Origin of the sequence: Thiohalocapsa marina, from assembly GCF_008632335.1 — a bacterium.
GTDB lineage: Bacteria > Pseudomonadota > Gammaproteobacteria > Chromatiales > Chromatiaceae > Thiohalocapsa > Thiohalocapsa marina.
On record NZ_VWXX01000018.1, the window covers coordinates 1 to 56799 of the forward strand.

General features: G+C 65.6%; 51 protein-coding genes, 1 other RNA gene and 2 pseudogenes (1 of these 54 only partly in view). 36 read left to right on the plus strand and 18 right to left on the minus strand.

The features are described from left to right. Window positions 1–191: redoxin domain-containing protein (locus tag F2Q65_RS11800; RefSeq protein WP_150093676.1), on the minus strand; the 191-nt coding region annotated here is incomplete at its 3' end. Between the two features lie 365 nt (window positions 192–556). Between F2Q65_RS11800 and F2Q65_RS11805 the strand changes: the two genes are divergently transcribed. The 3 genes from F2Q65_RS11805 to F2Q65_RS11815 all read left to right on the plus strand — a co-directional run bounded on the left by F2Q65_RS11805 (window position 557) and on the right by F2Q65_RS11815 (window position 4228). Continuing rightward, on the plus strand, window positions 557–1258 hold the full coding sequence (locus F2Q65_RS11805) for a phosphatase PAP2 family protein (protein WP_170265666.1): 702 nt from the start codon (window positions 557–559) through the stop codon (window positions 1256–1258). A gap of 91 nt (window positions 1259–1349) precedes the next feature. Then, entirely contained in the window at window positions 1350–3206 is a 1857-nt protein-coding gene (locus tag F2Q65_RS11810; RefSeq protein WP_150093624.1) for an SLC13 family permease, read from the plus strand. After that, window positions 3203–4228, plus strand: coding sequence for an ABC transporter substrate-binding protein (locus tag F2Q65_RS11815; protein ID WP_150093625.1), 1026 nt, complete (start codon window positions 3203–3205; stop codon window positions 4226–4228). The genes F2Q65_RS11810 and F2Q65_RS11815 overlap by 4 nt, the downstream gene beginning before the upstream one ends. Before the next feature lie 693 nt (window positions 4229–4921). Here the strand turns inward: F2Q65_RS11815 and F2Q65_RS11820 are convergent. Continuing rightward, on the minus strand, window positions 4922–5572 hold the full coding sequence (locus tag F2Q65_RS11820) for a peroxiredoxin (protein ID WP_150093626.1): 651 nt from the start codon (window positions 5570–5572) through the stop codon (window positions 4922–4924). Window positions 5573–5828: 256 nt separating this feature from the next. Between F2Q65_RS11820 and F2Q65_RS11825 the strand changes: the two genes are divergently transcribed. Next, window positions 5829–6431: a TMEM165/GDT1 family protein gene (locus tag F2Q65_RS11825; RefSeq protein ID WP_150093627.1), complete on the plus strand. Its 603-nt coding sequence runs from the start codon at window positions 5829–5831 to the stop codon at window positions 6429–6431. 163 nt (window positions 6432–6594) lie between these two features. On the opposite strand, the gene F2Q65_RS11830 is transcribed toward F2Q65_RS11825, so the two are convergent. Further along, window positions 6595–7512 carry a LysR substrate-binding domain-containing protein gene (locus F2Q65_RS11830; protein WP_150093628.1) on the minus strand — a complete coding sequence of 306 codons (918 nt, stop codon included), beginning with the start codon at window positions 7510–7512 and terminating at the stop codon, window positions 6595–6597. A gap of 119 nt (window positions 7513–7631) precedes the next feature. On the opposite strand from F2Q65_RS11830, the gene F2Q65_RS11835 reads away from it, so the two are divergent. From F2Q65_RS11835 to F2Q65_RS11850, 4 genes are all read left to right on the plus strand, one after another. Continuing rightward, window positions 7632–8231: an FMN-dependent NADH-azoreductase gene (locus tag F2Q65_RS11835; RefSeq protein ID WP_150093629.1), complete on the plus strand. Its 600-nt coding sequence runs from the start codon at window positions 7632–7634 to the stop codon at window positions 8229–8231. 101 nt (window positions 8232–8332) lie between these two features. Beyond that, window positions 8333–9256, plus strand: coding sequence for a pirin family protein (locus tag F2Q65_RS11840; protein ID WP_150093630.1), 924 nt, complete (start codon window positions 8333–8335; stop codon window positions 9254–9256). Beyond that, window positions 9253–10470, plus strand: coding sequence for an efflux RND transporter periplasmic adaptor subunit (locus F2Q65_RS11845; RefSeq protein ID WP_246156175.1), 1218 nt, complete (start codon window positions 9253–9255; stop codon window positions 10468–10470). Before F2Q65_RS11840 ends, F2Q65_RS11845 begins: the two co-directional genes overlap by 4 nt. Before the next feature lie 65 nt (window positions 10471–10535). After that, window positions 10536–13694, plus strand: a complete 3159-nt coding sequence (locus F2Q65_RS11850) for an efflux RND transporter permease subunit (RefSeq protein ID WP_150093631.1) — start codon at window positions 10536–10538, stop codon at window positions 13692–13694. Between the two features lie 378 nt (window positions 13695–14072). Here the strand turns inward: F2Q65_RS11850 and F2Q65_RS11855 are convergent, their stop codons facing one another. Beyond that, window positions 14073–15263: an iron-containing alcohol dehydrogenase gene (locus tag F2Q65_RS11855; protein WP_150093632.1), complete on the minus strand. Its 1191-nt coding sequence runs from the start codon at window positions 15261–15263 to the stop codon at window positions 14073–14075. Window positions 15264–15583: 320 nt separating this feature from the next. Between F2Q65_RS11855 and F2Q65_RS11860 the strand changes: the two genes are divergently transcribed. After that, window positions 15584–16195, plus strand: coding sequence for an NAD(P)-dependent oxidoreductase (locus F2Q65_RS11860; protein WP_150093633.1), 612 nt, complete (start codon window positions 15584–15586; stop codon window positions 16193–16195). Between the two features lie 199 nt (window positions 16196–16394). On the opposite strand, the gene F2Q65_RS11865 is transcribed toward F2Q65_RS11860, so the two are convergent. Next, complete coding sequence (locus F2Q65_RS11865) at window positions 16395–16820, minus strand: rhodanese-like domain-containing protein (RefSeq protein ID WP_150093634.1); 426 nt, start codon at window positions 16818–16820, stop codon at window positions 16395–16397. A 230-nt stretch (window positions 16821–17050) separates the two neighbouring features. Here F2Q65_RS11865 and F2Q65_RS11870 point away from each other — a divergent pair, with 230 nt between their 5' ends. The 10 genes and pseudogenes from F2Q65_RS11870 to F2Q65_RS11915 all read left to right on the plus strand — a co-directional run. Continuing rightward, window positions 17051–17404: a metalloregulator ArsR/SmtB family transcription factor gene (locus F2Q65_RS11870; protein ID WP_211354024.1), complete on the plus strand. Its 354-nt coding sequence runs from the start codon at window positions 17051–17053 to the stop codon at window positions 17402–17404. Window positions 17405–17725: 321 nt separating this feature from the next. Further along, window positions 17726–18808, plus strand: a complete 1083-nt coding sequence (gene arsB, locus F2Q65_RS11875) for an ACR3 family arsenite efflux transporter (protein WP_150093635.1) — start codon at window positions 17726–17728, stop codon at window positions 18806–18808. Window positions 18809–18828: 20 nt separating this feature from the next. Further along, on the plus strand, window positions 18829–19761 hold the full coding sequence (locus F2Q65_RS11880) for a sulfurtransferase (protein ID WP_150093636.1): 933 nt from the start codon (window positions 18829–18831) through the stop codon (window positions 19759–19761). Window positions 19762–19794: 33 nt separating this feature from the next. Continuing rightward, window positions 19795–20316, plus strand: a complete 522-nt coding sequence (locus tag F2Q65_RS11885; protein ID WP_150093637.1) for a phosphatase domain-containing putative toxin — start codon at window positions 19795–19797, stop codon at window positions 20314–20316. After that, a complete protein-coding gene (locus tag F2Q65_RS11890) occupies window positions 20313–21353 on the plus strand; it encodes an ArsJ-associated glyceraldehyde-3-phosphate dehydrogenase (protein WP_150093638.1) in 1041 nt (346 codons plus the stop codon). Before F2Q65_RS11885 ends, F2Q65_RS11890 begins: the two co-directional genes overlap by 4 nt. A gap of 17 nt (window positions 21354–21370) precedes the next feature. Further along, the gene (locus F2Q65_RS11895) at window positions 21371–21727 is read left to right on the plus strand and encodes a four helix bundle protein (protein ID WP_150093639.1); all 357 of its coding nucleotides are present in this window, start codon (window positions 21371–21373) and stop codon (window positions 21725–21727) included. Beyond that, window positions 21724–23061 carry an organoarsenical effux MFS transporter ArsJ gene (gene arsJ, locus F2Q65_RS11900; RefSeq protein ID WP_150093640.1) on the plus strand — a complete coding sequence of 446 codons (1338 nt, stop codon included), beginning with the start codon at window positions 21724–21726 and terminating at the stop codon, window positions 23059–23061. The genes F2Q65_RS11895 and arsJ overlap by 4 nt, the downstream gene beginning before the upstream one ends. A gap of 84 nt (window positions 23062–23145) precedes the next feature. Continuing rightward, window positions 23146–24303 carry an MFS transporter gene (locus F2Q65_RS11905; RefSeq protein ID WP_150093641.1) on the plus strand — a complete coding sequence of 386 codons (1158 nt, stop codon included), beginning with the start codon at window positions 23146–23148 and terminating at the stop codon, window positions 24301–24303. 138 nt (window positions 24304–24441) lie between these two features. Continuing rightward, a complete protein-coding gene (locus F2Q65_RS11910; protein WP_150093642.1) occupies window positions 24442–26394 on the plus strand; it encodes an amidohydrolase family protein in 1953 nt (650 codons plus the stop codon). A 490-nt stretch (window positions 26395–26884) separates the two neighbouring features. Further along, a pseudogene (locus tag F2Q65_RS11915) lies at window positions 26885–27373 on the plus strand (REP-associated tyrosine transposase); the annotation flags it as partial. 399 nt (window positions 27374–27772) lie between these two features. On the opposite strand, the gene F2Q65_RS11920 reads toward F2Q65_RS11915, so the two are convergent. From F2Q65_RS11920 to F2Q65_RS11940, 5 genes are all read right to left on the minus strand, one after another. Continuing rightward, entirely contained in the window at window positions 27773–28456 is a 684-nt protein-coding gene (locus tag F2Q65_RS11920; protein ID WP_170265668.1) for a S1 family peptidase, read from the minus strand. A 64-nt stretch (window positions 28457–28520) separates the two neighbouring features. Continuing rightward, window positions 28521–30158, minus strand: a complete 1638-nt coding sequence (locus F2Q65_RS11925) for a BCCT family transporter (protein ID WP_150093644.1) — start codon at window positions 30156–30158, stop codon at window positions 28521–28523. A gap of 100 nt (window positions 30159–30258) precedes the next feature. Continuing rightward, the gene (locus F2Q65_RS11930; RefSeq protein WP_342782239.1) at window positions 30259–30993 is read right to left on the minus strand and encodes an SOUL family heme-binding protein; all 735 of its coding nucleotides are present in this window, start codon (window positions 30991–30993) and stop codon (window positions 30259–30261) included. 4 nt (window positions 30994–30997) lie between these two features. Further along, window positions 30998–31072 (minus strand): hypothetical protein, encoded by a 75-nt coding sequence (locus tag F2Q65_RS19975; protein ID WP_246156181.1) that lies wholly within the window; start codon window positions 31070–31072, stop codon window positions 30998–31000. 108 nt (window positions 31073–31180) lie between these two features. Continuing rightward, window positions 31181–32593 carry a DUF1015 domain-containing protein gene (locus tag F2Q65_RS11940; RefSeq protein ID WP_150093645.1) on the minus strand — a complete coding sequence of 471 codons (1413 nt, stop codon included), beginning with the start codon at window positions 32591–32593 and terminating at the stop codon, window positions 31181–31183. 189 nt (window positions 32594–32782) lie between these two features. Between F2Q65_RS11940 and ffs the strand changes: the two genes are divergently transcribed. The 8 genes from ffs (at window position 32783) to minE (ending at window position 38539) form a co-directional block, all read left to right on the plus strand. Continuing rightward, window positions 32783–32879: signal recognition particle sRNA small type (ffs, locus tag F2Q65_RS11945), an RNA gene on the plus strand. A 113-nt stretch (window positions 32880–32992) separates the two neighbouring features. Beyond that, a complete protein-coding gene (dnaX, locus tag F2Q65_RS11950; protein ID WP_150093646.1) occupies window positions 32993–34942 on the plus strand; it encodes a DNA polymerase III subunit gamma/tau in 1950 nt (649 codons plus the stop codon). 78 nt (window positions 34943–35020) lie between these two features. Further along, window positions 35021–35344: a YbaB/EbfC family nucleoid-associated protein gene (locus F2Q65_RS11955; protein ID WP_150093647.1), complete on the plus strand. Its 324-nt coding sequence runs from the start codon at window positions 35021–35023 to the stop codon at window positions 35342–35344. Window positions 35345–35361: 17 nt separating this feature from the next. Beyond that, complete coding sequence (recR, locus tag F2Q65_RS11960) at window positions 35362–35958, plus strand: recombination mediator RecR (protein ID WP_150093648.1); 597 nt, start codon at window positions 35362–35364, stop codon at window positions 35956–35958. A gap of 61 nt (window positions 35959–36019) precedes the next feature. After that, entirely contained in the window at window positions 36020–36364 is a 345-nt protein-coding gene (locus F2Q65_RS11965; RefSeq protein WP_150093649.1) for a histidine triad nucleotide-binding protein, read from the plus strand. 137 nt (window positions 36365–36501) lie between these two features. Continuing rightward, a complete protein-coding gene (gene minC / locus F2Q65_RS11970; RefSeq protein ID WP_150093650.1) occupies window positions 36502–37341 on the plus strand; it encodes a septum site-determining protein MinC in 840 nt (279 codons plus the stop codon). Between the two features lie 114 nt (window positions 37342–37455). After that, a complete protein-coding gene (gene minD, locus F2Q65_RS11975; RefSeq protein ID WP_150093651.1) occupies window positions 37456–38265 on the plus strand; it encodes a septum site-determining protein MinD in 810 nt (269 codons plus the stop codon). A 4-nt stretch (window positions 38266–38269) separates the two neighbouring features. Further along, a complete protein-coding gene (gene minE / locus F2Q65_RS11980; protein WP_150093652.1) occupies window positions 38270–38539 on the plus strand; it encodes a cell division topological specificity factor MinE in 270 nt (89 codons plus the stop codon). A 19-nt stretch (window positions 38540–38558) separates the two neighbouring features. Here the strand turns inward: minE and dapE are convergent, their stop codons facing one another. The 4 genes and pseudogenes from dapE to dapC all read right to left on the minus strand — a co-directional run bounded on the left by dapE (window position 38559) and on the right by dapC (window position 42183). Next, window positions 38559–39686, minus strand: a complete 1128-nt coding sequence (gene dapE / locus F2Q65_RS11985) for a succinyl-diaminopimelate desuccinylase (RefSeq protein WP_170265672.1) — start codon at window positions 39684–39686, stop codon at window positions 38559–38561. A 69-nt stretch (window positions 39687–39755) separates the two neighbouring features. Further along, window positions 39756–40136: pseudogene (locus F2Q65_RS19480) on the minus strand (ArsC family reductase); the annotation flags it as partial. Then, window positions 40084–40905, minus strand: coding sequence for a 2,3,4,5-tetrahydropyridine-2,6-dicarboxylate N-succinyltransferase (dapD, locus tag F2Q65_RS11990; RefSeq protein ID WP_150093654.1), 822 nt, complete (start codon window positions 40903–40905; stop codon window positions 40084–40086). The pseudogene F2Q65_RS19480 and the gene dapD, both read right to left, overlap by 53 nt. Before the next feature lie 63 nt (window positions 40906–40968). After that, entirely contained in the window at window positions 40969–42183 is a 1215-nt protein-coding gene (dapC, locus tag F2Q65_RS11995; protein WP_150093655.1) for a succinyldiaminopimelate transaminase, read from the minus strand. Between the two features lie 525 nt (window positions 42184–42708). Between dapC and F2Q65_RS12000 the strand changes: the two genes are divergently transcribed. The 7 genes from F2Q65_RS12000 (at window position 42709) to F2Q65_RS12030 (ending at window position 51226) form a co-directional block, all read left to right on the plus strand. Next, on the plus strand, window positions 42709–43035 hold the full coding sequence (locus F2Q65_RS12000; RefSeq protein WP_150093656.1) for a hypothetical protein: 327 nt from the start codon (window positions 42709–42711) through the stop codon (window positions 43033–43035). Between the two features lie 120 nt (window positions 43036–43155). After that, window positions 43156–45750 (plus strand): DNA gyrase subunit A, encoded by a 2595-nt coding sequence (gyrA, locus tag F2Q65_RS12005; protein ID WP_150093657.1) that lies wholly within the window; start codon window positions 43156–43158, stop codon window positions 45748–45750. A gap of 5 nt (window positions 45751–45755) precedes the next feature. Further along, window positions 45756–46835, plus strand: a complete 1080-nt coding sequence (gene serC / locus F2Q65_RS12010) for a 3-phosphoserine/phosphohydroxythreonine transaminase (RefSeq protein WP_150093658.1) — start codon at window positions 45756–45758, stop codon at window positions 46833–46835. 30 nt (window positions 46836–46865) lie between these two features. Further along, complete coding sequence (locus tag F2Q65_RS12015; RefSeq protein WP_150093659.1) at window positions 46866–48047, plus strand: 3-phosphoglycerate dehydrogenase family protein; 1182 nt, start codon at window positions 46866–46868, stop codon at window positions 48045–48047. Between the two features lie 21 nt (window positions 48048–48068). Further along, window positions 48069–49169, plus strand: coding sequence for a prephenate dehydratase (pheA, locus tag F2Q65_RS12020; protein WP_150093660.1), 1101 nt, complete (start codon window positions 48069–48071; stop codon window positions 49167–49169). Between the two features lie 60 nt (window positions 49170–49229). Next, a complete protein-coding gene (gene hisC / locus F2Q65_RS12025; protein ID WP_150093661.1) occupies window positions 49230–50348 on the plus strand; it encodes a histidinol-phosphate transaminase in 1119 nt (372 codons plus the stop codon). Then, window positions 50345–51226 (plus strand): prephenate dehydrogenase, encoded by an 882-nt coding sequence (locus tag F2Q65_RS12030; protein ID WP_150093662.1) that lies wholly within the window; start codon window positions 50345–50347, stop codon window positions 51224–51226. Before hisC ends, F2Q65_RS12030 begins: the two co-directional genes overlap by 4 nt. 138 nt (window positions 51227–51364) lie before the next feature. Here the strand turns inward: F2Q65_RS12030 and F2Q65_RS12035 are convergent, their stop codons facing one another. The 4 genes from F2Q65_RS12035 to F2Q65_RS12050 form a co-directional block, all read right to left on the minus strand. Next, window positions 51365–51589 carry a hypothetical protein gene (locus tag F2Q65_RS12035; protein WP_150093663.1) on the minus strand — a complete coding sequence of 75 codons (225 nt, stop codon included), beginning with the start codon at window positions 51587–51589 and terminating at the stop codon, window positions 51365–51367. Window positions 51590–51937: 348 nt separating this feature from the next. Further along, window positions 51938–53020 (minus strand): quinolinate synthase NadA, encoded by a 1083-nt coding sequence (nadA, locus tag F2Q65_RS12040; RefSeq protein WP_150093664.1) that lies wholly within the window; start codon window positions 53018–53020, stop codon window positions 51938–51940. Between the two features lie 46 nt (window positions 53021–53066). Continuing rightward, window positions 53067–53747, minus strand: coding sequence for an NUDIX hydrolase (locus tag F2Q65_RS12045; RefSeq protein WP_150093665.1), 681 nt, complete (start codon window positions 53745–53747; stop codon window positions 53067–53069). Window positions 53748–53906: 159 nt separating this feature from the next. Beyond that, window positions 53907–54833: an ROK family protein gene (locus F2Q65_RS12050; RefSeq protein ID WP_150093666.1), complete on the minus strand. Its 927-nt coding sequence runs from the start codon at window positions 54831–54833 to the stop codon at window positions 53907–53909. 482 nt (window positions 54834–55315) lie between these two features. Here F2Q65_RS12050 and F2Q65_RS12055 point away from each other — a divergent pair, with 482 nt between their 5' ends. Both F2Q65_RS12055 and F2Q65_RS12060 read left to right on the plus strand, forming a co-directional pair. Continuing rightward, complete coding sequence (locus F2Q65_RS12055; protein ID WP_150093667.1) at window positions 55316–56473, plus strand: efflux RND transporter periplasmic adaptor subunit; 1158 nt, start codon at window positions 55316–55318, stop codon at window positions 56471–56473. A gap of 61 nt (window positions 56474–56534) precedes the next feature. Continuing rightward, window positions 56535–56799 carry the 5' end (the start) of an efflux RND transporter permease subunit gene (locus F2Q65_RS12060; RefSeq protein ID WP_150093668.1) on the plus strand. The gene runs 3767 nt beyond the window's last position, so the window shows 265 of its 4032 coding nt (coding positions 1–265); the start codon lies at window positions 56535–56537; its stop codon lies beyond the right edge, outside the window.

Here is a 56799-nt window from a genome sequence, read left to right on the forward strand (position 1 = left end):
AAGTCCGCGTGGCGCTTGGCGAAGGCGATGAACTCGGTGGTGCACACCGGGGTGAAGTCCGCCGGGTGCGAGAACAGCACCAGCCATTTGCCGCGGTAGTCTTCCAGCGTCTTGCGGCCATGGGTGGTCGGGGCATCGAAGGCCGGGGCGGGCTCGTCCACGTCCTTGTACTTGCCCGCGCCGACGAGCAGGCGCGATTGATCGTCGCGGCCGCCAATGAAAAAGGTATCTGCAGGAGCACGCCGTTGCGATCGTGCTTCAGCGCGCCGATGACCACGAGCAAGTCCTGCCAGTCCACGCTGTCAGTGCCGACCTTGGCGCGAGAGCGGCCAATTGGCGCTTACGACACTTCTGAACTACATTCATTAGAGGTATGACCTTCCACGGCTGGTCGATCCCTAGTTGGAGTGCAGTCGCAATGACTCGAATCATCGAGGATTCTGCCAAGACGCCAGGTAACCAACCCCGGGATAAGCTGAAGCGATTCAGGTTTCCCTCAGGTACGAGACTCTGGCTTCACCGTAGTTACCCCCAAGGCCCAGCGAGCCATTGCCCAATGCTTATCCGAATCCTCCTCCTGTGCCTGCTGCTCGTTCCCGCGCAGTCTTTCGCAGACAACCTCCAGCCGCAAACCTGGACCCTCCCCGATAACGCGACCTTTTTGCAGGAGTACCCATTACCCCCAAGTGCCGGTGATCCCTGGGACCGGGCGGATGTGGCCTATAGCATCGCAATACAGGCGGTTGCGACACCTGAGGAGATTGCGAGGGCCAATTTTCGAGCGTTATTTAACGTATTCACTTTCTCAGAGGTCCTTGGCCCTGATTTTAACCAGCAGCGATTTCCGCTGACCGCAGCCTTTTTCCAGCGGCTCAAGGAGACCATCAATCCGCCTAAGAATAGGCTTAAAGACACCTTCCAACGTCCGCGGCCGTATATTATTCACCCGCAGCGGATCAAGCCTTTGGTGCTAGCCGAAGCCGGCTATTCCTATCCAAGTGGCCATGCCACTTGGTCCTGGACCTTCGCGTTGGTCTTGGCAGAGCTCGATCCTGGTCATCGGACTGCCTTCCTGCGGGAGGCCGCCGCTATCGGTATGTCGCGCGTCCTGGGCGGTATGCACTATGTCTCGGATGTGACGATGTCCCGAGGCCTGGCGGAGTGGATCTTCTCCGAGCTAATGCAGACGCCTAGGTTCCAAAAGGACTTGGAGGCGTTACGCGCAGCGGAATGGACACCACCACCATCTCGTCCCTGATTCAGACTTTTGTAGCCTGATTCGCGCTGGCATTGATGAGCAGCCTTATCGGCTTTGCCCAGGCCCATATTCGACAAGAACAACCCCTGACATGGCCAAGGACACTCACGTCGATATCCTCACCGTCTTATCAGAAGCACCTGTCCTATCGAGGTGCCAACGTCAGGATATTGCCCGTCTCTTGCCACATGTAGAAGAACGACGCATTGCGTCCAATGGCACGCTCTTCAAGTCGACTCAACCGGCCAATACAACCTACCTGATCTGCTCGGGTACCTTGGCTCTGGTGTTCCAGGGTAATGAAGTTGACCACCTTGCATCAGGCTGGGTGGGAGAAGAAGCGTCGCTTGACATGCGAACCTACCTTGCTGATGCCATCGCAGTGACACCTCTGACCGTTATTGCAATTCCATCAGAGGTGCTTCTTTCCACGATTCCCGATACCCCGGTGATCATCTCCGAGCTTTCATCCTCGCTCATCAAACACTATGCGAAGTCGCCACAGAAAATCGCCGTAGACTCGCCCGAAAAGCAGAAAAAAAAGCCCGTTCCGCTGATGAGGCCGGTCGGCTGGCTGGCCGCCCTGCTTGTCGCTCCTATCGTGTACTACTACGGCTCCACTACGGGCTACGACTCGCGAGCAGTTGATTTTCTGGCCGTTTTCTCAATTACAACTATCATGTGGATATTCAGGCTCTTGCCTGAATTCATCCCAGCCATCTTTCTGGTCTTGGCTTCCGTCATTCTTGGGGTTGTACCTACAAAGACGGCACTATCCGGCTTTGTTTCGGGCAGCTTTTTCATGGCAATGAGCGTATTTGCCATCGGCGCGGTCCTCGTGCGGTCGGGACTGACCTACCGCATTGCCCTGTGGCTGCTCAAGCGCTCACCGGAATCCCAGATTGGTTACCAGACCTCGATGCTGTTGCTCGGCATCTCTCTCACCCCCCTGCTTCCTTCCGCGAATGCCCGTGTGACCCTGACGCTGCCTCTGCTCAGGGATATCATTCAGTCGGTCCGCTATAAGCCGGGTGAGAGGCCCGCGACAGGGCTGGCCGCGGCGAGCTTCGCCGGCGCGGCCATCTTCTCTCCGCTCTTCATGACCAGCAAGTCCATCAATTTTGCGGTCTATGGCCTCTTCCCGGCCCAGGTCCAATATCAATTCAGCTGGGGCTATTGGACCATGGCGGCCGCTGTTGCCGGCTTGGTGCTGCTGCTTTTCCATTTCAGCCTGTCTTGGCTATTGTTCCACAACCACGACCGGCCCAGCCTCGACAGCGAACGTCTGCAGTCGCAGCTCAGCATCATGGGGCCGATCAGCCGCGACGAGTGGATCGCTCTGGGCGCCCTGGGACTCTTCCTCCTGGGCGTGTTGACCACATCGCTGCATCAGATCCCTCCTCCCTGGATCGGCATGTCGGTATTCTTTATCTTGCTTGCACTCGGACTCTTGACCAATACAAATGTCCGCAGGGATATCAACTGGCCCTTTCTGCTGCTGCTGGCAGGTATGATCAGCATCGTGCAAACGATGAATTATCTTGGATTAGATAACGTCGTTGCACACAAGCTGGAATGGCTCGGCGTCTATATGCGCGAGAGCATCTACCAGTTCCTGCTCTTGGCGTCGCTGACCATCTTTATGATTCGGCTAATCGTTCCCAACAACGCTACTATTATTCTTGTGTGTAGTATTTTCTTACCTATTGCGGCAACCCAAGGCGTCAATGCTTGGGTCATCGCCTTCTTAGTACTGGTCATTAGTGATGGCTGGTTCATGAGTTACCAGTCGACCTACTATCTGGCCTTCCGTGACGGAGCAGAAGAAGGCGGAGAAGGACTATACGACAAACGGAGGATGCTGATTTACAACGCACTCATGAATCTGGGGCGAGTCGCCGCCATCATGGCCTCTGTTCCCTACTGGCAAGGCATGCACTTGCTATGAATATCAGCGCACTGGATAAGACCCTTTCGATTATCTTCCTGCTTCTTGTGAGCATGTTCCTCGTCTACAAGGCAGTAGAGCGCCCCCGAGTGCTAGTCTTGCACAGTTATGCCACCGATTTCAGCTGGGTCAAGGATATCAATACGGGAATTGATAGGGCCTTGGGAGACAGGCCGTACAATATACGACACTTCTACATGGATACCAAGAAACATCCTAGCCTGGAATTCAGGAGAGAAGCCGGCAGCGCGGCGAGAGATCTCATTCACCAGTGGAAACCTTCCGTTATTCTTGCAGTCGATGACAACGCTCAGGAGTTTGTCGGTCGATATTTCGTTAATCATCCCGATATCGATATTGTCTATGCCGGCGTCAATGCTGATCTTGCGCGCTATGACTACCATCAGGCAGACAACGTCGGTGGCATAGGCGAAGTCATCCCATGGGCCGTGACCAAAGAAGTACTGGCGTCGCTAGGGAACGAAGAAAACCGCCTGCTACACCTCTCCGATGACTCGGATACATCGCACTATGTCCATGATTCCATACAAGGTTTTGATTGGCAGCCGTTCAAGCTTGTTGGATCAAAAAATATCGATGATTTTGATGCCTGGAAGGCCGCCGTTGTAGAGTCCAACACCAAGGCTGACTGGTTGCTTATTACCCACTATCATACGATCAAGGATCCGCAAGATCCCAACAAGGTCGTCAATCCTGCTACCGTAGTCGAATGGACCAAAGAGCACTCTGATCTGCCCATGCTCGGATTCTGGCGATTTTTCATCGAAGATGGCGGGATGATGGCCGTTGGGCTCTCCCCTTTCGAACAAGGGGAAGAGGCTGGCCACATGGTTACCGACATCATCGAGAAGGGACTACAGGCAGGGAGCATAGGGCATAAGCAGAATCGCCTGTACTTGATGTACATACGAAAAACTGATTTCCACAAGCGACTGAAGGGAAAGGAAATACCCCTTGAGATCGAAGCCTTTGCCGATGCAGTGGATGGCGCCTACGACTAATAGGCTCTCCTGGCTCGGGAACGCAGTGACCAGTTACCTCTGATCAATATATTTCTCGATCTGTTCTTCCTGCCGCAGGAATGTCCGCGATTGTTCTGTCTCGGTTCATTGCGATAGACCACGCGGCAGGAAACACTTGGCTCGTCAGCGCCCTCCTTTCTCCCGGGCCCTTTCGACGCATTGGCACTTCTATCCATAGCACGGAGTCCGAAGCATGACTGAAATTAACAGCCAGTATGCCTTTCAATAGGCCCTTGCCAATCTCTCCGTCAAGAAGCAGCGATGTATTGCTGCATGGCAAGAACATGCGCCGGCATCAAACACGACGAGGAGGCCCCAAAGCTGACGCAACCCCAAGAGATGCTGGCTTAGGAGATTCAGGAGCAGCACAGGCTGCTGTCTCAGTTCCTGAGCCAGGATTGAACAGCCGAAGCGTCTGGTTGCGATCACTGAGGATGGCGTGGCTTCCGGCCCCGCACGGGAAGCGCCGAATAAGTCAGCGCTTCCTCAGCGGACGGCATCGCGCGAGGATCCGCACAAGGCAGGTCTGGTCGTCGCCGACAGAGCGATGGAGTCATCCCGATGCGTGTCGTGCAACAGACCGACAGCCGCGTTAAGAGGCGGTTGGCAAGGCGGCCCGCGGGGCGCCTGCCCCACGGCCGCGATGCCATCAGACCTGACAGGGAGGGCCTATCAGAGTGCCTTCTTGCAGAAGTACCAGTCGGAGCACTCATAGCCCTCGCCCATGCGGGCTTCGGCCTGCTCGGCGGTGGCCGGCGGCGGCACGATGACCTTGTCGCCCGGCTGCCAGGCCTCGGGGGTGGCGACACCGTGCGCGTCGGAGGTCTGCAGCGCCTTGACCAGACGCACGAACTCGTCGATCGAGCGGCCATTGCTCATGGGGTAGTAGACCATGGCGCGCAGCACGCCCTCGGGGTCGATGATGAAGGTGGCGCGCACCGCCGAGGTGTCGCTGGCACCGGGCTGGATCATGCCGTAGGCCCGGGCCACCTGCATCGACAGGTCGGCGATGATCGGGAAGCCGATCTCGACGCCGAACTTCTCCTTGATGTTGCGCTCCCAGGCGATGTGGGAGAAGTTGCTGTCGATGGACAGGCCGAGCAGCTCGCAGTTGATCGCCTGGAAGTCCGCGTGGCGCTTGGCGAAGGCGATGAACTCGGTGGTGCACACCGGGGTGAAGTCCGCCGGGTGCGAGAACAGCACCAGCCATTTGCCGCGGTAGTCTTGCAGCGTCTTGCGGCCATGGGTGGTCGGGGCATCGAAGGCCGGGGCGGGCTCGTTCAGGCGCGGCATGGCGGGTGCGGTGGCTTGGGTCTCGGTCATGGGTACAGCTCCGTAAGCGGTTGTTGACGGTGCTCGTCGAGCACGGGTTCAGAATACGCATGCCACTTGTGCGGGTATAATCGTTTGGTCGGATGCAAGTCATCGTCGGTGACTATTGCTTTTTATCAATCGATAGGCGGCGGCAGCGGCCGCCCCGGTCCAGTCGTGTCCGATTGATTGCCAGCCGAGTCACGCGCCAGCCCGCCGTTCGTTGCCGCTCGGCAGGAAACCTCGTTGCACAAGACAGAAGGGCACCATGGATCCCGTCGTTTCCTCCTCCGTCCTCGGCGTTTCGAGCGCCATCGTCACCACCTTCGGCCTGGTGTTTCTTGCGGAGATCGGCGACAAGAGCCAGCTCGTCTGCATGGCCCTGGCCGCCAAGCACCGTTACAGGCCTGTGCTCTGGGGGGCGCTTGCCGCCTTCGCGGTGCTCAACCTGCTCGCCGTCGTCTTCGGCGCCACGCTGGCGCATTGGGTCCCAGAGCGGCTGCTCGCTTTCGGCATTGCCGTCCTCTTCGGGGTCTTTGGGGTGCTGTCGCTGCGCGCCGAGGCGCAGGACGATTGCGAGGAGATCCGCGTACGCAGTGGGCGCGGCCTCTTTGCCACCACCTTCCTGATGCTCTTCTTGGCGGAGATGGGTGACAAGACCCAGCTCGCGGTCGGCGGCATGGCCGCCACCCTGCCGGCAGTGCCCGTGTGGATCGGCGCGACCCTGGCGCTTGGCACGACCTCGGCGCTCGGCGTCTTGGTCGGCACCACACTGCTCCGGCGGATTCCGCTGCATCGGCTGCATCAATTGAGCGGGATCTTCTTCCTGATCCTCGCCGCGTTCGCCCTGGCAAAGGCGGCTGGTCTCTAGGGAGATGCTGATTTCTTGGCCTCCTGCCCCGCACGGAAAATGCTGAATAAATCAGCGTTTCCCGAGGAGGGCGCTCGACCGCAGTCCAAGCGCCCATGCTGCCAAGCGGCATAGCCGCTGGATGCAAGAAGCTGCATGGCCCTGGGTCGCAGGATGCGTTTGCCTAAAGCGCCGCCTGCAGCATCTCCAGAAAGGCGCGGGTCTTGGCGGGCAGCAGGCGGCGGCCCGGGAAGACGGCCCAGGCGGTCTGGGCGGGCAGTGACCAGTCGGGCAGCACGCGACGCAGCTCGCCACGGGTCAGCTGGGGCGCGGCGAACTGATCGGGCAGCGCCGCGATGCCGGCGCCGGCGCGGGCCAGGCGCAGCAGCAGTTCTGGAGAATTGGCCTGGATGGGCGCGGGCGAGTGCTCGTGGTGGGTCTGCTCGCCGGCGCTCAGTTGCCAATGGCCGGTGGCGCCCTCGTCCAGCAGACGCAGACACCGATGCTGCTTCAGATCCTCGGGAGATCGCGGTGTGCCATGTTCGGCCAGGTAGTCGGGGGCGGCATAGAGCCCCCAGGTGAAGCGCCTCAGCCGTCGGGCGGCGAGCAGGCTGTCGTCGGGCAGATCGCCGAAGCGGATGGCCAGATCGACCCGCTCGCCGAGCAGGTCGACCCGCCGTGGCGACAGGTCGATCTCCAGCATCACCGCCGGGTGCAGCGCGCTGAAGGCGGCGAACAGATCACCAAGCAGCAGGTTGGCGAAGTCGCTCGGCATCGAGACACGCAGACGACCGCTGGGCTGGGCGCGGCGACTCTCCGCCAGGGTGCGGGCCAGCTCGACCTCCTCGGCCAGCGCACGGCCGTGCTCGAGCATGGCCTCGCCGAATTCCGTCAGGGTCAGCCGGCGCGTGGTGCGCAACATCAGCCGTTCGCCCAGGCGCTCTTCCAGCAGGCTGATCCGGCGCGACACGCTGGACTTGGGCAGGCCGAGCTGCTCGGCGGCGGCGGTGAAGCTGCCGGCATCGGCCACACGGGCGAAGATCAGCAGGTCGTTGGGATCCAGTTGTTCTGGATTTGGGTGTTTAGGGGGTGATTGTTCCATTGGTCGAACAATCTGACCCAAAAAGGGGGCTTAATCAAGCCTGGCAAACCGATTAGTCTGTTCGCATCCGGTCCGGGCAACCATCCGGATCCCAAACAGCAAACAACAGGCCAGACCCCATGAACATCCTCCAGATCAACGGCAGCGCCCGCAGCCAGGGCGCCCATTCGACCCAGATCGCTGACAAGATCGTCGCCCAATTGCGCGCCAAACACCCAGAGGCGGTGGTCACCCGGCATGACCTGGCCAGCGCGCCGCATCCGGCGCTGGATCAGGCCGCGCTCGATGCCCTCTTCACGCCGGCTGAGTCGCGCACGCCGGAGCAGGTCGCGCGCGTGGCCCTGGATGATGCCCGCATCGCCGAGGTGCAGGCCGCAGACGTCATCGTCCTGGGCGTGCCCATGTACAACTTCGGCATTTCCAGTCAGCTGAAGAACTGGATCGATGCCATCGCCCGGGCCGGCGTCACCTTTCGCTATACCGACACCGGCCCCGAGGGCCTGCTGACGGGCAAGCGCCTCTACGCCGCCTGCGCCCGCGGCGGTCGCTACCGCGGCACAGCTGCCGACACCCAGACGCCCTATCTGGAGACCTACTTCCGTTTCCTCGGCATCACGGATCTGCACTTCGCCTATGCCGAGGGCATGAACCTGGGTGACGCCGCTGTCGAGCAGGGGCTGGCGGAGGCCGAGGCCGACATCGCCGCCATGCCCTTCTGAGGAAACCGGCCATGCGCATTTCTGCACACCCCGGACAGCAAACAGCCGCCCGGCCATCGACCGCATTGCCGCAGCCGTCTGTCGAGACGGCGGCTGGGTCCATGATCTGGCGTCCTGCGGCGGCGTTGCGGCAATCCCGCACCGTCGAGCGACTGATCACCGGCCAACCCACCATGGATGGGGCCGGCGTGCGCCTGACCCGGGTGCTGACGCAGGACCTGCAGCGGCGGCTCGATCCCTTCCTGATGCTGGACAACTTCGACAGCGACAAGGCCGACGACTACATCGCCGGCTTCCCGGAGCATCCGCATCGCGGCTTCGAGACGGTCACCTACATGATCGCCGGCCGCATGCGGCACCGAGACAGCGCTGGTCACGAAGGCCTGCTGGAAAATGGTGGCGTGCAATGGATGACTGCCGGGCGCGGCATCGTCCATTCCGAGATCCCGCAACAGGAGGCGGGTGTGATGGAAGGCTTTCAACTCTGGCTGAACCTGCCGGCCCGGGACAAGATGCGCGCGCCCTGGTATCGAGATTTCGCCGCTGCGGACCTGCCCCGATTCAGGACGGGTAGCAAAGCAGCAGGCACCGAAGCAATAGGTGCCGAAGTCGTCCTGATCGCCGGTGAGAGCCACGGACTCAAAGGCGCGATGACGCGCGCCCACACCGAGCCCCTGTTTCTGGACATCCACCTCGACGCCCAAGGCCGCTTCGCCCAGCCTTTGCCGGCCGATCACAACGCCTTTGTCTACGTCTACCGTGGCGAGGCGCGGATCGGCGACACCCGGGTGCCGCGCAAGCGCATGGCGATCCTGGACAATGCCGCGGCCAGTGACGGGGTCCTGATCGAGGCCGCTACCGAGAACACCCGCGTGTTGTTGCTCGCCGGCCGCCCACTGAACGAACCCATCGTCCAGCATGGCCCCTTCGTCATGAACAGCCGCCAGGAGATTTACCAGGCCATCATGGATTTCCAGCAAGGTCACCTGACCAACTCCAAAGACGCCACAGGATCCACAGCATGAGCAACATCGGCATGAGACACACCGCTGGCAGGCATCTGACCAGGGCCTGGCTGCTCACCGCCTTCACCGGGGTCAGTATGCTGCTGCTCGCCGGCTGTGAGGGTGCGGGCAATCAGGGTGCAGCAGACCCTGCCGGTGCGGCCGGCAAGCCGGTTGCGGAGGTTGGCGTGATCCGCATCGCACCGCAACCCCTGACCTTGCGCACAGAGTTGCCGGGTCGCACCGCGCCCTATGCCATCGCCGAGGTGCGCCCCCAGGTGGGCGGCATCATCCAGGCGCGTCTGTTCGAGGAAGGCAGCCAGATCGAGGCAGAACAGCAGCTCTACCAGATCGACGATGCGCGCTATCGGGCGGCCTTCGACAGCGCGGCAGCGGCCCTGCAACGCTCGCGCGCCACCCATGCCCGCGCGCGCATGAAGGCCGAGCGCTATGCCGACCTGCTGGAGAGCAAGTCGGTCAGCCAGGAGGACTACGACGATGTCCAGGTGGCGCTCAAGGAGGCCGCGGCCAGTGTCGCCGTGGACGAGGCCGCGCTGGCTGCCGCGCGCATCGCCCTGGATGACACCCGCGTGGTCTCGCCCATCGCCGGTCGCATCGGCCGCTCCAGCGTCACCCAGGGTGCGCTGGTCACGGCGAACCAGCCGATGGCCCTGGCCACGGTGCGTCAGCTCGACCCCATTCATGTCGACCTGACCCAATCCAGCGCCCAGGTGCTGCGGCTGCGTCGCGCGCTGGAGGACGGCCGCCTGCAGCGCCCCGGCGGTGAGCAGCCCAAGGTCACCCTGATCCTGGAGGACGGCACCACCTATCCCCATGCGGGACGCCTTGCCTTCTCCGAGGTCAATGTCGACGAGGGCACTGGCTCCCTGACCCTGCGTGCGACCTTCCCCAACCCGGACGGCGTGCTGCTGCCCGGCATGTTCGTCCGCGCCCTGGTGGAGGAAGGGCTCCGCCCGGACGCCATCCTGGCGCCCCAGCAGGCCGTGCAGCGCGACCGCCGCGGCAATCCCTATGTGTTCGTGCTGGGTGACGACGGCACCATCGAGCAGCGCCAGGTCGAGACCAACCGCGCACTGCAGGACCAATGGCTGATCGACGCCGGTCTGCAGCCCGGTGAGCGCGTGGTGGTCGATGGCCTGCAGAAGGTCAAGCCGGGAGACACGGCACGCGCGGTGGAGGCGGACGCGCCATCGGCCAGCGACGCCGCGGGCTGATCCGCGTGCTGATCAGTATCGCGCCGCCCATCCTTCACACCCCCTGAACCCGAGACCCAGCCACCATGGCCCGATTTTTTGTTGACCGACCCGTGTTCGCCTGGGTCATCGCCATTCTCATCATGCTCGGGGGCACCCTGTCGATCCTGAGCCTGCCGGTTTCCCAGTACCCGGCCATTGCGCCGCCGGCCATCAGCATCACCGCCAGCTATCCCGGCGCCTCGGCACAGACGCTGGAGGACTCGGTGACCCAGGTCATCGAGCAGCAGATGAACGGACTCGACGGCCTGCGCTACATGTCCTCCACCAGCGAGTCGAACGGGGTTGCGACCATCACCCTGACCTTCGACAACGGCACGGACCCGGACATCGCCCAGATGCAGGTGCAGAACAAGCTGCAGCTGGCCACGGCGCTGCTGCCCGCCGCGGTGAGCCAGCAGGGCATCAAGGTTGCCAAGTCGGTGCGCAACTTCCTGATGGTCGCGGCCTTCGTCTCCCGCGACGGAAGCATGAGCGGTGCCGATCTGGGCGATTACGTCGCCAGCCAGGTGTTCGACGAGATCAGCCGGGTCAAGGGTGTCGGCGAGATCACCCTGTTCGAGTCGCAGTATGCCATGCGCATCTGGCTGGATCCGCACAGACTCAATCAGTTCGGGCTCACCCCCGCGGACGTGACCGCATCCCTGCGTGCCGAGAACGCCCAGATCTCCGCTGGCCAGCTCGGCGCCATCCCCGCCCTGGAAGGCCAGCAGCTCACCGCCACCATCAATGTGCAGAGTCGCCTCAACTCGCCCGAGGAATTCGGCGCCATTCGTCTGCGCACCAGTGCCGAGGGCGGTACCGTCTATCTGCGCGATGTGGCCCGCATCGAACTCGGCAGCGAGGTCTACGGCAAGAGTGCCCGCCACAACGGCCAGCCGGCCGCCGGCATGGCCATCCGTCTGGCCAGCGGGGCCAACGCCCTGGACACCGCCGATCGGGTCAAGGTCCGGCTGGCGGAACTCTCGGCCTTCTTCCCGCCGGGCATGGAGGTGATCTTCCCCTATGACACAACCCCCTTCGTGCGCATCTCCATCCAGGAGGTGGTGAAGACCCTGCTCGAGGCGGTGCTGCTGGTGTTCGTGGTGATGTATCTGTTCCTGCAGAACCTGCGCGCCACCCTGATCCCGACCATCGCGGTGCCCGTGGTGCTGTTGGGCACCTTTGGCGTGCTTGCGGCCTTCGGCTACTCGATCAACACGCTGACGCTCTTTGCCATGGTGCTGGCCATCGGCCTGTTGGTGGATGACGCCATCGTGGTGGTGGAGAACGTCGAGCGCGTCATGCACGAGGAGGGACTGCCACCGAAGGAGGCGACCCGCCGTTCCATGGACCAGATCACCAGCGCCTTGATCGGCATTGCCCTGGTGCTGTCGGCGGTGTTCGTGCCCATGGCCTTCTTCGGCGGCTCCACCGGGGTCATCTACCGTCAGTTCTCCATCACCATCGTGTCGGCCATGCTGCTGTCGGTGGTGGTGGCATTGACCCTGACACCGGCACTGACCGCAACCATGCTGAAGCCGTTACCACCCGGCAAGGGATCGCCCCAGGACGGAGGCGAGGCGCACGGGTCCGGCCAGGGACGCGGGCCTTTCGGCAGGTTCTTCGACGGTTTCAATCGACTGTTCGAGCGCACGGTCGGCGTCTATCTGGGCGGGGTGCGCTTCAGTCTGCGGCGGCGCTGGCTGTTCCTGGGGCTTTATGGTGTGCTGGTGGCGGCCATGGCGATCGGCTATGCCCGGTTGCCCAGCGCCTTTCTGCCGGAGGAGGACCAAGGCTTTCTCATCCTGCAGGCCATGCTGCCGCCCGGCGCCACTCAGGAGCGCACGCTGGAGGTTCTCGAACAGGTCGAGGCCCACTTCCTGGAAAACGAGCCCGAAGCGGTGCGCGAGCTGATCACGGTGGCCGGTTTCAGCTTCGCCGGTCAGGGACAGAACATGGCACTGGGCTTCGTGCAGCTGAAGGACTGGTCCGAACGCCAACGCCCGGATCTTGGCGTGAATGCCGTGGTCGGGCGGGCCATGCAGGCCTTCTCCGGTATCCGCGATGCCCAGGTGTTCGCCTTCGTGCCGCCGGCGGTGGTCGAACTCGGCACCGCCTCGGGCTGGGATCTGCAGTTGCAGGATCGCGCCAATCTCGGTCACGAGGCCCTGATGGCCGCGCGCGGTCAGCTGCTTGGCATGGCGTCGGCGCACCCGGCGCTGGTTGGCGTGCGCCCGAATGGTCGTCAGGACGAGCCTCAATACCAGATCCATGTTGACCGCACCAAGGCGGGCGCGCTGGGTTTGTCGCTGGCGGACATCAATCAGGCCCTGTCAGTGGCCTGGGGCAGCGCCTATGTGGACGACTTCGTGCACGAGGGGCGGGTGAAGAAGGTCTACGTGCAGGCCGACACCCCCTATCGCATGCTGCCCGAGGATCTGGATGCCTGGTATGTGCGCAACGCCGAGGGTGACATGGTGCCCTTCTCGGCCTTTGCCACCGCCGAATGGACCTTCGGCTCACCCCGGCTGGAGCGCTACAACGGCCTGCCGTCGGCGGAGGTGCTCGGTCAGAGTCCGCCCGGGGTCAGCTCGGGCGAGGCCATGGCAGTGGTGGAGGAGCTGGCCGAGCAGCTCCCGCCCGGCATCGACCTGGCCTGGACCGGGATCTCCTACGAGGAGCGTGCCGCCGGCTCCCAGGCCCCGGCACTCTACGCCCTGTCGATTCTGGTGGTCTTCCTGGCCCTGGCGGCACTCTACGAGAGCTGGTCGGTCCCCTTCGCGGTCATGCTGGTGGTGCCCATCGGCGTGCTCGGGGCCGTGCTGGCCGCACTGGGGCGTGGCCTGCCGAGCGACATCTACTTCCAGGTCGGCCTGCTCGCCACCATCGGCCTGGCCTCGAAGAACGCCATCCTCATCGTCGAGTTCGCCAAAACCCTGCAGGAGCAGGGGCGCGATGCGGTGTCTGCGGCCATCGAGGCCGCCCGCATGCGTATCCGGCCCATCGTCATGACCTCGCTGGCCTTTGGCTTCGGTGTGCTGCCGCTGGCGATCAGCAGCGGTGCGGGCGCGGGCGGTCGGCAGGCGATCGGCACCGGCGTCCTCGGCGGCGTGATCGCGGCCACCTTGGTTGGGGTGCTGTTCGTGCCCCTGTTCTTCGTGCTGATTCGCCGACGCCTGTCGGCGGCGTCGTCCGGAGACTGATCCGCAGACGGGCAGGGGTGCTCGGGTTGGTCAATTTTTGACCAACCCGAGCCGCGCCCAAGGCGGTTTCGGAGGTTAGCGCATCGTTCCAGCGGCTGCGCACAGGGTTATCCACAGCGGCTGTGGATTATGCCTCGACCCAGGGCAGGGGGCGGCGCAGCCGCCGGGCGGGGCGGTGCACGGATGCCGGCCGCGAGGGTGCTTCGGGCCGCGCAGGGACCAAGCAGCTGCGATTCGAGTCATGTTGCAGCCGCATGCCCGAACGGCGTTTCACGCGGCTGACGCCCATTGCGCAGTGCGCGTCCAGGCCGCGGCTGGCTCGGGCGGTTCCTGATTCAGGTCGTCCCGGGCACAGGCGACCTTGGCCTGGACGCAGGATTACAGCGCCGCGCGCAAGACGCTGACGATGTCCGCTTCGCTCATCGCCGGACGAGCCGGCAGCCGGCCCTGGTCGTCATGGACGATGCGCAGGGTTTCCTTGGCGTAGGTCTCGATCAAGCGGTCGTCGATGCCCAGATCCGAGAACCGTGTCGGGCAGCCGATGAACTTCAGAAAGGTCTCGAAGCGGTCGATGCCGGCGAGGGCACAGGCCAGATCGTCCGGGCCGCTGGCCGTCAGTCCGAAGATGCGCTCGGCGAATTGCACGAACTTTGCCGGGTTGGCGTTGGCGGCGAAACGCATCCAGGCCGGATTGATGATGGCCAGGCCCGCGGCATGGGTGATGTCGTGCAGGGCCGAGACGGTGTGCTCGATCATGTGTACCGGATAGCCCGCACTACCGCTGCCGCTGCTGATCCAGCCGTTGAGCGCGACGGTGGCCGCCCACTGCAGCTGGGTGCGTGCGTTCAGGTCGCGACCGTCGGCAACGGCCTTGGGGCCGTACTCCATCGCCGTGATGATCACGCCTTCGGCAAAGCGGTCTTGGATCGGCGTGTCGCCGCTGCCGTTGAAGTAACTCTCGGTGATGTGGGTGATCAGGTCGCAGACGCCATAGGCTGTCTGATCCGGGGGCACGCTCAGGGTCAGTTCGGGGTCGAGCAGCGCGATCCTGGGGTACAGGCACGGGGCCATGACGAAGGACTTCTCCTTGCGCTCCGCGTTGGAGATCACCGCGGTGCCGTTCATCTCGGAGCCGGTCGCCGCCAGGGTCGGCACCGTAATCAGCGGCAGTGCCTGGGTCGGGATGTGAGGCTGCGGCTGACCGTGGAAGATCATATCCCACGGATCGCCGTCGTAGAGGGCGGCCGCCGCGATCACCTTGGCTGCGTCCATCACGCTGCCGCCGCCCAGCGCGACCACCAGGTCGCAGTGGTTGTCACGCGCCGTCGACGCACCCCGTTTCACCGAGCTGATGCGCGGATTGGGCTCGATACCGTCGCACTCGAAGACGGTCACACCCGCCTCGGCAAGGCTGCTGAGCGCGCGCTCGAAGGTGCCGGCACGCTTGACGCTGCCACCGCCTGTGACCACCAGGGCACGCTGGCCAAGGGGGCGGGCAAGCTCACCCAGGCGCGACAGGGTACCGGCGCCGAAGACCAGGCGGGTTGGGTTATGAAAGTCGAACTGCATGACATGGCTCCTCAAGGATGGGAATTCGGTTGGGTGAGTTGGGGGTCTTGTGCCCGGGCCCGAGGGGCGGTCGCACTTTTCTCCTGAAAGTGTGCCCGATTCTCGATACCCTTGCAGCCTTGGTGAAGCGATCCTTGTCGGGGACGGCCTTTCTGGGGGACGCCTTTCTGGGGGACAGTGTATTAAACCGGGCCAGGGGCAGCCCAGTTGCGGGTGCAGCGACCAGGCCGATTGACCAATGCAACACGCGCCAGGCCCGTCGGTCCGGTTAAGCGAGATCTATCGGCCTCAGTCATCGCAGACAAACGGGGAGGAGAGCAATGCTGATCAGTGTGTTTGGCGCCACCGGCGGCACAGGCCGGCAGGTGGTTGAGCAGGCGTTGGCGCAGGGACATCAGGTCAAGGCGCTGGTGCGCACGCCGGAGAAGCTGGGCGAGCGACCCGGTTTGGTCCTGCTCCCCGGCGATGTGCGCGATGCCGACGCAACCGCTGGCTGCGTCGAGGGCACGGATGCCGTGGTCTGCGTGCTGGGTTCGCATGGCAGCAAGACGCCGATCGAGGCCGTCGGCACCGAGCAGATCCTGAAGGCCATGCAGGCGCACGGGGTGCGCCGACTGGTGGCGGTGACCTCGCTCGGGGTTGGTGACAGCCGAGATCAGATCAACCCGGTGTTCCGGCTCATCATGGATCTGACGCTGAAGCCGATCATGCAGGCCAAGGAGGCGCAGGAGCAACTGATCAAGGCCAGCGGACTGGACTGGACCATCGTCCGGCCCGGTGGGCTCACCGATGGCCCGCGCACCGGGCAGTACCGGCACGGGCTCGACCGCGGAATCAAGGGCGGGCGCATCAGTCGGGCCGATGTCGCGGAGTTCGTACTGCGGCAGGTCGGTGACATGACCTACCTGCAGCAGACGCCGGCGGTGACCTGAGTCAGGATTTGACGCAGGGCAGGGGGGGAGTCATCAGCATTTCCCTAGGGCGATGCTGATTTATCGACCTCCTGGCCAAAAATCAGCACGCGATTCGAAAACGCGATTTCCGAACCGCTTCATTTTCAGCGGCTTGCGCCGCTGAAAATGGCGGAGCATCCTGCCCCGCGCCGGACATGCTGAATAGATCGGCATGTCCCTAGACGTAGCGTGCTTCGCGGTTGATCGGCAGGCCTTCGCCCTCCCAGCCGGTAATCCCTCCGGCAAGGCTGTAGACTGACTTGAAGCCCATCATCTGCAGCACTGCCGCGCCCATCGCGGAACGGCCGCCGGTGGCGCAATAGAGCACAATCGGCCGATCACGATGCGCAGTGAGCCGTGGCAGATGCTTTTCGTAGGTCGGGTCTGCCGCGGCCTCGAGGATGCCGCGTGGCACCAGCATGGCGTTGGCAAGATGTCCCTGCTCGTGTTCGGAAGATTCCCGCACATCGACCACGAGCAGATCGTCTGTGGTGTGCTGCAGCTGCTGTAGTTGCTGCGGGGACAGTTCCTTGACGCGGGATTTTGCCGCTTCGACGAAATCCATCAGGGTCAGCGGCGTTTCGGGGGTCGAAAGGTCGTACATGGTTTTTCTCCCGGTAGGTTAACCGGTCATTCCACCAGTTCCGTTCTGCCGATGCATTGAGGATTCGTCAGCGCCGATGAGGGGGCGGCTTGACACAGGGCAAGGGGCGTTGTTGACTCAGCAGGCCTGACTGCATCCTCGAATCGCGTGCTGAAGTGTGGCCCTGGCTTGCATCAGGGAGGGCTATCGATCGGCGCCTTCCTGATGAACCTGCCCGACTCCAATGAACCATGGCGATCCAAGCGACTGACCTCTTCGCCGCGCTCTCCCACGCCACCCGACTCAGGACGCTGATGCTGCTCGTCGAGCATGGCGAGCTTTGCGTCTGCGAGCTCACCCATGCCATCGGTGTGAGCCAGCCGCACCTGTCGCGCCACCTGTCGCAGTTGCGCGAACTCGGGCTGGTTGCCGATCGCCGCGCCGGGCTCTGGGTGTACTACCGCGTGCATCCCGATCTGCCCGGCTGGGCGCAGGCCGTGCTGCGGGAGACCCACGCCGGGCTGTGCAACAGTCCGCCCTTCGTTGCCGACTTCAGCGCCCTGAGCGCGATGCCGAACCGACCGGATGCCCCCCGCTGCGCCTGACATCTGCGCCTGACATTTGCGCCTGACGAGCGTTTCCGACGGCTGCCTCTGGCGATTGCTGCCGGCAGCCTCTGATCGCGTATGACCGATGGTTGTCGCCGAGGGCAGGGGCGTGCGCCCGCAGTCGGTTGCCTGTCACCAATTCTTAACTTTTAATATGCGATTTTTCATATATATTACGCAGCAGATCTAGTGCGCGGTTCAGGTGCGCTCCGTCCTGCAAAGGCCGCGCACCTGGACCCGCCCACTGCATGCACCTGTTCGACTTGCGTGGCGAGCGGACGGGTCGTCCGGCAGGGCGTTGTTTAACGGAGGGTTGCCATGAGCACGCAATGCGAGATCACCGCCAGAAAGGCTGCTGGGGCCAGGCTTGGGCTGTTCGAGCGCTGGCTGACCCTGTGGGTGGCGCTCTGTATCGTCGCCGGCATCGCCCTCGGGCACGTCCTGCCAGGTGTCTTCCAGGGCATCGGCGCCATGGAATTGGCGCAGGTCAATTTGCCGGTGGCGCTGTTGATCTGGCTCATGATCGTGCCGATGCTGCTCAAGATCGACTTCGCCGCCCTGGGGCAGGTACGCGCACACTGGCGCGGCGTCGGCGTGACCCTGTTCGTCAACTGGGCGGTGAAGCCCTTCTCCATGGCGCTGCTGGCCTGGGTCTTCATTCGCATCGTCTTCGCGCCCTACCTGCCGGCAGAGCAGCTCGATTCCTACGTGGCCGGGCTGATCCTGCTGGCGGCGGCGCCCTGCACGGCCATGGTCTTCGTCTGGAGCAACCTGTCCAACGGCGAGCCCCACTTCACGCTGACGCAGGTGGCGCTGAACGACAGCATCATGGTCTTCGCCTTCGCGCCCATCGTCGGGCTGCTGCTGGGGCTCTCGGCCATCACGGTGCCCTGGGACACGCTGCTGTTGTCGGTGGTGCTCTACATCGTTGTCCCGGTGGTGCTCGCCCAGTGGTGGCGGCGGTACCTGCTGCGCAGCGGCGGTGAGGTGGCGCTCGGCAAGGTGCTGGCGCGGCTGCAGCCGGCCTCGCTGGTCGCGCTGCTGGCCACGCTGGTGCTGCTGTTCGGCTTCCAGGGTGAGCAGATCCTGGCGCAGCCGCTGATCATCGCGATGCTGGCGGTGCCGATCCTGATCCAGGTCTATTTCAACTCCGGGCTCGCCTATTGGCTGAATCGCCGCGTCGGCGAGGCGCATTGCGTTGCGGCACCGTCTGCGCTGATCGGTGCGAGCAACTTCTTCGAGCTTGCCGTGGCCGCCGCCATCAGCCTTTTCGGCTTCGACTCAGGTGCAGCGCTTGCCACCGTCGTGGGCGTGCTGGTGGAGGTGCCGGTGATGCTCTCGGTGGTCGCCATCGTCAACCGCAGCAAGGGCTGGTATGAAGGTCGCGCCACGCAAAGCTGACGTACTGAGGAGGACTTAACATGGTTCGATCCCTGAGATTCCTGCTGCTGGTCACAGTGCTGGGGGCCGCGTCGGGAGCCGCTCCGGTAGAGGCCGCCCCTGCCTACCTGGTGGATGCCGACTGGCTCGCCGAGCACATCGACGACGATAACCTGGTGCTGCTGGAGGTGCGCTATCACCCGCACCGCTATTTCACCGTCGGCCATATCCCCGGGGCGGTGCAGGTCCAGCGCTTCAAAGACCTCGGCGACAACACCGCCAGCCCCTTGATGCGCTTCCCGTCCAAGGACGCCTTCCAGGCGACGCTGCGCCGCTGGGGCGTCAACGACGATTCGACCCTTGTGCTGTATGACGACGCGCGCACGGCGCTGGCGTCGCGCCTGTACTTTCTGCTCGCGCTCTATGGATTCCCGATGGAGCAGGTCAAGGTGCTGAACGGCGGTACGGTTGAATGGAGTGCCTTCAACGACCTCAGCCAGGAGCCGGTGGAGCGTGCGCCGGGCAACTTCACCCTCAAGGACGCCGATGCCGATCTGCTGGTGGAGTGGACCGACGTCTACGATGACGTCGTCTCCCGCCGCGATCCCGGCGTGGTGCTGCTCGATGCCCGCCCGCACGACATGTACACCGGCGAGGTGATTCGCCACTCGATCTCGGGCGGCCATATCCCCGGCGCGCTCAACGTGGTCAGCCTCGACGGCACAGACGCCCAGGCGCAGACCTGGCTCGGTGACGAGGCCCTGGCCGCGCTCTACCAGGATATTCCGAAGGACAGGCGCATCTACGTCTACTGTCACGACGGCTTCCGCATGAGCCTGGCCTGGATGCAGCTCCGACACCTGGGCTACGCGGACGTGCGCCTCTACAACGGCGGCTGGTCGCACTGGGGCAACACGCTGACGCTGCCAGTGGTGGAGGGCGCAGCGCCGCTCGATGACGATTTCGCACTTTGATTCCCGCCTATCAGCAAAAGGGCAAGGCATCCGATGACCATCCATCCCTATGACGTACTCCCGCTTACCGAGGGGGGCAAGCTGCTATTCACCCCCTGTCCAGGCACCAAGGGTGTCGGTCTTGCCGAATCGATCGAGCAGCTGCGCCAGGCCGGAGCGGATGCCGTGATCAGCATGACACCGAGTGACGAGATGGCGCAGCTCAAGGTCGCCGGCCTGCCCGAGGCGGTTGTCCAGTCTGGAATGCGCTGGCTGCACTTTCCCGTCGAGGACGACGCGGCCCCGGGGCCGGCGTTCGAACAGGCCTGGGTGGCCAATCGCGATGCGGTGATGGCGCTTGTGGCGCAACAGGGCGCCATCGCCATCCATTGCCGCGGCGGTTCCGGGCGGACTGGGCTCATGGCAGCCCTGATCCTGCGCGAGAGCGGGATGGATGGCGAGCGGGCCGACACGCTCGTCAAGGTCCTGCGTCCGAAGGCTCTGACACTGCCGGCACACACCGACTATCTGGCCGCTTGTGACGGTCGACATCAACAACAGGAGCAAGTGCAGTGACCATCAAGATCGGCATCAACGGTTTCGGCCGCATGGGCAGGCTCGGGCTGCGGGCCGCCTGGGATCACCAACAGGCGCAGGGGGGCGACAGTGGCCCGGCGCTCGAATTCGTCCAGATCAACGAGATCGCCTGCGACGCGGCGGGCTCGGCGCATCTGCTGGCATTCGACTCGGTGCACGGGCCTTGGGCTCACGCGTGTAGCGGCGACGGCGATCAGCTGCACATCGATGGTCAGGCGCTGGGCTACAGCAGCCATAAGACCATCGCCGAGGGCGACTGGTCCGGCTGCGACATCGTCATCGAGGCCACGGGCAAGCACCATAAGCAGCCGGAGCTGTTGCAGGGCTATTTTGAGCAAGGCGTGAAGAAGGTGCTGGTCGCCGCGCCGACCAAGGGGGCGCTGGACATTGTCTATGGCGTCAACCAGCACCGCTACGACCCGGCCGAGCACCATCTGGTGACGGCCGCCTCCTGCACCACCAATTGCCTGGCGCCGGTGGTCAAGGTGATGCACGAGCAGATCGGCATCCTGCATGGCAGCATGACCACCATTCACAACATCACCAATACCCAGCGCATCGTCGATCTGGGCCACAAGGACCTGCGCCGCGCGCGCGCCTGCGGCCAGTCGCTGATCCCGACCACCACGGGCTCGGCCAAGGCCATCACCAAGATCTTCCCCGAGCTCGAGGGCAAGCTCAACGGCCATGCGATACGCGTGCCGCTCTTGAATGCCTCCCTGACCGACTTCGTCTTCGAGGCGGCGCGGCCGGTGACCGCCGAGGAGATCAACGCCCTGTTCAAGGTCGCCGCCGAGGGCGAGCTCGCCGGCATCCTCGGCTACGAGGAGCGCCCGCTGGTCTCGGTGGACTACCTCAACGACCCGCGCTCCTCCATCGTCGATGCCCTCTCCACCCTGGTCGTCGCCGGCACCCAGGTCAAGGTCTATGCCTGGTACGACAACGAATGGGGCTATGTGAACCGGATGATGGACATTGTTCGCCTGGTGGCGAAAAGTTTGAAGTTTGAAGGGTGAAGTTTGAAAGGTGAGGCATGAAATCGGACATTCCGGCGCGGACCTTTGAGTTTGCACGGCGGGTGGTGTTGCTGTGTCGGGTGCTGGATGGATCGCCGGGCGTGCCGCGAACAGTCGCCTCGCAGTTGCTGCGTTCCGGGACCTCGATCGGTGCCAATGTCGAGGAGGCGCAGGCATCGCAGAGCGAGGCGGATTTCATCAGCAAGTACAGCATCGCCTGCAAGGAGGCGCGGGAAACCCACTACTGGCTTCGACTCATTGCGGCTACCGAGATCTTGCCCGAACATCGATTGTCGGACCTCAAGAGTGAATGCAGTGAGCTGATCGCGATACTGACGACCATCATCAAGAAGCTCAGAGGGCCGAGCGCATGAACGGGCGATCTTCCGTTTCAAACTTCAAACTTCAAACTTCACTCTTCAACTACTTCACGGTCACGGCCGGCTACTGGGCCTTCACCATCACCGACGGTGCGATCCGCATGCTGGTGGTGCTCTACTTCCACCAGCTCGGCTACTCGCCGTTCGAGGTGGCGATGCTGTTCCTCTTCTACGAGGTCTTCGGCATCGTCACCAACCTGGTCGGCGGCTGGCTCGGGGCGCGCATCGGGCTGAACCTGACCATGCACATCGGCATGGGCCTGCAGGTGGCGGCCTTGCTCATGCTCACGGTGCCTGATCCCTGGCTGTCGGTGGCCTATGTGATGGCCGCCCAGGCGCTGTCGGGCATCGCCAAGGACCTGAACAAGATGTCGGCCAAGGCCTCGGTGAAGTCCCTCACGGGCCAGGGCGCGGCGGCCGAGTCCAGGCTGTTCAAGTACGTCGCGGTGCTCACGGGCTCCAAGAATGCCCTGAAGGGCGCGGGCTTCTTCGTCGGCGCGGCGCTGCTGCAGGGCATCGGCTTCCGCGGCGCGCTCTTCGTGCTCGCGGGCGTGCTGCTCGTAGTGCTAGTGATCACGGCGCTGCTGCTGCCGTCGGGTGTCGGCAAGCTCAAGGAGAAGGCGCGGTTCACCCAGGTGTTCTCCAACACCCCGGCGGTCAACTGGCTGTCGGCCGCGCGGTTCTTTCTGTTCGGCGCGCGCGATGTCTGGTTCGTCGTGGCGCTGCCGGTGTTCCTGTACGACGTGCTCGGCTGGTCCTTCACCGAGGTGGGCGGCTTCCTGGCGCTGTGGGTCATCGGCTACGGCGTGGTCCAGGCCAGCGCGCCGGCGCTGCTGCGCCGTGGCCGTCATGGGGCGGGTCCGGGCGGGAGCACGGCGCGTGTCTGGGCGCTGGTGCTGGCGCTGATCCCGGCCGGCATTGCGCTGGGCATGACCCACGGACCGGCGTTGGCGGCCCAATGGAGCGATGAGGCCGCGACCGCCTTCGGCTGGCTTGCCGATGCGTCCGCGGCGGAGATTCAGGGGCTGGTGCTGGTTGCCGGGCTGGTGTTCTTCGGCATTGTGTTCGCGATCAACTCCGCCGTGCATTCCTACCTGATCCTGGCCTACTCGGACTTCCAGAAGGTGTCCATGAACGTCGGCTTCTACTACATGGCCAACGCCGGCGGGCGTCTCGCCGGCACGGTGCTGTCGGGGCTCATCTACCAGACCCAGGGGCTGACCGGGTGTCTGTGGTGGTCGGCGGGCTTCGTGCTCGCCGCCTTTCTGCTGTCGCTCAGACTGCCGCCGGTGCCCCAGTCAGCGCACGAGGTTGACGCTCCTGCCTGATTTGTCCTGCGCCACGCCTTCCCGGGAGACGGCGGTAACGACCAGGCCATATACTGCAGGGTTTTTCCCTGCCTTGGATGTGCCATGGGCGTTCGCAACCTTGCCATCGTCATCTACTGCACCCTGGTTGCGGTCGCCGTGCTCTATGCCCCGCAGCCTCTGCTGCCGCTCCTGGCCGAGGAGTGGGGCCGGCCCCTGGGCGAGACGGCGCTGCTGACCACCACGACGCTGGTCCCCCTGGCGCTGGGGCCGCTGGTCTACGGCTATGTGCTGGAACACGTCTCCAGCAAGCACATGCTGATCCTCGGCTTCAGCGTGCTGACGCTGGCGCAGTTCACCCTGAGCCTCGGGCCGGATTACCCGCTGTTCTTTGCCCTGCGCACCTTCGAAGGGATGGTGCTGCCGGCCATTCTCACCGCCTTGATGACCTACAGCTCGTCCGCCGGCGGCCCGCAAAGGACCCGCCGCAACATCACCATCTACATCGCCGCGACCATCGCCGGCGGTTTCAGCGGGCGCGCGCTCAGCGGGGTGATGACCGACCTGTTCGACTGGCAGGCGGCCTTCCTGTTCTGGGCGGGCGCCGCCCTGTTGGCAACGGTACTGACCACGCGCCTGGCCTCCGACAGCCGATTGCGCCTCGGCCGGGTTCGTTTTGCAGAGATCCGCCAGCTGGCGCGCCGGCCGGTCTATGCCGAAGGGCTGCTCAGCGCCTTTCTGCTGTTCTTCGTGTTTGCGGCCGTGCTCAATTTCCTGCCGTTTCACATGCGCGACAACGACCCGGAGATCTCCCAGAGCGCCATCGCGCTGGTCTATACCGGCTATCTGATCGGCGTGGTGGTCGCGTTGTTCTCGCTACGCCTGATCCGGCTGTTCGGCGGTGAGCGCCGTACCCTGGTCGCCGGAAGTTTGGTCTATCTGCTCGGCACCGCCGCCTTCGCCCTGCCGGGCAACCAGTACGCCTACCTGTCGATGTTGGTGTTCGCCGCCGGCATGTTCACGCTGCACAGCGTGCTCTCGGCCTTTCTCAACCACCTGGAGCGGGATCGCAAGGGCCTGGTCAACGGCCTCTACGTGTCTTCCTATTATGCCGGCGGCGCGCTGGGGTCCTTCCTGCCGGGGTTCCTGTACCAGGGCTTTGGCTGGGGCATATTCATCGCCTTCCTGGTGCTGCTGGTGTTGGGCCTGATCGGGTTGAGCCTGATGCTGCGCCATGGCGAGGCGCCTGATGCGGACCCATAGGCCGCTTATATCCAGGGATCGATGTCGTGAGTTGCAATGTACTCACACATGTGGAAGCCTTGGATTCAAAAAAACAGGACGTCGCGCGCAACGGAGTCAGCGCTAACCCATCTCCTGCCACCCTGAGACATCGATACCATGGCCAAGCACCATCACGCCCACGACACCCACTGTGACCATTCCCATTCGGAGGGCTGTGACTGCACGCCGGCGCTGTTCGTCGACATGATCGAAAGTGCCGGACTGGAGCTGAGCCGTCGGGGGTTCATCAAGGGGCTCGGTGCCCTGGGCGGGCTGATGGCCTTCGGCGGCCTGGCCGCGGCGGCGGAGACGCCACTGCTCGAGGGCACCCGGGCCGAGACCATCTATTTCGGCGGCCCCATCCGCACCATGGTCAGCGAGGACGATCAGCCGGAGGCGCTGGCCGTGGCCGGCGGGCGCATCCTGGCCACCGGGAGCCTGCAGGAGGTCATGGCCACCCGCGGTGACGACACCCGGATGATCGACCTCGCCGGCAAGACCCTGATGCCCGGCTTCTTCGACCCGCATTCCCATGTGGCATTGCAGTCGGTGAAATTTTCCACCGCCAACCTCGATCCCAAGCCCATCGGCGAGGCCGGGTCCATCGCCGACATCCAGCGCATCCTGCGCGACTGGATCAAGGAGAAGGATCTCAAACCCGGACAATGGGTCATTGGCTGGGGCTACGATGACACCGGCATCGAGGAGAAGCGCCATCCCACCCGCGAGGACCTGGACGCGGTCTCCACCGACCATCCCATCCTGCTGGTGCACATCTCCTGCCATCTGATGACCGGCAACAGCCGGATGATGGAGGCCTGCGACATCACGGCGGACACGCCGGATCCCAAGGGCGGCGTGATCCAGCGCGAGCCCGGCAGCCAGACGCCCAACGGCGTGCTGGAAGAGAACGCCATGATGCTGGCCGGCCGCCACCTGCCCATGCCCACGCCGGAGCAGGCCATGACGCTGATCACCCAGGGGCTGGAGCGTTATGCCGAGGCCGGCATCACCACCGCGCAGGACTGCGCCACCTTCCAGGGCACCTGGAACCTGCTGTCGCACATGGACGAGCAGGGCCTGATGCCCATCGACGTGATCACCTGGCCGCTGTACGAGGCGGTCGACGACGATACCTTTTCACGCATCGCCGCCAACCCGGGCATGAGCCATGGACGTCTGCGCCTGGGCGGGATCAAGTTCGTCGTGGATGGCTCGATCCAGGGCTACACCGCGTACCTCAGCGAGCCCTACTATGTGCAGCCTGGTGACACCGCGCCGATGACCGACAAGTGCAACACGGGTCCGGCGGAGCGGCTGTTCATCAGCGCCGACAACCAGGAGACCCAGACCGGCGGCAGCCAGTCCCCGACGACCACCGGGCAAGACTTTCGTGGCTACGCCAACATGACCCAGGAGCAGCTGGTCTCCTGGATCAGTCGCTGCGATGCGAGCGGCATCCAGTTCCAGGCCCATACCAACGGGGACGCGGCCACGGACATGCTGCTCAAGGCGGTGGAGACGGTGCGCAAGGACAAGCCGCGGCCGGATCTGCGCTCTACCGTGATCCATGCCCAGACCATGCGCGACGATCAGCTCGATACCCTCGCCCGCCAGGGGATGACCCCCTCGTTCTTCCCGATCCACGTCTATTTCTGGGGAGATCGCCATCGCGACCAGTTCCTCGGGCCGGCACGCGCCAGCCGGATCGACCCCGCCCGCTCGGCCCTGGATCGCAAGCTCAAGATCAGTCTGCATCACGATGCCCCGGTGGCCGGCATCAGCATGCTCAACGTCGCCTGGTCGGCCATCAACCGGGTGACCACCAGCGGCAAGGAGCTGGGTCCGGAGCAGAAGCTGACGCCCTTCGAGGCCTTCCGCGCCATCACCGCGGATGCCGCCTGGCAGAACTTTCAGGAAGACCGCAAGGGCACGCTGGAGGTCGGCAAGCTGGCAGACATGGTGCTGCTGTCCGGTGACCCCATGACGGTGGATCCCATGACCATCCGGGACCTCAAGGTCGTGCAGACCCTGAAGGAGGGCAGGGTGGTGTATTCGGCGCAGGGCTGAGGGACTTGGCGCTCGGGTCGGGCTGCCGGTCCGGAGCCTGACCGGCAGCCCGCGTAGGTTGGGGTGACGAAGGAACCCCAACAAACCACGGGCATTCAATGAAAGACGCGTTCGGTCATGTGGTGAGCAGCCCAATGTTAAACAAGCCGGCACGATCATCGCACACGTTGGGGTTCGTTCCTCACCCCAACCTACGTCGATCGGCATGCTGCGGTACGGGGTGGGGCGCGACCGCTCGGATGGCGATCAATGCTCGCTGTTTGTGGTCGCGTCGCCCTGTAGGTTGGGGTGACGAAGGAACCCCAACAAACCACGGGCATTCAATGAAAGACGCGTTCGGTCATGTGGTGAGCAACCCAATGTTAAACAAGCCGGCACGATCATCGCACACGTTGGGGTTCGTGCCTCACCCCAACCTACGTCGATCGGCATGGTGCGGCGTGATCGGTCCAATGGCAATGAATACCGACCGGTCTGGGCTACCACGCTAATGCGCTATCGTCGTGCCGTTATTCCAGGCGCCAGCTATTTCTTCACGGTCAACCTGGCGGACCGCTCGGCGCATTTGCTGGTCCACCGGATCGCGGACCTTCGCGCGGTGGTGCGGGATGTTCGGCGTGCGCATCCGTTTATGATCGTCGCCTGGGTGGTGTTGCCAGATCATCTGCATGCCGTCTGGACCTTGCCGGGGGGCGATGCCGATTACGCGACGCGGTGGGGACTGATCAAGGCGGGGTTCTCACGGCGCATCCCGAAGGAGGAGCGCATCCGCTCCAGCCGCGCGCGGAAGGGCGAACGCGGTATCTGGCAGCGGCGCTTCTGGGAACATCTGATTCGCGACGAGCGCGATCTCGCTGGGCATGTCGATTACATCCACTACAACCCCGTCAAGCATGGCTATGTGAATCGCGCTGTCGATTGGCCTTATTCGACATTTCATCGTGATCTGCGGCGCGGAGATGTGACGAAAGATTGGGGTGTGCGGGAAGATGCGGTGGGCGATTTCGGGGAGGAGCCGTGTGGTCGTGCACATAATGTTGGGGTTCGTGCCTCACCCCAACCTACGGTGCTGCATGTGCCAACCCGCGTAGGTTGGGGTGACGAAGGAACCCCAACAACCCACGGGCATCGGGATCTTGGCGACTTTCCTTGAATGAGGACATCCCCCACAACGCCAATCATCAGCATGTTCTACGGGATCATCGTATGGATGCTGTTCATGGACACAGGTACAGGCCCGCCTGGATGTGTCGTGCGGCGAAGGGCCGCACGGTCGGGAAGATAGCGGGCTGCGGTATGAAGCCACTTTATGTGGCTGGAAAATATCCGCAGACAGCAAGCGAAGTATACAGGGGCGTGCCCGTATCCGTTGGTCTTGCTAGCCGTGCTCGAAAAGCCCTTCGGCCTGCATCAGCGCGGTGCCGTAGTCGATGTCGACCGCGAACGAGATGTTGGTTTCGCGGGCCGGACGGCGTTCCCATTCGGCGCTGTCGCGCACCACGTCGGCGGGCTCGAAGCGGCCGCTGATGATGCCCACCACATGGCCGTCGGCGACATGGATCAAGGGCCCGCCGATGTCGCCGTTCTGCACCATGTTGTCGAACAGGATCAGGCGGGTGTCGTTGTAGGAACGGATCTTGGCCGATGCGAAGCCGCCCACCGTCAGTGGGGTGTGGATCTGATCATGGCCAAAGGAATAGCCCAGGCTCACCACCGTTGCGCCCGGCAGCACGTTCTCGCCGCTGCCGAGGAAGTCATCCGGCACGCTGATTTCCAGATCCTGATCGATCTTCAGCAGCGCGACGTCGTGCGCGGTGTCGCGCTGTGCCACAGTCACCGCCATCGCCGCCACGCGATCGAAGCTGATTGGCTGGAATTCACCGCCGCTCGAGGTTGGAACCACGCGCAGGCCGTCCGGATTGGCGACCAGGTGCGCGGCGGTGAGCAGGTAGCCCTGCGGATGCACCACGAAGGCCGTGCCAAGGAAGTCCACCGCACCCGCGTTATCGCGGACCAGCATCAGGCAGCCACCGCGGAATTTCTGACTGGTGCCTTGCAACATGGTGTGTCCTCCTGTCAAGCGAGCGCCCTGATCGGCGCGGACAAAGCGATCATCACGGGCGGCGTCAGCGCCCGCGCATCCAGAACTGACGCCGGCCGAAGGTCGGCATCTTGCGGGTGGCATGGGTGCGGAACTCGGGGCCCTCGTAGTCCTGCAGGCTGAGTTCGAAACCCTGACCGGTCTTGTAGTGCACCAGCCCCAGGTGCAGCGACCAGCACATGCCCAGCAGGATGATGGCGAATGGCAGTCCGGTGGAGATGGCCGCGGTCTGCAGCGCCACCAGGCCGCCGCCCAGCAGCAGCGCCGCGGCGACGGCGCCCTCGGTGACGGCCCAGAACACCCGCTGGATCACCGGCGGCTCCGTGTTACCGCCGGCGGTGATGATGTCGATGACCAGCGAGCCCGAGTCCGAGGAGGTGACGAAGAAGGTCACGATGACGACGATGGCAATCACCGAGGTGACCGCGCTCCACGGCAGGCTCTCCAGCATCACGAACAGCGAGACCGGGATGTTCTCCTGCACCGCCTTGGCCAGGCCGCCGTCGCCCAGCATCTCGATGTGCAGGGCGGTGTCGCCGAAGGTGGTCATCCACATGAAGGTGATCAGCGTCGGCACCAGCAGCACGCCCTTGACGAACTCGCGAATGGTGCGCCCGTAGGAGACGCGGGCGATGAACATGCCGACGAACGGCGACCAGGCGATCCACCAGCCCCAGTAGAACACGGTCCAGCCGTTCTGCCAGTCGGCGTCGTCATAGGTCTCGTTCCAGGTGCTCAGCGACGGCAGATGCTGCAGGTAGATACCGATGTTCTCGATGAAGGCATTCAGGATGAACAGGCTGGGGCCGAGCAACAGCACGAAGAACATCAGGGCCGCAGCGATGATCACGTTCAGCTGACTGAGCCGCTTGATGCCGGCATCCAGGCCGCGTACCACCGACCAGGTTGCAAGCGCAGTGATGGCGGCGATCAGGCCGAGCTGGACCACGGCGTTCTGCGGGATGAAGTCCAGCAGATGGCTGAGTCCGGCGTTGACCTGCTGCACGCCCAGGCCGAGTGAGGTGGCGACGCCGAACATGGTCGCGACCGTGGCCATGATGTCGATGACATTGCCGATCGGGCCGTAGATACGCTCGCCCAGCAGCGGATAGAACACCGAGCGGATCGACAGCGGCAACCCCTTATTGAAGGCGAAGAAGCCCAGCGACAGGCCGACCAGCGCGTAGATGGCCCAGGGATGCAGCCCCCAGTGCAGGAAGGTCAGATCCATCGCCACCCGGGCCGCCTCCGGGGTGCCGGGCTCGGCGAGCGGCGAGGCCACGTAGTGGAACATCGGCTCTGCAACCCCGTAGAACAGCAGACCGATGCCCATGCCGGCGCTGAACAGCATCGCGAACCAGCCCAGGGTGGAAAACTCCGGCTTGGCGCCCTCACCGCCGAGGCGGATGTCGCCGAAGCGTCCGAGTAGCAGCGAGATCACGTAGATGAGGATGACGTTCATGGTGCCGACGAAGAACCAGCCGGCATAGGTCGAGACCCTGGTCTGTACCAGCGTGAACAGGTTATCGACGCGGTTCTCGAAGAAGATGGTGAGCACGACAAAGAGAACGATGATCCCTGCCGAGATGAAGAACACCCAGGGATGGACATCGAGCCGGAGCCATCCCGGTTGCTCGGCGAGCTGGTCGTTGTTGTCCTGCATGGGCACCCCCTGGCTGGTCTCTGAAACGTCGGTCTGACCTCATGGTAACCCAGGGGGCTTGCGGACAGAAACCCGGACCCCGAAGCGCGGGCGCAGTCTTTTACTCTCCGTCGGACGCAGGCTCGGACGCGACCTCGATCATGACCTCGTTGCGGCGGAAGACGGGCAGGGAGAAGGGGGAGTTGTAGCGGGCGTAGACCGGCGGGCCGCGTGTGGTCAGGCCCGCTGCCTGTACCGCGGCGAGCAGGTTTGCCTCCTGTTCTTGGTAACGGTCCTCGCGCCAGCCGCCGCTGTAGCGGCGCACCGCCATGACGCGGGCGGGTGCCTCGCGCAGGGTCACTCTGGGGTTGTTGGGCCGCGGCAGGCTGGCCAGAGTGTCGTACTCGGCGGGCATGATGAAACTGACCACATAGGCCTCATCCGCCTGATCCGCAGCCGTCGCCTGTTCGCCATCCGCAGGCTGATCACGAGCCGGGTCCCGATCCGGTTCCCGAGTGGCCGGGCGCTGGGTCACCGGGGCGGTCATGGCGATGCGCTCACCAATGCTGGGTGCTGATCCCGGCCGTTGGGTCACAGGCGCGGTCATGTCGATCCTGGTGTTGCCCTGATTGTCGCCGAAGATATAGCCGGCCAAGAGGCGAAAGGCCTCGCCGCCGACCGAGTCGAAGCCGCCGCGGACCTCCACCTCGGCAAGGCGCAGGGGCGGATAGCGGCGCAATTCGAATTCCGGAGTCGTGCGCAGGACGGTGTAGACGGGTTCTTCGGTAGCCATGGTCGTGCCCGGGAGTCCGCAGAGAACAAGGACAAGCAGTGCCGGCAGGATGTTGATCAGCATTTTCCTAATGGGTCACTCTATCTAGCAGCAGGTCGCGCAGGGTGCCGCCGAGGGCGGCGCTGAGGGCGATGACCAGCATGCCGAACAGATCGAAGCGCTCGCGACCGGCCTCCAGTATCCCCCGCCGCGGCCATCATGGCGACGGCGGTCAGGCTGATGGCCAGCATCACCATATACAGAGACAGGTTCATGCGGGACCGGACATGGATATTGCGTCCATGGGGTGCCGCGCCGGCGAGGGGGCATGCCAGGTGTCGGCGTCAGGCATGTCCCGGGTGATGGCCAGGTCAAGGGGCAGGCTGACCAGGCCGTCCACCAGCTTGGTTTCGAACCAGGTGCATTTCGGGGGCATGGTCAGGCCGGCGTCGGCAACCGCCATCAGGTCTTCCAGGCTGGCCGGATGGAGCGCGAAGGCGGCCCGCATGCGGCCCTGGTCCACGGGCCGGATCAGCCCTTCGAGCCCGCGGATGCCGCCGACGAAATCGAGCCGGGGATCCTGCCGCGGGTCTTCGATGCCCAGCACCGGTTGCAGCAGCTGGTCCTGCAGCAGGCGGACATCGAGCCGTGCCACCGGGTCGGCCTGGGAGCCCCGGTGCGGGATGCGGCCCGCGTGCAGTCGCAGGCGATACCAGCGCTGATCCAGATACAGGCCGAACAGGCCCGGTGCCTCGGGCAAGACCGCGGTCTCGCTCGGCGTCACGTCGAAGCGCTCGGCGATGCGGCGCAGAAAGGTCGTGGGGTTTAGGCCGTTCAGGTCTCGCACCAGTCGATGCACCGCCAGGATCTGCAGCGCATCCGCGGGAAAACTCACTGCCAGGAAGCGCTTCCAGTGTCCATGGGCGCTGCGGTTGCCCAATGCCGCTTGAGCGCGACCGTCAGCAATGCGGGCTGCTGCCGCGGTGCGATGGTGGCCGTCGGCGATGTAGAGCCGGGGCTGGGCCTCGAAGGCGGCCGTCAGTTGCGCGATCTGCTCCGGCTGGTCGACCACCCAGAGCTGGTGTTGCACGCGGTCGCCGTGCTGGTCTCTTTTCGGATCCCGAACCGCATCGGGCGCTTCGGCCTGCAGCGCGGGCGGGTGTTCAGTGATCTGGGCCAGCAGGTCGTCGATGGCGGGGCTGCGCCGATGCAGCAGGAAGGCCGGGGCAGTCTGGGCATCGAGTGCCTCGATCTGGCGCACGCGGTCGTCTTCCTTGGCCGCCAGCGTGAGTTCATGGCGGCGGATGCGTCCCTCTTGATACGCCTCCACCGAGGCGGCCAGCACCAACCCCGTCTGCACCTGCGCGCCCCGCGTTGCCCGATAGACGTAGTAGCAGGGGGCGGGGTCGGCCCGCAGTACGCCGACCGCACGCATGTGCAGGAACTGCGCGGCCGCCTGGGCGTAGGCCTGGGCTGCGTGCGGATTGGTGCCGGCGGGCAGATCGATCCCGGCCCGGGACAGGTGCAGAAAGCTCCAGGGGCGCTCTTTCGCGAAGGCACGGGCCTCGACCGTATCCATCACATCATAGTGTGGCGCGATCACCGCGCCGGCAATGTCGGGCGTCGGGCGCAGGCCGCAAAACGGGGCGATCAGGGGGGGCGATAGAGAACGCGGATGTGTCATGCCGTGGATGGATGCCGGTGGCTCGGCTAAGCAGTATACGCGATCGGCTGCCGGGCGGATTCCACGGTTGTGTCCCTGAACAGCCTCTGGTATCTTCGCCTGCCTATGTCGCACGGCACGGCACCTCAGGTCTGAGCACTCAGGTCCGACCACCGCCTTGAACCGGCGATAACACGTTATGGTGGGCCCTGCCGGTCCCCTCGCAACACAAAGCCGTGAACCCGGTCAGGCCCGGAAGGGAGCAGCCGCAGCGGTGGTCGTGTGTGCCGAGATGTGGCTGGCAGGGTTCGCCGCCCATATTCCGGTCATCGGCCTTCCCTCGGCCCGACAGACAGCCGCGGCCTGCGGTAAACTTGCGCGCATGTCGACCCTCCTGCCCAACGCACGTCACGCCCGACCATGACCTATCAGGTCCTGGCGCGGAAATGGCGGCCACGCACCTTCGCTGACCTGGTCGGGCAGGAGCATGTGGTCCGTGCGCTGGTCAACGCCCTGGAGCGGGGGCAGGTGCATCACGCCTACCTGTTCACCGGTACGCGCGGGGTCGGCAAGACCACGCTGGCGCGCATCCTGGCCAAGGCGCTCAATTGCGAGCAGGGGGTAGGACCCACGCCCTGCGGCGTCTGCGCTACCTGCCGCGAGATCGATCAGGGACGCTACGTCGACCTGATCGAGGTGGACGCGGCCTCCCGGACCAAGGTGGACCAGACCCGCGAGCTGCTCGACAATGTGCCCTTCGCGCCGGTGCGGGGCCGCAGCAAGGTGTACCTGATCGACGAGGTGCACATGTTCTCCGGCAGCAGCTTCAACGCGCTGCTCAAGACGCTGGAAGAGCCGCCGGAGCACGTCAAGTTCGTGCTGGCCACCACGGATCCGCAGAAGCTGCCGGCAACGGTGCTGTCGCGCTGCCTGCAGTTCAATCTCAAGCGTCTGTTGCCTGAGCAGATCGCGGAGCGCTTCCGCCAGGTCCTGTCCGCGGAGGCCATCCAGTTCGATGACGCCGCGCTGGCCCTGCTGGCCCGGGCGGCGGACGGCAGCATGCGCGACGGCCTGAGCCTGCTGGACCAGGCGATCGCCTTCGGCGGCGGCCGCGTGGGGGCGGACGACACCCGTGCGATGCTCGGCACCCGCAGCGGCGATCTGGCCCTGAATCTGGTGGACGCACTGGCCGATGGTGACGGCGCGCGGGTGCTGGCGGAGGTCGGGCGCATCGCCGAGCTGACGCCGGATTTCGCCGGCGTGCTGTCTGACCTGATCGACCTGCTGCACCGGCTTGCGCTGGCCCAGCAGGTGCCCCGGACCCTGGCCGCGGATGACCCGGACCACGACCGGCTGGCGGTGCTGGCGCAGCGTCTGCCGGCGGAAGACGTCCAGCTCTATTATCAGATCTTGCTGACGGGTCGCCAGGATTTGCCGCTGGCACCAGAGCCGCGCACGGGGCTGGAAATGGTGCTGTTGCGGGCGCTGGCCTTCCGGCCGGCAGACCCCGCCGGCGGTGGCCCATCTGCCGGTTCTGGCGGTTCCGGGGACGCTGGCGGATCGGGGCGGCCGACGCCCTCGCCGCAGCCCCGGAAACCCGGGTCGACCGGCGATGCCGGCGGCCCGTCGTCCGCGAAAAGGAGCGCGGCTCCGGCAGATCCCCATGCGGTGTCTGCAGCATCGCTCCGGCTCGACGCGGTGGCAGAAACCCCGGCAGCGGCGCCCGAACCCTCGGTTCCTGCCACAGCCCGTCCGGCTCGGCTGGCGAGCGCCGAGGACTGGCACGCCCTGGTCGCCGCGCTGGACGTGGGCGGCCTGGCGCGGCAACTGGCAGAACATTGCGCCCTGGTCGCCTGGGATGGTCACCGACTGCGACTTGCCCTGGACGAAGGCGCGGCCAATCTGCGCAATGCCGGGGCCGAGCAGCGCCTGCGCGACGGCCTGGCCGCGGCGCTGGGCGGTGCTGTCGAACTGCTGATCGAGCAGCCGGCGGCGGCCAGGGGCGCCCCCGGCAAAGGGCATGGCCCGGCGGCCGGACGCACGTCCGGCGGAGCGTCCACCGGTGCGCCCGGGGGAGCATCCAGCGGCGCATCGGCGGGAACTTCCAGTGGCGCACCCGGGGGAGCATCCAAGGGTGCGCTCGTTGGGGCGTCAGACGAATCGGCCGGGGCCGTGCCCGGCGATGCGACCGGAAACGGGCCGGCTCAGGCAATCGGCGAGACGCCGGCGCTGCGGCGGGCCAGGGACGCTGCCGAGCGCCAGGCGCAGGCCGAGGCACTGCTGCACCAGGACGGACCGGCGGCCCTGCTGATGGGGCTGTTCGACGCACGCTGGATCCCCGGCACCCTGCGCGCGGCGGGCGACGGCTAACAGGACAGGCCCTGACCGGAGCGTCCGGCCACGGCGATCATCAATCGGCAGACAACGGCGAACAGTGAGGTAGATCCGATGAAAGGTGCGTTGGGCGGCATGCTGAAGCAGGCGCAGAAGATGCAGGAAGAACTCAAGGAGGCGCAGGAGCGCCTGGGCAAGGAAGAGGTCACCGGCGAGTCCGGTGGCGGCATGGTGCGGGTGACCATGACCTGCCGGCACGAGGCCAGACGCGTGGAGATCGATCCGTCGCTGCTGACGGACGACAAGGACATGCTGGAGGACCTGGTGGTGGCCGCCATCAACGACGCCGTGCGTCGGGTCGGCGATCGCACCAAGGAAAGCATGGCTGACCTGACGGCCGGCTTGCCGCTGCCGCCGGGCATGAAGCTGCCCTTCTGATCCCGCACGGGTGTCGCGTGTCCAATCCGGGCCTGCTCAACGAACTCGTCGCGGCGCTGCGCTGCCTGCCGGGCGTCGGTCCGAAATCCGCCCAGCGGATGGCCTTCCATCTGCTGCAGCGTGACCGTGACGCGGGCCGCCACCTGGCCCGTGTCATGGCCGAGGCGATGGAGCGCATCGGCCGCTGCCGACAATGCCGCACCCTCAGCGAGCATGCGCTTTGTGCCACCTGTGCCAGTCCCAAACGTGATGCCAGCCTGCTGTGCGTGGTGGAACAGCCCTCAGACATCGCCGCCATCGAACAGGCCACGGACTACCGCGGTCTCTACTTTGTGCTCGGCGGTCGACTGTCGCCGCTGGACGGCATCGGCCCGGAGGAACTGCATCTGGACCTGCTGCGCCACCGCCTGCACGAGGGCGGTGTCAGCGAGGCGATTCTGGCGATCAGCCCCACGGTGGAGGGCAGCGCCACGGCGCACTATATCACCGGCATTGCCGAGGGCAGCCCGGTGCGGATCACGCGGATCGCCCACGGCGTGCCTCTGGGCGGTGAACTGGAACTGGTGGATGGCGGCACCCTGGCGCACGCCTTCGCCGGGCGCACACACCTGTGACCATCAGCGCCGATGCTGTTGCTCCTTTGACTGCTAGCCCAAGACCCGGAGTCCAAACCCCATGTCCGATACCATTTTCGGCAAGATCGCCAGCGGCGAGGTCCCAGCGGACATCGTCTACCAGGACGACGATCTGGTTGCCTTTCGTGACCTCAGCCCCCAGGCGCCGACGCACATCCTGATCATCCCGCGAAAGCCGATCCCGACGCTGAATCACGTCGAGGAGGCGGATGCGGCCCTGATCGGGCGGATGTTCCTGGCCGCGGCCCGGATCGCCGAACAGGAGGGCATTGCCGCCGCCGGCTATCGCACGGTGATCAACTGCAACGCGGGGGCAGGGCAGACCGTCTACCACCTGCATGTGCACCTGCTCGGCGGACGCCCGATGCAGTGGCCGCCGGGCTGAGACAGCATCCCCCCGGGGGCCCTTGTGCGCCGCTGGCGGGCTATCGGGACTTTTCGCATCCGGCGTTTACGGTTAGCATGCGCCGCTTGCCCGCAATCCTTGCCGGCGCTCTTTCGACTTTCTGACAGGCCTCCGTCATGCCCGTTCCACCATCACTCAGCGCCGGCCCGGGGTTGGCCGGCACCGCAGACCCGGCCCCGGCCTTCGAGCTCAAGGCCGCAGCCTTCACCCTGCCGGTGATCCGGTTGCTGGACCTGGACATGGAGGCGGTGGAGGCGCAGTTGCAGCCAAAGGTCGAGCAGGCGCCGGGGTTCTTTCGCAACACCCCGGTGGTGATCGATCTGGCGGCCCTGGCCGGTGTGGATGACGATGTGGGCTTTCCGCAACTGGTGGGCCTGTTGCGTGGGCTGGGTATGATTCCGGTGGGGGTGCGTGGCGGCAGCAGCGGCCAGAACGAAGCGGCCCAGGCCATGGAACTTGCCGTTCTGAGCGAGGACCATGGATCGCGACGGCGCAGCGACGCTGCTGAGGCTGCCATGCATGATGTGCCGCCGCCGTCGGCGGGTCCGGCGATTGCGGGCGGCATGGCTGATGCGGCCAGGGCGAAGGCGGCCACGGGTGATTCGGGTCCGGCGGAGGCGTCGCCATCCCGAGGCTCGCTGCTGATCGATCACCCCATCCGCTCCGGACAGCGGGTCTATGCCGCCGGCGGCGACCTGACCATCGTCGCGCCGGTGAGTTCCGGCGCCGAGCTGATGGCCGACGGCAACATCCATATCTACGCGCCGCTGCGGGGGCGCGTCATCGCCGGGCTCAAGGGTGATACCCAGGCCCGGATCTTCTGTCAGGACCTGCAGGCAGAACTGGTCTCCGTCGCCGGACATTACCGGGTCAGCGAGAACATTCCGCCGGAGCTGAAAGGGCGGCGGGTGCAGGTCTTCCTGGACCACGAAGTGCTGCGCATCGAGCCGATGTAACTACCGCGCGCCAAAGCCGCCCGTCGGCAGGGCGCACCACAGCGACGCGGTGCTCGGCCGTGCCGCCAACTACTCAATCGACCAACTCAAGCGAATGGCTTTGGGAGAGACAACTTGGCCAGAATCATCGTCATCACCTCGGGCAAGGGGGGCGTGGGCAAAACTACCACGGCGGCCGCGATGGCCATGGGCCTGGCCCAGCGCGGGCATCGCACCGTCGTCATTGACTTCGACGTTGGCCTGCGCAATCTGGACCTGATCATGGGCTGCGAGCGGCGGGTGGTCTACGATTTTGTCAACGTGATCAACGGCGAGGCCAACCTGAACCAGGCCCTGATCCGCGACAAGCGTTGCGACGGCCTGTTCGTGTTGCCAGCCTCCCAGACCCGGGACAAGGACGCACTGAGCACCGAAGGCGTAGGCAAGGTGCTGGAGGAACTGAGCAAGGGACACGACTACATCGTCTGCGACTCCCCCGCCGGTATCGAGCATGGCGCGACCATGGCCATGTACTATGCCGATGACGCGGTGGTGGTGACCAACCCCGAGGTGTCGTCGGTGCGGGACTCCGACCGCATGCTGGGGATCCTGTCCAGCAAGTCGCGTCGCGCCGAGCAGAACGAGGAGCCGATCCGCGAGCATCTGTTGCTGACGCGCTACGCGCCCGAACGCGTCGCCCGCGGCGAGATGCTGAGCGTGGACGATGTGCAGGAGATCCTGTCGCTGAAGCTGCTCGGCGTCATCCCGGATTCACAGGCGGTGCTGAATGCCTCCAATGCGGGCAATCCGGTGATCCTGGACAAGAACACCGACGCCGGGCAGGCCTACGACGACATGGTGTCGCGCTATCTGGGCGAGGAATTGCCGATGCGCTTCCTGGAGCCGGAAAAAAAGGGACTGTTCAACCGACTGTTCGGGGGGTGATTTCGTGGGGCTGATCGACTACTTTCGCAGTTCAAGGCGCGGCAAGGGCTCCGCGTCGGTCGCAAAGGAGCGGTTGCAGATCCTGGTGGCGCACGACCGCGCAGCCCGGGACCGGCCGTCCTATCTGCCGAAACTCAAGCAGGAGATCCTGGACGTGATCCGCAAGTACGTCCAGGTGGATATGGACGCGGTCTCGGTCAACTACGAGCAGGAGGGCGACCAGGAGGTGCTGGAACTGAACATCGTCCTGCCCGACAGCGCCGGTCCGGCCTAGCCGCCCCGGCAGGCGACCATCAGGTCAGCAGCCGGGTCAGGATGCCGGTGTAGATGCGCGACAGGTCGTCCAGCTCTGCGCAGCCCACGCACTCGTCCACCTTGTGGATGGTGGCGTTGATCGGGCCCAGCTCCAGCACCTGCGCCCCGGTGGGGGCGATGAAGCGGCCGTCCGAGGTGCCGCCGGCAGTGGAGGCTGTGGTGTCATGGCCGGTGGTCTCGCGGATGGCGGCGCGGGCGGCGTCCAGCAGCGCGCCAGTGGGCGTGAGGAAGGGTCGCCCGGACAGCCGCCAGGTGATCTCGTAGTCCAGGCCGTGGGCATCCAGGATCGCCTCCGCCCGCTGCTGGATCTGCTCCGGCGACAGCTCGGTGGAAAAGCGGAAGTTGAACACCACCCGCAGTTCGCCCGGAATGACATTGTCGGCACCGGTGCCCGCTGTCAGGTTTGAGATCTGGAAGCTGGTCGGCGGAAAGTGGTCGTTGCCCCGGTCCCAGACCTCCGTCGCCAGTGCATGCAACGCCGGGGCCGCGCGGTGGATCGGGTTGTCGGCCAGGTGCGGGTAGGCCACGTGCCCCTGCTTGCCGCGAATGCGCAGGGTCGCGTTCAGACTGCCGCGCCGGCCGTTCTTCACGGTGTCGCCGAGCCGGCTGTGGCTGGACGGCTCGCCCACAAGGGCGTAGTCGATCTGCTCGCCCCGGGCTGACAGGGTCTCGACCACCCGCACGGTGCCGTCTTTGGCGGGTCCTTCCTCGTCGCTGGTGAGCAGGAAGGCAATGGAGCCGCGGTGCTTCGGGTGGGCGGCCACGAAGGCCTCCGTGGCGGTGATCATCGCCGCCAGCGAGCCCTTCATGTCGCAGGCGCCGCGGCCGTACAGCAGGCCGTCGCGAATCTGCGGGTCGAACGGATCGCTGGTCCATTCCTCCAGCGCACCTGGCGGCACCACGTCGGTGTGTCCGGCGAAGCAGAACAGCGGGCCGTCCTCGCCGCGTCTGGCCCACAGGTTGTCGACTTCACCGAAGCGCATGGGCTCCAGCCGGAAGCCCAGCGCCGATAGCCGCTCGGACAGCAACGCCTGGCAGCCGGCGTCCTCCGGCGTCACTGACGGCCGGCTGACCAGCGCCTTTGCCAGCGCAACGGTGTCGGACACGGCCGTGTGCGATGCAGCCGACGGGGCATCGGATGACGCAGCGGCGTCCGCACCCAGCAGGGCGCTGTAGGTATCTTCGGAGAAGCCCACATGGCGCGTGCTGCCGGTGTCGAGGAGCGGACGGCGGATGATGGACGGCGTCTCCAGCATGACCCGGATGGCGGTCTCCTCGTCCATGGCCTCGCGCACCTCGGGGTCGAGCTTGCGCCACATCTGCCCGCGTCGGTTGAGCAACGCCTCCCAGCCGAGTTCGGCCACCCAGCCGCGCAGGGTGGCCTCGTCCAGGCCCGCCCGCTTGTAGTCGTGGAAGCGATAGGCGATGCCCCGCTGGTCGAGCCAGCGGCGGGCCTTTTTCATGGTGTCGCAGTTGGGGATGCCGAACAGGGTATGCATGCGTTCAGATGTCGCGCAGCAGCTCGTTGATGCCGACCTTGCCGCGGGTCTTGGCATCCACCTGTTTGATGATGACCGCACAGTAGAGGCTGTGGCTGCCGTCCTTGGAGGGCAGGCTGCCGGGCACCACCACGGCGCCGGCCGGGACTCGGCCATAGAGGATCTCGCCGGTCTCGCGGTTGAAGATCTTGGTACTCTGGCCGATGTAGACACCCATGGAGAGCACTGCGCCCTCGCCGACGATGACGCCTTCGACCACCTCGGAGCGCGCGCCGATGAAGCAGTTGTCTTCAATGATGGTCGGCGCCGCCTGCACCGGCTCCAGCACGCCGCCGATGCCGACGCCGCCGGACAGATGCACGTTCTTGCCGATCTGGGCGCAGGATCCGACCGTGGCCCAGGTGTCGACCATGGTGCCGGAGTCCACATAGGCGCCGATGTTGACGTAGGACGGCATCAGCACGCAGCTGGGGGCGATGTAGGCGCCGCGTCGCGCAGTGGCCGGCGGCACCACACGCACGCCGCCCTCGCGGAACTCGCGCGAGTTGGTGTCGGCGTATTTGGAGGCCACCTTGTCGTAGTAATTGGTGAAGCCGCCCTTGATGAAGCTGTTGTCCTCGATGCGGAACGACAGCAGCACGGCCTTCTTGACCCAGTCGTTGACCACCCAGTCGCCGTCGCGTTTCTCCGCCACCCGCAGTTCGCCGCGGTCCAGGCGGTCGATGGTGTCGAGCACGGCGTCGCGCACCAGGGTTTCTACCGTGCGCGGGGTGATGTCGGCGCGGCGCTCGAAGGCCTCTTCGATGATGGCTTGCTGTTCGGACATGGCGTCGGGGTTCCTCGTGTCTGCGAATGCGATTGGATGGTGTCTCGTGCGCGGGCCGGTTGGTCACAGGCCGGCGCAGAAGGTGCGAATGCGTTGGGCGGCGTCGATGCAGTCCTCCAGCGGCGCCACCAGCGCCAGGCGGAGGTGATTGGCGCCGGGGTCGGTGTGCAGGCCTGCAGCGCCGCCGCTGACCGGGCGCGACAGGAAGCTGCCGGGCAGCACGGTCACGTTCTGCCGGCGGTACAGTTCCCGCGCGAAGTCGGTATCGGCCATCGGTGTGCCTGGCCAGAGGTAGAAGCTGGCGGCCGGGCGCTGCACCTCGAGCACGCCGTGCAGGATCTCGAGCACGGCGTCGAACTTGGCGCGATAGCGGCGGCGGTTTTCCGCCACATGGGCCTCGTCCTGCCAGGCGGCGATGCTGGCGTGCTGGTGCTGCAACGGCATGGCGCAGCCGTGGTAGGTGCGGTAGGCGAAGAAGCGCCGGATGATGTCTGCGTCGCCGGCGACGAAGCCGGAGCGCAGGCCTGGGGCGTTGGAGCGTTTCGACAGGCTATGGAACACCACGCAGCGGCGGAAGTCGTCCCGGCCCGCCTCGGCGGCCGCCTGCAGCAGGCCGACCGGCGGTGCAGACTCGTCGAGGTAGATCTCGGAGTAGCATTCGTCGGCGGCTATGATGAAGTCGTGTTCGTCGGCCAGCGCCATCAGCCGGGTCATGGCCGCGCGGTCGATGAGCGCGCCGGTGGGGTTGCCCGGCGAGCACAGGTACAGCAGCTGGCAGCGCCGCCAGGTGGCGGCATCCACGGCGTCGAAATCCGGTACGAAGCCCTGCTCGGCGGTGCAGGGCAGGTAGTGCGGCTGTGCGCCGGCCAGCAGCGCGGCGCCTTCGTAGATCTGGTAGAACGGATTCGGCATCAGCACCAGCGGGTCATCGGCCGGATCCACCACGGCCTGGGCGAAGGCGAACAGCGCTTCGCGGGTGCCGTTGACCGGCAGGATGTGCCGTTGCGGGTCCAGGCTGGAGGCTGGCAGGGCGAAACGGCGCACGAGCCAGGCGGCGATGGTCTCGCGCAGGGCATCGATGCCGCGGGTGCTTGGGTACACCGCCAGCTGGTGCAGGTGGCTCAGCAGTGCCTCGCCGATGATGGCGGGTGTCGGGTGCTTGGGTTCGCCGATGGACAGGGCGATGTGCGGCAGGTCGCGCGGTGGTTCGACGCCTTGTTTCAGCGCGGCGAGCTTTTCGAAGGGGTAGGGCTGGAGGCGATCGAGGTTGGGGTTCATGGACGGACCAGGCTGCGACGGACCACGCCGGATCGGGAGCCTGATATCGAGCCGGTTACCGAACTGGCGATCGACGTCGGGCCGCGGCGGATGAGGGCTGCAGTATAGGGGAATCGGCGCGGTCGGCCAAATCGGGACTGTTGGCCGGGTCGGCTTTGGTAGCTTTGGTGGCTTTGGTGGCTTTGGTGGCTGTCGGGCCGGCGGGTTGGGTGACGGCGGTTCGGGGGGCGCCGTGGATCCGTCCCTGGAGGCTTCATGATCGCATCCATGCGATCAAGACCCCCGACCGACGTCACCCAACCCGCCGGCCCTGCACTGGCTTCTGCTGGTGGCATTCGCCTGGCGCGGCCGGGGGATGGGTGCGGGAGCCGAGTGGAGGGTGCCGGCTGGTGGCCCATGCGGCGCGGGTGGCCTGGGGTTGTTGGCGGCGATGCGGGAGGCGCTCAGGTACATACACCGGGTGTTGAACGCGGTAACGAACCCGGGAACGCACTGGGGGGCAGCTGGCGGTACGCCCGGGGCGCAGTGGATCATGATCTCGAGCTGTCGTTGCTCAGTGCTGCGGTGTTCCTGATCTCGCCGGCGAGCTGGACCCACCATCTGGTGCTGTTGTTGCCGGCCACGCTGGTGCTGATGCGCGAGCGTCTGCTCAATGCGGAGGCTTCCGCTGCCAGCCGGCTGGCTGCCGCCCTGGTCCTCGCGGTGCTGGCGCTGACCCTGGATGACCTGATGCCGCGTTCCGTGCGTGTCAGCTCCCTGCCGCTGATGACCCTGATGACTGTTGCTGTCGTCGGTCTCTGGCTGCTGCTGGCGGAGCAGCTCTGGCGGCGCGGTGGGCGGGACTGCTGGTGAATAAGTGCGCGTGTTATACTTGCCGTCTTTTGCCAGCCCTGCCCCGGAGGCCCGGCGTAGCGCCCAACGGGGCTGCCGGCGGCGGGCTTGTCGAACTGCTTCACGGACACCGTCACATCCATGGCCGATTTCGCTAAAGAGGTTCTGCCCGTCAATCTCGAAGACGAGATGCGCCAGTCGTATCTCGACTACGCCATGAGCGTGATCGTGGGGCGGGCGCTGCCGGACGTGCGCGACGGCCTGAAGCCGGTGCATCGGCGCGTGCTGTTCGCCATGAACGAGCTGGGCAACGACTGGAACAAGCCCTACAAGAAGTCGGCCCGCGTGGTGGGTGACGTGATCGGTAAGTACCACCCGCACGGCGACACGGCGGTGTACGACACCATCGTGCGCATGGCGCAGCCGTTCTCCATGCGTTACATGCTGGTGGACGGGCAGGGCAACTTCGGCTCGGTGGACGGCGATTCGCCAGCGGCCATGCGCTACACCGAGGTGCGCATGGCGCGCATTGCCCACAGCCTGCTCGACGACCTGGACAAGGAGACGGTGGACTTCGTCCCCAACTACGACGAGTCCGAACACGAGCCCACGGTGCTGCCGGCGCGGTTCCCGAATCTGCTGGTCAACGGCAGCGCCGGTATCGCCGTGGGCATGGCCACCAACATCCCGCCGCACAACCTGGGCGAGGTCATCGACGCCTGCCTGGCGGTGATCGACGACCCGATGACCGAGCTTGAGCGCCTGATGGAGCTGGTGCCGGGGCCGGACTTCCCCACCGCCGCCATCATCAACGGCGTGCGCGGTATCCGCGAGGCCTACCGCACCGGCCGCGGCCGCATCCGGCTGCGCGCCCGCACCCACACCGAGACCAACAAGCGCAGCGGGCGCGAGTCCATCATCGTCACCGAGCTGCCCTACCAGGTGAACAAGGCGCGGCTGCTGGAGAAGATGGCCGAGCTGGTCAAGGAAAAGAAGCTGGAGGGCATCGCCGAGCTGCGCGACGAGTCCGACAAGGACGGCATGCGCATGGTCATCGAGGTCAAGCGCGACCACTACCCGGACGTGGTGCTGAACAACCTGTTCCAGCACACCCAGATGCAGACGGTGTTCGGCATCAACATGGTGGCGCTGGTGGACGGCCAGCCGCGGCTGCTGAACCTGAAGCAGCTGCTGGAATACTTCCTGCGCCACCGCCGCGACGTGGTTACCCGGCGCACCGTCTACGAGCTGCGCAAGGCGCGTGACCGGGCCCATCTGCTGGAGGGCTACACCGTCGCACTGGCGAACATCGACGAGGTGATCGCGCTGATCAAGGCCTCCGCCAGCCCGGCGGACGCCCGCGAGGCGCTGATGGGCCGCACCTGGGCGGCGGGGGCGGTGGCCGGCATGCTGCAGCGCGCCGGCGCCGATGAGACCCGCCCGGATGATCTGGCGGCGGGCTTCGGACTGATCGCCGACGGTGCCGACGCCGGCCGCTACCGGCTCAGCGAGCGCCAGGCACGGGCCATCCTGGACCTGCAGCTGCAGCGCCTGACCGGCCTGGAGCAGGACAAGATCCTGAAGGAGTTCGAGGCGATCCTGGAGCGCATCGCGGCGCTGCTGGAGATCCTGCGCAACCCGGACCGGCTGATGCAGGTGATCCGCGAGGAACTGGTGGCCATCCGCGAGCAGTACGCCGACGCCCGCCGCACCGAGATCACCCACGACCAGGCGGATCTGACCCTGCTGGACCTGATCGCCCCCGAGGACGTGGTGGTGACGCTGTCCCATGCCGGTTATGTCAAGGCCCAGCCGTTGTCCGAGTATCAGGCCCAGCGCCGGGGCGGCAAGGGTCGCAGCGCCGCCAGCACCCGCGACGAGGACTTCATCGACCGGCTGTTCGTCGCCAACTCCCACGACACCGTGCTCTGCTTCTCCAGCCACGGCAAGGTCTACTGGCTCAAGGTCTACGAGCTGCCCCAGGCGGGCTACAACGCCCGCGGCCGGCCCATCGTCAATCTGCTGCCGCTGGAGCCCGGCGAGCGCATCAATGCCACGCTGCCGGTGCCGGAATACCAGGAAGGCAGCTTCGTGTTCATGGCCACCAGCAAGGGCACGGTCAAGAAGACGCCGCTGTCGGAGTTCTCGCGACCGCTGACGCGTGGCCTCATCGCCATCGCTCTGCACCCGGACGAATACCTGATCGGCGTGGCGGTCACCGATGGCCGTCAGGACATGATGTTGTTCACCTCCGCCGGCAAGGCGGTGCGCTTCAACGAGGACACCGTGCGCGCCATGGGCCGCACTGCCCACGGCGTGCGCGGGGTGTCGCTGGACGAGGGGCAGCGCGTGATCTCGCTGCTGGTGGCCGAGCCCGGCACCGTGCTGACCGTGGGCGCCAACGGCTACGGCAAGCGTACCCGGGTGGAGGAGTTCCCGACCAAGGGCCGCGGCACCAAGGGCCTGATCTCCATGCGCATCAACGAGCGCAATGGCGAGCAGGTGGGCGCCGTGCTGGTGCGCCCGGGCGACGAGATCATGCTGATCACCGAGGCCGGCACGCTGGTGCGCACCGGCGTCGACGACATCTCGGTGCTGAGCCGCAACACCCAGGGGGTGCGCCTGATCAACCTGGGCGAGGGGCAGCGGCTGGCGGGCATCGAGCGTATCATTGCGCTGGAGGGCGAAGAGGCCGCCCCAGACGACCACCGACCACCACCGACCGAGACGGAGTAGAGACCATGTCCCGACCCTACAACTTCAGTGCCGGTCCGGCCATGTTGCCGGAGGCCGTGCTGCAGCGGGCGCAGGCAGAGATGCTGGACTGGCAAGGCACCGGCATGTGCGTTGCCGAGATGAGCCACCGCGGCAAGGAGTTCATGTCCATCGCCGAGCAGGCGGAGCGCGACCTGCGCGATCTGCTGGGGGTGCCGGACGGCTACCGGGTGCTGTTCCTGCAGGGCGGGGCGTCGAGCCAGTTCGCGATGGTGCCGATGAACCTGGCAGCCGGCGCCGGCAAGGCGGACTATCTCAATACCGGCAGCTGGTCGAAGAAGGCCATCGCCGAGGCGCACCGATACTGCGCGGTGCACGTCGCCGCCAGTACCCAGCCAGAGGGCTTCAAGCGGGCGCCGACGCAGGCGGAACTGCAACTGTCCGACGACGCCGCCTACCTGCACTACACGCCCAACGAGACCATCGAGGGCGTGGAGTTCCCGTATGTGCCGGAGTCCAGGGCGCCGCTGGTGGCGGACATGTCCTCGACCCTGCTGTCGCGGCCCGTCGACGTCTCGCGCTACGGCCTGATCTACGCCGGGGCGCAGAAGAATATCGGTCCGGCCGGGCTGACCATCGTTATCGTGCGCGAGGACCTGCTCGGCGCCTGCCACGAGTTCACGCCGACCATGTTCCAGTACGGGGTTCACGCGGACAACGGCTCCATGTACAACACGCCGCCCACCTATGCCTGGTACCTGGCCGGCCTGGTGTTCCAGTGGCTGAAGGATCTGGGCGGGCTCGAGGGCATGGCCGAGATCAATCGCCGCAAGGCCCAGCGGCTGTATGCCGCCATCGATGCCTCGGCCTTCTACGCCAACCCGGTGGAGCCGGCGTCGCGCTCGTGGATGAACGTGCCCTTCACGCTGGCGGATCCGTCCCTCGATGCGGACTTCCTGGCCGGCGCCCGGGAGGCCGGACTGCTGACGCTGAAGGGGCATCGCTCCGTGGGCGGCATGCGCGCGAGCATCTACAATGCGATGCCGGAGGCCGGCGTCGACGCGCTGATCGCCTTCATGGCCGAGTTCGAGCGCACCCGGGGCTGAGCGCCCATCATTACCGGACATGCATGAGTGATGTTCAAGATACAGACACTGAACAACATCTCCCTGGCCGGCCTGAACCGGCTGCCGCGGGAGTCCTACGAGGTCGCGTCCGAGATGGCGCACCCGGACGCCATCCTGGTGCGTTCGGCCAAGATGCACGACATGGACATCCCTGCGTCGGTGAAGGCCATCGGCCGCGCCGGGGCCGGTGTGAACAACATCCCGCTGGCAGCCATGACCGAGCGCGGCATCGCCGTGTTCAATGCGCCTGGGGCGAACGCCAACGCGGTCAAGGAACTGGTCATCGCCGGCATGCTGCTGGCGGCGCGGAATCTGGGCCAGGGCTGGGCCTATGCCTGCGCCCTGGAAGGGGACGATGACAGCATCCACAAGGCGGTGGAGGCGGGCAAGAAGCAGTTCGTCGGCTTCGAGCTTCCAGGACGCACCCTGGGCGTCATCGGCCTGGGGGCCATCGGCGTGCTGGTGGCCAACGCCGCCCGCGCCCTGGGCATGAAGGTGATCGGCTACGACCCGAGCATCACGGTGCGCAGCGCCTGGAAGCTGGAGTCCAATGTCGAGGCGGCGCTGTCCATCGACGACCTGGTATCGCGCTCGGACTTCATCACCTTCCATGTGCCGCTGACAGAGCAGACCCGGCACATGATCGATGCCGAGCGCATCGAGACCATGAAGGACGGCGCCGTGCTGCTGAATTTCTCCCGTGACGGCATCATCGACGACGCCGCTGCGGTCGCCGCGCTGGACGCCGGCAAGCTCTACGCCTACGTGTGCGACTTTCCGAGCAATCTGCTCAAGGGGCATCCGCGGGTGGTCGCGCTGCCGCACCTGGGGGCGTCCACCCGCGAGGCCGAGGAGAATTGCGCCATGATGGTGGCCGACGAGCTGCGCGCCTACCTGGAAGACGGCAACGTGTCCAACTCGGTGAACTTTCCGGACATCCACCTGCCGCGCAATGGCGGCTACCGCATGGCGGTGGTGAACAGCAACGTGCCGAACATGGTTGGACAGATCTCCACCGATCTGGCGGAGGACGGGCTGAACATCCTCGATATGCTCAACCGCTCCCGCGGCCCGCTGGCGGTGACCTTGATCGACATCGACCGGCCCTGTCCCGAAGAGACCGGCCGGCGCATTGCCGCCATCGACGGCGTGCTGTCGGTACGCTGCCTGGGCGGTACCCCCGCCGACTGACCGCCGTCCAGCGAGCCCGCCATGACAGAACAGCAACGCCTGCAGCAGGTCCGCGATCGCATCGATGCCATCGACGGCGAGCTGCTGCGCCTGATCTCCGAGCGTGCCACCTGCGCCCAGGATGTGGCCCGGATCAAGGAGCAGGCGGGCGATGTGGCGCACTACTACCGCCCGGAGCGCGAGGCAGACATCCTGCGCCGGATCAAGGCGCGCAATCCGGGCCCGCTGGACGGCGAGGAAGTGGCGCGACTGTTCCGCGAGATCATGTCCGCCTGCCTGGCGCTGGAACGGCCCTTGTCGGTAGGCTATCTCGGCCCCGAGGGCACCTTCACCCAGGCGGCGGCATTGAAGCACTTCGGCCACTCGGTGCGCACCCAGCCCTTCGGCACCATCGGTGACATCTTCCGCGAGGTGGAGGCGGGCTCCTGCAACTTTGGCGTGGTGCCGGTGGAGAACTCCACCGAGGGCGTGGTCAATCACACACTGGACATGTTCATGCGCTCGCCGTTGCGCATTGCCGGCGAGGTGACCCTGCGCATCCACCATCATCTGATGAGCCGGGCGTCCGGAGCGTCAACCGGGATACCAGCCGGGCTGCAGCGGGTCTATTCGCACCAGCAATCCCTGGCCCAGTGCCGCGGTTGGCTGGATCGCCACCTGCCGCACGCGGAGCGGGTGCCCGTGGGCAGCAATGCCGAGGCGGCGCGGCTGGCCGCCGGCGACAGCGACAGCGCCGCGGTAGCGGGCGAGGCGGCGGCAGCGCTGTACGATCTGGATATCCTTGCCCACCGCATCGAGGACGAGCCAGGCAACACCACGCGGTTCCTGGTCATCGGGCCCGAGGATGCGCCGCCCAGCGGGCGCGACAAGACCAGCCTGCTGCTGTCCTGTCGCAACGAGGCGGGCAGCCTGTATCGGCTGCTGACACCGTTCGCGGACCAGGGCATCAGCATGACGCGGATCGAGTCCAGGCCCTCCCGCCAGGGGGTCTGGGACTATGTCTTCTTCATCGATATCAACGGCCACCGGGCCGACCCATCGGTGTCCGGGGCCCTGCAGAAACTGGAGAATGCCGCCAACCTGTGCAAGGTGCTGGGGTCCTATCCCGAGGCCGTGCTGTAGGTCCGCGCCGAGTTCACGCCCGCATGCATCAGTACCGCAACCATTGACTGGAGCCATCGGATGACCGTTTCCGACCACCGCTTTCTGCACCATGCCGCCCCGCACATCGCGGGCCTGTCGCCCTATGTGCCGGGCAAACCGGTGAGCGAACTGGAGCGTGAGCTCGGCATCACCCGCTCCATCAAGCTGGCCTCGAACGAGAACCCGCTGGGCTGCGGCGCGGCGGCGCGCGAGGCCTACCAGGCCTGCATCGGCGATCTGGGCCGCTACCCGGACGGCGGCGCCTATGCGCTGCGACGGGCCATTGCCGCGCATCACGACCTGGACCCGGCCCGGGTGACCGTGGGCAACGGCTCCAACGACGTGCTGGACCTGGTGGCCCGGGCCTTCCTGCACCCGGGGCAGGAGTCGGTGTTCTCCGAACACGCCTTCGCCGTCTACCCCATCGCCACCCAGGCGGTGGGCGCCACGGCGCGGGTGGCCCCGGCGCGCGAGCACGGCCATGACCTGAACGCCCTGGCGGCGCTGATCAATGAGCGCACGCGGGTGGTCTGGGTGGCGAACCCCAACAATCCCACCGGCACCTGGCTGTCTGCAGACGCCCTGCGCGAGTTCATCGACGGGCTGCCCGAGCACTGCCTGTGCGTGGTGGACGAGGCCTATTTCGACTATGTCACCGAGCCGGACTATCCCGACGCCAGTGCCTGGCTGGAGGATTTCCCCAATCTCATCGTTACCCGCACCTTCGCCAAGGTGCACGGGCTGGCGGCGCTGCGGGTGGGCTATGGCCTGAGCCATCCGCATGTGGCCGAGTTGCTGAACCGGGTGCGGCATCCGTTCAATGTCAGCGTGCCGGCCCAAGCCGCGGCCATTGCCGCCCTGTCTGACCAGCAGCATGTGACGCGCTCCATTCGGCACAATCGCGACGAGATGGCGCACATCACCGCGGGCCTGTCCGGGCTGGGGCTGGGCTGGATCCCGTCGGTGGGCAACTTCGTCACCGTGGATCTGGGCCGACCTGCGGCCGCGGTGGATCAGGCCCTGTTGCGCGAAGGGGTCATCTGCCGGCCGGTGGCCAACTACGGCTTGCCGAATCACCTGCGCATCACCGTCGGTCTGGCGGAAGAGAACGCGCGCCTGCTGGACACCCTCGGGGCCGTGCTCGAGCGTCCCGCATGATCCGCCGGCTGGCGATCATCGGCGTCGGCCTCATCGGCGGCTCCCTGGCCAGGGCGTTGCGTGCGGCGGGACAGGTGGACCAGGTGGTCGGCTGTGGCCGCTCGGAGCAGAATCTGCAGCAGGCGCTGGAACTGGGGGTCATCGACGACTACTGGCGCGATCCGGCGGACGCGGTGCGGGATGCCGACATGGTCTTTCTGGCCGTGCCCCTGGGGGCCATGGCGGGCGTGCTGGAGTCCATCCATGACGCGCTGGCGCCAGAGGCGGTGATCACCGACGGCGGCAGCGTCAAGGGCAGCGTGGTGGCGGATGCGGTGCGGGTGTTCGGCCGGGTGCCGCCGCGGCTGGTTCCGGGACATCCCATCGCCGGTACCGAGCGTAGCGGCGTGACTGCCTCGTTTCCGGAGTTGTACCGGAACCGGCGGGTGATCCTGACACCGCTGCCGGAGACCGACGCCGACGCGCTGGAGCGCGTGCGGGCCATGTGGCAGGCCACTGGTGCCCAGGTATCGGAGATGGCGGTGGCGCATCACGATCAGGTGCTGGCGGCCACCAGCCACCTGCCGCACATGCTCGCCTTCGGTCTGGTGGATGCATTGGCCAGGATGCAGGACAACGACGAGATCTTCCGCTACGCGGCGGGTGGATTTCGGGACTTTACCCGGATCGCCTCGTCCAGCCCGGTGATGTGGCGCGATATCTGTATTGCCAACGCACCCGCCCTCAGCGACGTGCTGTCGCGCTTCAGCGACGAGATGGGCGATCTGGCGGACGCCATCCGCGGCCGCGACGGGGATCGGCTGCTGGAGATCTTCAGCCGGGCCAAGCTGGCCCGCGACCGCTTCATCGACGGCATCGATCAGACGGCGACTGACTAGCCGCGTCCTGGACCGACGTATGCGACCGGACGGTGCCCGATCGGGTGTGTCCCGGCTCTGCTCCAGATCGGCCCTGAGTCAGATCGGACTCTAGACGCTAGTTAGGCCCCCTTACCAGCCCGAACCCTGGCGCACTTGTCAGTGTCGACATCCGTCCAGCCGGTGATCGGCGTCGGGAAGGGCCGCGTCGACGAACACCAGCGCCAGAACCAATGCCGCCGCCAACACCAGCAGCAACGCCAGTGGACTGAAGGGCATCATGAGGGGCACCGCCATGGTCAGCAGGCCGAGGCCAAAGCCGGAGGCGAGCAATGCCAGGGACAGCAGAACCCCAAGCCGCATCGAACGGCAGTTGAACAACATCGTTCCGTCCTCGATATTAGTGAATAACTTAATTCTAATATAGGTTGCGGTTTTGATCCATGGTCCCGGGGTTTTCCCCAGCAATTTCAGATTTGCCGCTTTGCCACAGCTCGATCAACCGCAGAGGCCCGGAGAATGCAGAGTAGAGAACGCAGAGAGCAGCCAGAGTTTTCGTAAGCTTCTCTGCGTGCGCTTTGGGAGACGCTGATTTATTCGCCTGCTGGCCATAGATCAGCAGGCGGGGCTTCCTGCCCCGTACGGGAAGCGCCGAATAGATCAGCGCTTCCTTTGCGTTTACTGTGTCTCAGCGGTTTGAATTCGGAATTGCTGAGGTTGCCCCGCAGGCGCTCAGTCGCCGTCTCGTCGCGCGCCGATACCCTTGGCATGGGAAAATTCCAGCATCCGCTGGATCGGCTTCACAGCGCGCTGGCGCACGTCTTCGTCGATGTGCACCTCCTGATCGCCCCGCAGCAGGACCTGCTCCAGATTCTGCAGCGCGTTCATGGCCATCCATGGGCAATGGGCGCAGCTCTCGCAGGTGGCCCCTTCGCCAGCGGTGGGGGCGGCGATCAGGGTCTTGTCCGGCGCCAGCTGGTGCATCTTCCAGAAGATGCCCTCGTCGGTGGCGATGATGAACTCCCGGTTGGGCATGTCGGTGACGGCCTTGATCAGCTGCGTCGTGGAGCCCACCACGTCGGCCTGGTCGACCACCTCGTCCGGTGACTCCGGATGTACCAGGATGGCGGCCTCGGGGTGCAGCCGGCGCAGCCGCTCCAGGGCAAAGCCCTTGAATTCCTCGTGTACCACGCAGGCGCCGTCCCACAACAGCATGTCGGCGCCAGTCATGCGCTGGACGTAGCGCCCCAGGTGCTTGTCCGGTGCCCACAGGATCTTTTTGCCCTGTTCGTGCAGATGCCGCGCCACCGGCAGCGCGATGCTTGAGGTGACCACCCAGTCGGAGCGGGCCTTGACCTCGGCGGAGGTGTTGGCATAAACGACGACGGTGCGATCGGGGTGGGCATCGCAGAAGGCGCTGAAGGCGTCCGCCGGGCAGCCCTCGTCCAGGGAGCAGGTGGCGGCGAGGTCGGGCATCAGCACGCGTTTCTCGGGGTTGAGGATCTTGGCCGTCTCGCCCATGAAGCGCACGCCGCAGACCACCAGGGTGCCGGCGGCAGACTCGGCGCCGAACCGGGCCATCTCCAGGGAGTCGGCCACATGGCCGCCGGTCTCTTCGGCCAGGGCCTGCAGGTCGCCGTCGACGTAGTAATGCGCCACCAGCACCGCGTCCCGTTCGGCCAGCAAGGCCTTGATGCGGGTCTTCAGGGCGTTCTTGTCGGCGTCGCTCATGGTCGGCCAGACCGGGGGCTGCGGGACCTTGATACGGTCCTTGATGGGCGTGTTGCTGGGGTTTGGGGTGGCGGTGGTGTTCATGGCTGTCTCCGGTTCCGGGTTGCGCTCAGGCGTGTTCCGGTTGGGTTCATTTCAGGTAGGTGATGCGGTTTCTGTCGGTGAGCCGATAGACCCGGGCCGGGCGATGGCTGCCGTGGCGGCGCAGTTCGCCGGTCTCTTCGACCTGCTGGATGGCCAGCGCCCATTTGCGGAAGTTGCGTTTGTCGATGGGTGCGTCAACCAGGATCTCGTAGATGCGCTGGAGTTCGCTGAGGGTGAAGGTCTCGGGCAGGAACTGGAAGGCGATGGTGGAGTAGTCCAGCTTGGAGACCAGCCGCTCATGGGCGGTGTGGATGATGCGGTCATGGTCGAAGGCCAGCGGCGGCAGGGCGTGGAACGGAAACCAGGCAGCGTCGGCGGCGTCGTCGCCGGCCTTGAGTTGCAACCGGGCGGCGGGGGCCAGGGCAAAGTAGGCGACGCTGATGACGCGTTCCCGTGGATCGCGGTCCACGGCGCCGAAGGTGCAGAGCTGTTCCAGGTAGAGGTCGGCGACGCCGGTCTCTTCGCGCAGTTCGCGAGCCGCGCAGCGGTCCAGGTCCTCGTCGATGTCGAGAAATCCACCGGGCAGGGCCCAGCACCCCTCGAATGGCGGACCAACGCGGCGAATCAGCAGTGTCTGCAGGCGCTCGTCGCGAATGGTGAACACCACCACGTCCGTCGTGACCGCCGGATGCGGGTAGGCATAACAGTGGTCGACGTTCCGGGACATGGTCGTTCGAGTGGCTTCAGTCGCTGTTTGTGCGTTTCTTCTCTGTGACCTTCACGGCTCTGCGGTTCGACTTCGCACAACCGCACCGGGGGCGCCTCTATCGTCCATGTCCTAACGATAGTGTATCGGTTACACTTTCGCAATGGCGCGGGGGTGTCGTCAGGCCGGCCAGAGGAAAGCGGCGCCGCGCACGCCGCTGGCATCGCCGTAACGGGGTGGGACGATGCGGGTGGCGAGACCGTCGCTGAAGACGTAGGGCAGGATCAGCGCCGGCAGGTTGGCGTAGAGCCGGTCCAGCTTCGACAGCCCGCCGCCCAGGACGATGACGTCCGGATCCAGCAGGTTGATCACCGCTGCCAGGGCGCGGGCCAGGCGGTGTTCGTGGCGTTGCAGGGCGGCCAGCGCGTCCTGATCGCCGTGGGCGGCGGCGGTGACCATGGCCGGCACGTCCATGACCTTGCCGGTGGCGCGCTGCAGGTCGGCGCTGAGCGCGGGGCCGGAGCAGAAGGTCTCGATGCAGCCCTGTTTGCCGCAGTAGCAGGGCGGACCGGGCAGCTCTTCGGGCTGTGGCCAGGGCAGGGGGTTGTGGCCCCACTCGCCGGCGATGGCATTTGGTCCCTGCAGCAGTCGGCCGTCGATCACGAGACCGCCGCCGGTGCCGGTGCCGATGATGACGCCGAAGACGGTGCAGGCGCCGGCCGCGGCGCCGTCGATGGCCTCGGACAGCGCGAAACAGTCGGCGTCGTTGGCGATGCGGACCTCCCGCTGCAGGAGGCTGGACAGATCCTCGCCCAGGGCGCGCTGGTTGAGCCAGACGGAGTTGGCGTTGCGCAACCGGCCGTTGAACGGCGAGATGGCGCCGGGGGTGCCAACGCCCACCGGGCAAGGATGTTCGAGGTGCTGCTCCAGGCCCTGCACCAGGCCAGCGATGGCATCCAGGGTCGCCGGGTAGTTATGGCGGGGCGTCAGGATGCGCCGTCGCTGCAGGATGCGACCCTGGGGGTCCAGGGCGGCGGCCTCGATCTTGGTCCCGCCGAGGTCGACGCCGATGCGCGTGTGCGGGCGGTGCGTGCAGGTGGCGTTCATGAGGCGGGCCTCGCGGCCACTGCAATGCAGAACGCGGAATGAATCACTGTGTTCCTAACCCGTTGAATTGGCGCCTGTGACCCGGAGGCCACGGGCAGGATGAACCTCGCCGTGGGCGTTGTTTTGCCTTAAGAATCTGATTTAGATGGCTTAAATGGCAGGTTGTCTTGAACTTCCAACGCTTTTTCGACATACTCCTTCTGTTCGCTGCAGGTTGCCGTGATCTCGGCTCACGGCGATGGTGGTCTCCAGCGCAAGTGCCGATCGCAAACGATAAGCTGGCCTGGATCACCCGGACAGGCACGGTGCGAATCCCGTATGCTTTACACGCAGCCGCCGAGATCGTCAATCCATATCCAGCGCCCGGCCCGAATCAGGCCGCGCCGACGTCCGTTTGCGGGCCGGGACGGCCGCTGTCGCGACGCCGAATTCTTTCACATATCCGCTTGCTGCCGAAGGTACCCGTACTCATGGGAAACACAATGAAGAAGGCGCTTACCGCCTCGATCTGCATCCTTGCCTGCGCCGGAGTCGTTCCAGGGCCGGCCGCGGCAGTCGACGATGTCTACGTGGTCAGACAGGCGGAGGGTCTGCCGACCGTTGCCGTCGGCGGAACCGTGATTCCGTACAAGGAGGTGACCATGGCGGCCCAGGTGCCGGGACGCATCCGCTACCTGGCTGGCATCGAGGGTGACCGGTTCGAGGAAGGGGAACTGCTGGCGTCCATCGATGACACCGAGCTCCGGGCCAAGCGCCAGGCGCTGCTGGCGCAGATCGCCACCGCCGATGCCCAGTTGCGCAACGCCGGTGTCCAGTATAGCCGCGAGCTGTATTCGCCGCGGTCGCGGTCGGCCCCCGGCGGCATGGCTGTGCCGAACCTGTTCGACCAGTTCTTTACCCGGCCGATGGAGGAATTCGTCGGCGATCGTGACCAGGACGCAGAGCTCTCGGCGGACCTGTTCGCCTCAGGCACCCAGATCCAGGAGGCGCGCAACGCCCTGATGCGGTTGCAGGCCGAGTTGCAGGCGCTGGACTCCAAGCTGCGCGACGCCCGTTCCATTGCGCCGTTCGAAGGCATCATCGTGCGCAAGTTCATCGAGGTGGGCGACACCGTGCAGCCGGGGCAGCCGCTGCTCAACTTTGCCGACATCGAATACCTGCAAGTGGAGGTGGATATCCCGGCGCGCCTGCGCCCGGGACTGCGCGAGGGCATGATGCTGCGCGCGGAGCTGGACGTGCCGAACCCCAACGGCGGGGCCGGTGGCGTGCCGATCCGGGTGGCGCAGATCTTCCCGATGGCGGATCCGCAGCGGCACACGGTCAAGATCAAGTTCGATCTGCCCCAGGGCGTCTCGGAGCCGGGCATGTACGCCAAGGTGCTGGTGCCGGACTTCAATGCCACGGCGCGGGTCAACCCGGTGATCCCGCGTTCGGCCATTCGCTTCAACGGCAGTCTGCCCGGGGTCTACGTGCTGGATGAGCAGGGGCAGCCGCAGCTGCGCCTGATCCGGGTCGGTGAGTCGACCCCCGGCGGCAGTGTCACCATCCTGAGCGGGTTGCGCGCCGGAGAGCGCATCCTTGCCAACCCCGGCCCCGGCGTTGCCGGCAGCTGGGCACGCGACGCTGGGGGCGGGCGCTGAGCCCTCTGGTCGCACATCGAACGCACCGCTCTGAGCTCAAGTCCGACCCCAAGGCCATCTTATGAACCAGGACGACAGTCACCGCCGCCCCCAGGATGCCGCCGCCCAGGAGCCGCCTTACGACGAGGCGAGTCTCGGCCTCGCCGGGCGCACGGCGCGCTTCTTCATCCGTTCTCCGTTGTCGCCGCTGTTCTATGTCGCGATGCTGATGATGGGCCTGCTGGGCCTGATCGCCACGCCGCGTCAGGAGGACCCGCAGATCTCGGTGCCCATGATCGACATCATGGTGCAGTATCCCGGCACCTCGGCGCAGCAGGTGTCGAATC

Excerpts from the sequence above, each read along its gene's own strand:
- F2Q65_RS11830 (WP_150093628.1), bottom strand. The coding sequence starts at position 7,512 with ATGGAACAATCACCCCCTAAACACCCAAATCCAGAACAACTGGATCCC.
- F2Q65_RS11815 (WP_150093625.1), top strand. The coding sequence starts at position 3,203 with ATGAATATCAGCGCACTGGATAAGACCCTTTCGATTATCTTCCTGCTT.
- F2Q65_RS12030 (WP_150093662.1), top strand. The coding sequence starts at position 50,345 with ATGATCCGCCGGCTGGCGATCATCGGCGTCGGCCTCATCGGCGGCTCC.
- hisC (WP_150093661.1), top strand. The coding sequence starts at position 49,230 with ATGACCGTTTCCGACCACCGCTTTCTGCACCATGCCGCCCCGCACATC.
- F2Q65_RS11860 (WP_150093633.1), top strand. The coding sequence starts at position 15,584 with ATGCTGATCAGTGTGTTTGGCGCCACCGGCGGCACAGGCCGGCAGGTG.
- dnaX (WP_150093646.1), top strand. The coding sequence starts at position 32,993 with ATGACCTATCAGGTCCTGGCGCGGAAATGGCGGCCACGCACCTTCGCT.
- F2Q65_RS11855 (WP_150093632.1), bottom strand. The coding sequence starts at position 15,263 with ATGCAGTTCGACTTTCATAACCCAACCCGCCTGGTCTTCGGCGCCGGT.
- arsJ (WP_150093640.1), top strand. The coding sequence starts at position 21,724 with ATGAACGGGCGATCTTCCGTTTCAAACTTCAAACTTCAAACTTCACTC.
- F2Q65_RS11925 (WP_150093644.1), bottom strand. The coding sequence starts at position 30,158 with ATGCAGGACAACAACGACCAGCTCGCCGAGCAACCGGGATGGCTCCGG.
- F2Q65_RS11930 (WP_342782239.1), bottom strand. The coding sequence starts at position 30,993 with ATGCTGATCAACATCCTGCCGGCACTGCTTGTCCTTGTTCTCTGCGGA.
- F2Q65_RS11910 (WP_150093642.1), top strand. The coding sequence starts at position 24,442 with ATGGCCAAGCACCATCACGCCCACGACACCCACTGTGACCATTCCCAT.
- F2Q65_RS11955 (WP_150093647.1), top strand. The coding sequence starts at position 35,021 with ATGAAAGGTGCGTTGGGCGGCATGCTGAAGCAGGCGCAGAAGATGCAG.
- F2Q65_RS11885 (WP_150093637.1), top strand. The coding sequence starts at position 19,795 with ATGACCATCCATCCCTATGACGTACTCCCGCTTACCGAGGGGGGCAAG.
- F2Q65_RS11940 (WP_150093645.1), bottom strand. The coding sequence starts at position 32,593 with ATGACACATCCGCGTTCTCTATCGCCCCCCCTGATCGCCCCGTTTTGC.
- F2Q65_RS11840 (WP_150093630.1), top strand. The coding sequence starts at position 8,333 with ATGATCTGGCGTCCTGCGGCGGCGTTGCGGCAATCCCGCACCGTCGAG.
- serC (WP_150093658.1), top strand. The coding sequence starts at position 45,756 with ATGTCCCGACCCTACAACTTCAGTGCCGGTCCGGCCATGTTGCCGGAG.
- F2Q65_RS11965 (WP_150093649.1), top strand. The coding sequence starts at position 36,020 with ATGTCCGATACCATTTTCGGCAAGATCGCCAGCGGCGAGGTCCCAGCG.
- F2Q65_RS12035 (WP_150093663.1), bottom strand. The coding sequence starts at position 51,589 with ATGTTGTTCAACTGCCGTTCGATGCGGCTTGGGGTTCTGCTGTCCCTG.
- F2Q65_RS12050 (WP_150093666.1), bottom strand. The coding sequence starts at position 54,833 with ATGAACGCCACCTGCACGCACCGCCCGCACACGCGCATCGGCGTCGAC.
- F2Q65_RS11845 (WP_246156175.1), top strand. The coding sequence starts at position 9,253 with ATGAGCAACATCGGCATGAGACACACCGCTGGCAGGCATCTGACCAGG.
- F2Q65_RS12055 (WP_150093667.1), top strand. The coding sequence starts at position 55,316 with ATGAAGAAGGCGCTTACCGCCTCGATCTGCATCCTTGCCTGCGCCGGA.
- F2Q65_RS11865 (WP_150093634.1), bottom strand. The coding sequence starts at position 16,820 with ATGTACGACCTTTCGACCCCCGAAACGCCGCTGACCCTGATGGATTTC.
- F2Q65_RS12015 (WP_150093659.1), top strand. The coding sequence starts at position 46,866 with ATGTTCAAGATACAGACACTGAACAACATCTCCCTGGCCGGCCTGAAC.
- F2Q65_RS11895 (WP_150093639.1), top strand. The coding sequence starts at position 21,371 with ATGAAATCGGACATTCCGGCGCGGACCTTTGAGTTTGCACGGCGGGTG.
- F2Q65_RS11880 (WP_150093636.1), top strand. The coding sequence starts at position 18,829 with ATGGTTCGATCCCTGAGATTCCTGCTGCTGGTCACAGTGCTGGGGGCC.
- F2Q65_RS12045 (WP_150093665.1), bottom strand. The coding sequence starts at position 53,747 with ATGTCCCGGAACGTCGACCACTGTTATGCCTACCCGCATCCGGCGGTC.
- nadA (WP_150093664.1), bottom strand. The coding sequence starts at position 53,020 with ATGAACACCACCGCCACCCCAAACCCCAGCAACACGCCCATCAAGGAC.
- F2Q65_RS11920 (WP_170265668.1), bottom strand. The coding sequence starts at position 28,456 with ATGTTGCAAGGCACCAGTCAGAAATTCCGCGGTGGCTGCCTGATGCTG.
- gyrA (WP_150093657.1), top strand. The coding sequence starts at position 43,156 with ATGGCCGATTTCGCTAAAGAGGTTCTGCCCGTCAATCTCGAAGACGAG.
- minC (WP_150093650.1), top strand. The coding sequence starts at position 36,502 with ATGCCCGTTCCACCATCACTCAGCGCCGGCCCGGGGTTGGCCGGCACC.
- dapC (WP_150093655.1), bottom strand. The coding sequence starts at position 42,183 with ATGAACCCCAACCTCGATCGCCTCCAGCCCTACCCCTTCGAAAAGCTC.
- F2Q65_RS11820 (WP_150093626.1), bottom strand. The coding sequence starts at position 5,572 with ATGACCGAGACCCAAGCCACCGCACCCGCCATGCCGCGCCTGAACGAG.
- F2Q65_RS11810 (WP_150093624.1), top strand. The coding sequence starts at position 1,350 with ATGGCCAAGGACACTCACGTCGATATCCTCACCGTCTTATCAGAAGCA.
- F2Q65_RS11805 (WP_170265666.1), top strand. The coding sequence starts at position 557 with ATGCTTATCCGAATCCTCCTCCTGTGCCTGCTGCTCGTTCCCGCGCAG.
- F2Q65_RS11835 (WP_150093629.1), top strand. The coding sequence starts at position 7,632 with ATGAACATCCTCCAGATCAACGGCAGCGCCCGCAGCCAGGGCGCCCAT.
- dapD (WP_150093654.1), bottom strand. The coding sequence starts at position 40,905 with ATGTCCGAACAGCAAGCCATCATCGAAGAGGCCTTCGAGCGCCGCGCC.
- F2Q65_RS11905 (WP_150093641.1), top strand. The coding sequence starts at position 23,146 with ATGGGCGTTCGCAACCTTGCCATCGTCATCTACTGCACCCTGGTTGCG.
- F2Q65_RS11825 (WP_150093627.1), top strand. The coding sequence starts at position 5,829 with ATGGATCCCGTCGTTTCCTCCTCCGTCCTCGGCGTTTCGAGCGCCATC.
- arsB (WP_150093635.1), top strand. The coding sequence starts at position 17,726 with ATGAGCACGCAATGCGAGATCACCGCCAGAAAGGCTGCTGGGGCCAGG.
- pheA (WP_150093660.1), top strand. The coding sequence starts at position 48,069 with ATGACAGAACAGCAACGCCTGCAGCAGGTCCGCGATCGCATCGATGCC.
- F2Q65_RS11850 (WP_150093631.1), top strand. The coding sequence starts at position 10,536 with ATGGCCCGATTTTTTGTTGACCGACCCGTGTTCGCCTGGGTCATCGCC.
- F2Q65_RS11870 (WP_211354024.1), top strand. The coding sequence starts at position 17,051 with ATGGCGATCCAAGCGACTGACCTCTTCGCCGCGCTCTCCCACGCCACC.